This window comes from Janthinobacterium kochi (genome assembly GCF_051380715.1).
Taxonomy (GTDB): domain Bacteria; phylum Pseudomonadota; class Gammaproteobacteria; order Burkholderiales; family Burkholderiaceae_D; genus Janthinobacterium.
In genome coordinates this window covers 1-56,396 of record NZ_JBNYXO010000003.1, presented here as the reverse complement: position 1 = coordinate 56,396, position 56,396 = coordinate 1, and the positions used below count along the sequence as shown (strand labels likewise).

The following is a 56,396-nucleotide window of genomic DNA, read 5'->3' as shown; positions in this document are numbered from 1 at the left end:
GCGTCATGAAATACGCGTACAGGGCCGCCAGGTCCGTGTCCGACACAAGGTTGAAATGGGTGTACGGAAAGACGGGATACAAATGCGCCCCATCGCGGCCCACGCCTTCGCGCATGGCCCGCTGGAAGGCGGCCAGCGACCAGCGGCCGATGCCCGTTTGCCTGTCGGGCGTGATATTCGTCGCGTAAATCGTGCCGAACGGCGTGGCCAGGCCGTGGCCGCCCGCGTAATCGGCGCCACCGCTGGCCGTATGGCAGGCGGCGCAGTTGCCCATGCCGGCGAGGATGCGGCCCTTCTCCACCACTTGCGGGGAAAATGCCGTGGCGGCAGGCGGCTCGATGGGCGCCAGCGCGGGGCGCCAGTAATACAAGTAGGCGGCCAGCGCCGCGACGGTGAGCAGCGCCAGCAACAGCAGCAAGCCGGTGAAGATTTTCTTGAGCAAAACAGGAACCAATGAAAAGTAAAGGCCAGGGTAAAAGCAAGAATATAAAGCAAGGCGGCCAGCCGCCGGCTAACGGCGGCGGCAACAAGGCCGCAGTGACAATCTTACCGCGATTGTGACTTGTTGTATGTACGCAATGACACGCAGGCGCTGCCTGTAGGCGGGCTGCACCTTATAATCAGCGTTTCAGCACGCCGCCGCTCCTTCATGCATACCGTTACCATCATCCTCATCCTCGTCCTGAGCGTCGTCCTGTGCGGCTTCATCGCCCGCTCGCGCTGGGTCAAGTTGCCGCTACCGCTGATCCAGATCGCCGGCGGCACGGGATTGGCCCTGTTTGGCGTGCAAGTGCCGCTCGATCCCGATATTTTCTTCCTGCTCTTCATTCCGCCGCTGCTGTTTCTCGACGGCTGGCGCATCCCCAAGGGCGCCTTCTTTTCCGATGCGCGCTCGATCCTGATGCTGGCCATCGGCCTGGTGCTGTTTACCGTGCTGGGCATGGGTTTCTTCATCGACTGGCTGATCCCCAGCGTGCCGCTGGCCGTCGCTTTCGCGCTGGGCGCCATCCTCTCGCCGACGGACCCCGTGGCCGTGTCGGCAATCGCGGCCGGCAACCCGATCCCGCCGCGCCTGATGCATATCCTCGAAGGCGAATCCCTGCTCAACGACGCGTCGGGCCTGGTCTGCTTCACGTTTGCCGTGGGCGCCATGATGACGGGCGGCTTTTCCATCGGCGCCGCCTCGCTGAGTTTCCTGCAGGAAGCGGGCGGCGGCATCGTCATCGGCCTGGCCATCTCGTGGGGCGTGGGCCTGGCAAATAAATGGCTGGTGAGCAAGGTCGGCGAAGAACCGGGCTTGCAAATCCTCATCAGCATCCTGATTCCGTTTGCCGCCTACCTGGGCGCAGAGCAAATCCACGGCTCGGGCATCCTGGCCGCCGCCACGGCGGGCGTGTCCATGCATTACGCCGACCTGATCGGCCGTCCGCTGGCCGCCACGCGCACCCAGCGCAAGGCTGTGTGGGATACCGTGCAACTGGTCTTGAATGGCGTGATCTTCGTCATGCTGGGCGCGCAACTGCCCACCACCGTGGCCGGCTTGCCGGCCGCCTCCGCCGAAATCGGCGCCGGCAGCGCCTGGAAGCTGCCCCTGTTCGTCATCGCCATCACGGTAGGGCTGACCTTCATGCGCTTCATCTGGGTCTTCATTTCCATGAAACTGACCCTGTTCAAGCACCACAAGAAAATGCCGGGCGAATCGAAGGATGCCGCGCTGCTGGCACGCCCCAGCCTGCGCCTGCTGCTGGTGGCGTCGTTTGCGGGCGTGCGCGGCGCGCTGACACTGGCCGGTATCCTGACCCTGCCCTTATTCTTGCCTGACGGAAATCGTTTCCCCGCGCGCGATCTCGTCATCTTCCTGTCCATGGGGGTGATTTTGCTGTCACTGATACTGGCCAGCGTCACCCTGCCCCTGCTGACCAAGGGCCTGGTGTTCGCGCCGCCCGCGCGCCGCTCGACGGAAGAGCGCAATGCCCGCGCCGCTGCCGCCGAAGCGGCCATCGCGCGGCTGGAAAAAGTCTGCGAGGGCATCGACAAGAATGACAAGCAGCAAGTCGTCACCGAGGCGGCCAACCGCCTGATCGAAGCCTACCGGCGCCGCCTCGCGTATGGCGAAAGCAGCAACGACGAGGCAATGCGGCTGCAGGAACTGGCCAAGGCCGAGCGCGCGCTGCGCCTGGAAGCGCTGAATGCGGAACGCGATGAACTGTACCGCCGCCGCATCTCGGGCGAACTCGACGACACCATCCATTTGCGTCTGCTGCGCGAAATCGACTTGCTGGAAGCGACACTGGAAGAATAGCAACACTCTGGCCCGCTGCGGCTGTATCAATAAGCAATCCTCGTGGCAAAGAATGCAAGTTTTCACATTCGTGTTTATAATGCAAGGTTGTATGGCGTAGCGCCGTGATTTACTTTCAGCATGGACTTCCGTACAGTCTGTGCTGATGAGTAGCAATTTGAGTAGCCACCCGACCTGAATAAAGACACCCGACGCCGTGCCCTCCTCCCTTCGCCACCGGCAGCGCTGCGCGCTGCCTGCCCTGCTCGCCATGCTGCTGACCTCGCTGCTGGCCTCGCTGTTCGCCTGCGGCGCGCTGGCGCCGTCTGCGGCGTGGGCGCAGACGGGAGCGACGGCCGACGCCAGGCGTCCCGCCGAGGTGGCCCAGGTCTTGTTTGGCATCATCAGTTATGTGCGCTGGCCCGTGGCGCGCCCGGAAGTGCGCGTCTGCATGCTCGGCGCGCCCCGCTATGGCGCGGCGATCGTCGACACGCCCGCCTCCAGCCTGGGCCAGCGCATCCGCGTGAAAATCCCGGCGGCGGCAGCCGCGGCCGGCGAATGCGACGTCATTTACCTGGGCAGCCTGCCCGAGGGCGAGCGCGAGCATCTGCTGGCGCAGATCATCGGCAAGCCGATTTTATCGGTCGCCGAACCCGGCACGTCCTGCACCATGGGCACCATGTTCTGCCTGCGCCTCTCCGAGGCGCAGATCGGTTTTGATGTCAACCTCGACGCCATCGCCCGCAGCGGCCTGCGCGTGCATCCGAACGCCTTGCAAATTGCACGTCGCAAGGTACCGTCGCCATGAGCGCCAGCATGCCTCCCCGCTTGACGCGCAAGCCCCGTCCCACGCTCGACAGCGTGCTGCGGCGCGCCCACCTGAGCGTGTCACTGATCGCCGTGCTGGCGGCCGGCCTGACCCTGACAGCCGTGGCGCTGCTGGCCCTGCGCGTCTATTCGGACCAGAACCTGCGCCTGGTGGCCCGCTCGATGAGCTACACGGTGGAAGGGGCCGTCGTCTTTGGCGACTCCATGGTCGCCAGGGAAGCGCTGGCCCTGATCGGCGTCAATGAAGATATCGACCAGGCACAGGTGAGCGACAAGGCCGGCAAGGTCCTGGCCCGCTGGGAACGGGGCGAACATAGCACCCGTTACTACATCGAACGCGCGCTGACGGGCTGGATGCTGCCCGATTCGCTGACGTTCCCCATCATGCGCAATGACCAGGCCATCGGCAGCATCAAGCTGGTGCCGCACAGCCGCAGCCTGCTGCCCTTCCTGCTCAGCGGCCTCTCCTGCCTGCTGGCTTGCCTGGTGCTGAGCCTGGTCGTCGCCGTGCGCCTGTCGCGCCGCATGGAAACAGAAATCACCTCGCCCCTGCGCCACCTGGCGGAAACGGCCCACCGCGTGCGGCGCGACCGCTCGTTCGAATTGCGCGTGCCGCCGGCCAACATCGCCGAACTGAACCAGATCAATGACGACTTCAACGCCCTGCTCGACGAACTGGAAGCGTGGCAAAGCCATCTGCAAAAGGAACACGCCTCGCTGTCGCACCGCGCCAACCACGACAGCCTGACGGGCCTGTCGAACCGCGCCTTCATGGAAGCGGAGCTGGAACGTTCCATCCTCGAAGCGCGGGTCAGCAATGGCAAGGTGGCCATGCTGTTTCTCGACAGCGACCGCTTCAAGTACATCAACGATACCTTCGGCCATGCCTCGGGCGACCGCGTGCTGGTGACGATCGCCGCGCGCATCAAGCAGCAATTGCGCGAAGGCGACCTGGTGGCCCGCCTGGGCGGCGACGAATTTGCCATCCTGCTCAAGCCGCTGCGCAACAGCAGCGATGCCATGCACATCGCCGACAACATCATCGCCGCCATGGCGCAAGCCATTGAACTGCCTACCGGCAACAGCATCGTCAGCTCGCTGACCATCGGCGTGGCCGTCTTCCCCGATCACGCCATCGACGCCGCCTCGCTGGTCGGCGCGGCGGACGAAGCCATGTACCGCGCCAAGCAGGTGCAGCGCGGCACGCGCCAGGTGGCACGCCTGCCGCAACCCCACCCTCACCCCTGACCCCAAGGAGCAACACCATGCAATTCATCTACAAGCAATTACGCCTCGGCTTCCTCGGTCTGTTCATGCTGGGCCTGCTGGCCGCCTGCCAGAGCACGCCAGAGACCAAGCCCATCTTCAACGCCGAGCAAGTCGCCACCTTGAAGGAACAGGGCTTCAACCAGACCGACGAAGGCTGGGAACTGAGCTTTACCGACAAGCTGCTGTTCGAATTCGACGCTGCCAAACTGACGCCGCCGAGCCGCACCGCGATCCAGAAAATCAGCGCCGCCCTGCTGAAAGTGGGCATCACCCACATGCGCGTGGAAGGCCATACGGATAACGAAGGCACGGAAGCGTACAACAACAAGCTGTCGCTGGCGCGCGCCAATGTGGTGGCCGACGCCATGAGCGCATCGGGCATTCCACGTGACAACATCGCCGTCAAGGGCCTGGGCATGAGCAAACCGGTGGCCTCGAACGCCAGCAAAACGGGCAAGGCAGAAAACCGCCGCGTCACTGTCATCGTCTCGGCGCCTTGAGAGCGGGCGGGCCCGTCGTGCGCTGGGTCGTGATGGGCGTATCCGGCTGCGGCAAGAGCGCCGTCGGCAGCCTGCTGGCCGACACCTTGCACGTGCCCTACGTGGAAGGCGACGACGTGCATACCCCGGAAAACGTGGCCAAGATGGCCGCCGGTATCGCGCTCGACGATGCCGACCGGGCCGGCTGGCTGGCCGCCCTGCGCCAGCAGATCGCCACGGCCTGCGCCCAGGGCCGCGGCCTGGTGGTGTCCTGTTCGGCCCTGAAACGTGCTTACCGCGACCTGCTGCGCGAAGGCGACCCGGCCCTGCGCTTCGCCCACCTGGACGGTCCGTGCGACGTGCTGGAGCGCCGCATGCAGCGCCCCGGCCATTTCATGCCGCCCAGCCTGCTCGACAGCCAGCTGCGCACCCTGCAAGCACTGCAAGCGGACGAGGCCGGCATCGTGCTCGATATCCGCCAGCCGCTGGCCGTGCTGGTCGAACAGATCCTGCAAGCACCCTGACAGGCGCGCGGCTGGACAGCCCGCGGCCCCCTGTGTAGACTGGCGCGCACTTTCATGAAGGATTTTTATGACCACACCAACGACAAAACCAGCACCGGGCCCGGAATTCTGGGAACGCGCCGACCAGGTCATCGCCCTGGCCAATGAACAATGCATGCACAGCGGCGGCAATGAAGTAGCCACCTCGCTGCTGTACGCGGCCGCCCGCTTCAACGCCTTCCTCGTCGCCAGCAAGAGCAACGACGTGGCCAAGATGCAGGCAGAGAAGGAAGGCGCCGTGGCGTTCTTCACGGAACAGTACAAGCGCATGCTGACCGACAACTTTAACGACTACATCACCAACTTCGACAAGTACACGCAACCGTCGTCGGCCCCCGAGGGTTGATCACGGCTGCCAGCCTGGATAACCACCGCGCCCGCGCCACGCACGCTGGCAGCGTGCTGAAAGGTTCAGTACGCCATGCGCCTTTGCCATCGCTGTGGCTGACAGCCATGCTGGCCGGCGCCGTGACCGGCGCCGTGCTCTTCTTCAGCTGGACCGGCCTGCTGCTGTTTGTCAGCGGCACGGCCATCGTCCTGCTGTTCGGCCACTCGCTGGGCAGCCACCGCAAGCTGATCCACGACAGCTATCAATGCCCGCAATGGCTGGAATATGTACTCGTCTACCTGGGCGTGCTGGTGGGACTCAGCGGTCCGCTGGGCCTGCTGCGCCAGCACGAACTGCGCGACTATGCCCAGCGCCTGCCCGACTGCCACCCCTACCTGCGCCACGGCGCCGGCTTCTGGCGCGATGCCTGGTGGCAATTACACTGCCGCCTGGAGCTCGAGCACCCGCCGCACATCGCCATCGAGCCGCGCATCGCGCACGACCGCTTTTATCGTTTCCTGGAAGCCACCTGGATGTTGCAGCAACTGCCGTGGGCCCTGCTGTTCTTCGCCTGGGGTGGCTGGGGCCTGGTTTGCTGGGGTGTCTGCGCGCGCGTCAGCGCCGGCGTACTCGGCCATTGGCTGATCGGCTACTTCGCCCACAACCATGGGCAAATGCATTTTCATGTCGAAGGCGCCGCCGTGCAAGGGAAAAATATCCGCCTGACGTCGCTGCTGACCATGGGCGAATGCTGGCACAACAACCATCACGCCTATCCCGGCTCGGCCAGGCTGGGCCTGCTACCGGGCGAGTGGGACCCGGGCTGGTGGGTCTTGCTGCTGTGGCAGCGCATGGGCCTGGTGTCCGGCCTGCGCCTGCCGCAAGACCTGGCGCCGCGGCCGGAACTGCGCCGCCTTGATCGCGCTGGCGATCAGGCCTCGTCCCCACCGGCCAGATAATTGTTTTTTACGCGCACGTAATGCTCGGCCGAATAGCGCAGGTAGGCGATCTCCGCTTCGGTCAGTGCGCGCACCTTGGCGGCGGGCCGGCCCACATACAGATGTCCGCTTTCCAGTACCTTGCCGGGCGATACCAGGCTGCCCGCACCCAGCATCACGTGTTTTTCCACCACCACGTCATCCATGACGATGCTGCCCATGCCGATCAGGCATTCGTCGCCGATGGTGCAGCCATGCAAGATCACGGAATGCCCGATGGTCACGTACTTGCCGATGGTCAAGGGTGAACCGTCGGGCTTGGCCGCATTCTTGTGCGACACATGCCCCATGGAAAAGTCCTGGATATTACTGCCCTCGCCGATGACGATGCGGTTGACGTCGCCGCGCAGCACGCTGTTGCACCAGATCGAGCAGTCGTCGCCGATCTGCACATCGCCAATCACTTGCGCCGTGTCATGCAGGTAGACGCGTTCGCCCACGACGGGACGGGTATTCAGGTAGGAACTGACTGGCATCGCTTTCTCACTCTTCATTAATAGTAAAAGTAAACATTCACACCCAGCCGGCGGCCAGCGCGAAAATCGCCAGGCCATGCGCCAGGGAGCTCAACTCGGCCATCGCTCACATCGGGGAAAGTACGGTGCCAACGGGCACGGGCGCAGCAATTGTATGCGGCGGCTGGCAAAATGGCTATGCCGCCGTCAAGCCGCCTTGCGCCAGCCATGCATCAGCGCATGCGCCGCCAGTCCCGCCGCCAGCCCCCACAGGGCGCCGCCCACGCCCAGCAAGGTCACGTTCGCGGCCGTCGCCAGGAAGGTGATCAACGCCGTTTCGCGCATGCGCACGTCCGCCATCGCCTGCGCCAGGCTGTTGCCGATGGCGCCCAGCAGGGCCAGGCCCGCCAGCGCCGTGATGAAGCTGCGCGGCAAGACCATGAACAGGCTGGCCAGGGTGACGCCGAAGATACCCACCAGGATGTACAGCACGCCGCACGCCAGCCCAGCGACATAGCGCTTCGACGGGTCCGCATGCGCATCCTTGCCCGTGCAGATGGCGGCCGTGATGGCGGCCACGTTGAAGGCGTGCGCACCAAATGGCGCCATGAGCAGCGAACCGAGTCCCGTCACCGTCAAGATCGGATTGGCGCTGACCGGGTAACCGTCATTGCGCAGCACCAGCATGCCCGGCATGTACTGCCCCGTCAGGGTAATCAGGAACAGCGGCAGCGCCACGCCCAGCAGCGACGCCACGGAAAAGCGCGGCATTTCGAACACGGGCGCGGCCAGGGCCAGTTCGATGCCGTGCGCATCGATGCGTCCCTGCGCCAGCAGCAGGCCCAGGCCGACCAGCATGATGCCGACCACGGCAAAGCGTGCCGTGAAACGGCGCAGCACGGCGTACGACAGCAGCAATACCACCACCAGCAGCGGATCGGCGCTGGCGCCGCCAAACGCGTTCACGCCAAACTGCAGCAAGATACCGGCCAGCAAACCGGCGGCGATGCCGCCAGGAATCAGCCGCACCAGGCGCTCGAAGGCGCCGGACATGCCCAGCAAAATGAAGGCGATGGCGGACACCATGTAGGCGCCGATCACCTCCGCGTACGGCGTGTGCGGCATGACGGTGGCCAGGAAGGCCACGCCGGGCGTGGACCAGGCCGTGATGATGGGCGCGCGGTAGCGGTAGCTGAGCCAGATGCCGGTCACGCCCACGCCGATGCTCAGCGACCAGACCCAGGACGCCGTCTGCGCCGCGCTGAGCTGGGCCAACTGGGCCGCCTGGAACACCAGCACGAAGGTGCCGCCATAGTTGACCAGGACGGAGATGCAGGCGGCCATCGTGGGGGCAGCAAGATCGCGCCAGTTCAGCCGGTCGGCCATAGCGGCGGTGGTTGTGGTTGTTGTCATGAATATGCCCCTGGCATTGAAAGGGAGCATCTTAATGGCCATATGGACCGCCCGAGCAGGCCAATTCATCGCGGATCAACAGACCACTTTAGCAAGTTTATCCCAGCGCGCGGGCCAGGCGGACGATGCCGCTCTCGATCTCGTGCGGGCTCAAGGCCGCAAAGCCCAGCAGCCAGCCACCGCGCGCCGGCGGCCTCGCATACAGCCGGCTCAGGCCCGGCAGCACAATGCCCGCCTGTGCCGCCAGCCGTATCGTTTCCAGTTCGTCCCTGCCCTCGTGCAGCAAACACGGCATCTGCAAGCCGCCCGGCGGCAGCTGCGCCGTGACCACGTGCGGCAAGTGCCGCTGCACGGCCTGCGCCATCGCATCGCGGCGCACGGCGTAGACCTTGCGCATGGCGCGTACATGGGCCGCAAAATGGCCATCGGCGATGAAACGGGCCAGTGTCAGCTGATCCAGCTGCGGCGTATGCCCGTCGAGGATGCTGCGCGCATACGTCATCGGTTTCACCAACGCGGGCGGCAGCACCATGTAGCCGAGGCGCAGGCCCGGATACAGCGACTTGGCAAAGGTGCCCAGATAAATCGTGCGCTGTTGCGTATCGAGTCCCTGCACGCAGGCCGTCGGCAAGCCGGCGTAATGAAACTGGCTGTCGTAATCGTCTTCGATGATCCAGCCCTGGCGCTCGGCGGCCCAGGCGGTCAGCGCGAAGCGGCGCTCGAGCGCCAGTGTGGCGCCCGTCGGGTATTGATGCGACGGCGTGACGTAAATCGTGTTGGCCCCGCTGCGGTCGGCCCGCAGGTGCTCGATGGACAGTCCATGCGCATCGACCGGTACGGGCAGCACCTGCAATTGCGCCATCTCGAACGCCTTGCGCGCGCCAAAATAGCCGGGATCTTCCATCAATATCGGGCCATGCGCGTCGGCCAGCACCTGCGCGCACAGGTACAGGGCCTGGCGCGTGCTGCTCAAGACCAGCACCTGATCCGCCGTGGCCCGCGCGCCCCGCTCCAGGTTGACATAGTCGGCGATGGCTTGGCGCAGGGGTGCGGCGCCTTGCGGGTCGCCATGCAGCAACACATGGTGTTCGCTGGCCGCCTGGCGCCGCAAGCGCTCCCACACGTCGAGCGGAAAGGCCCGCGTTTCCGGCAAGCCCGTGGCGAATGCCTTCACGCTCTGCTGGTCAACCACGCCGCCACTGGCCAGGATGTGCGCGCCGCGCGCGCTGAGGGCCGCCGGCTGCGCGGACAAGGGCGGCAGCGCAGTCGCAGGCTTGCCCAGCAAGCTGGCGCCTATCGTCGGCGACACAAAACTGCCCGATCCCGCCTGCCGCTGGATATACCCGTCCAGGCGCAGCTGCGCATACGCCATTTCCACCGTATCGCGCGACACGCCCAGCGATTGCGCCAGCGCGCGCGTGGCCGGCAGGCGCAAGCCAGGCGCCAGTACGCCATCGAGTATCAACTGGCGCAGCGCGCGCTGCACGCGCACGCGCAAGTCGAGCGCCGCCAGTTCAGGAGCGGCGATGCGGATTTTCAGGGTGTCGAGTTCGAACTGCGGCGTCATGGCGCTGTCGGCGCGGCGCGAACGGCATCCACGGCAGCGACGCTGCTGGCCAGCGAAAAGCCATGCTGCTGCAGCACCGCCACCAGTTGCTCGCCGGCGCAACCGAGGCGCAGGTTTTCCGCCACCCAGTCCTTCCACGCGGGGCCGATCTGCGGCATCGGCTCGGGCGCCAACGTGAGACCGATTATGCATGCGGCCAGCAAACCATTGATGCGCTGCGTGTCGATCAGGTGCTGCACCACCGCGTGGCCCGACTGGGGAAACGGGTGCAGGGTGCAGCGGCCGAAGGCGGCCAGGCGCTGCGCGTGCATGGCGTCGAGGTTCACCGATTCGCTGGCGCTGGCGCCGAGGTTCGCCACGTCGGGCCGTGTGCCGAACACCAGGTGCAGCTGCGTATGCTCGGTCGCCCTGGCGCGGCACAGGGCCGCCAGGTCGTAATAGCCCGAGGCTGGCGGGTCTTGCGCCAGCGACTCCATCACGGGCAGCCAGCGCAACTCATGGTACAAACGCGCCTGCTGCACGTCGAGGAAGGACAATGGGCCAAAGGCGACGATCTGCTGCGCGTCGAGCAGCAAGCCAAACATGACGGCCGCGTACGCGCCCATGGACTGGCCGAGGGTGGTGACCTGGCTTGGCGCAATGCGGTTCACCAGCTCGCGCAGGGCCTGCGCCGTTTCATCCACGTGATTACCCAGGCCCGCAATCTGGCGGTGGTACCAGGCATTGCCCGAATCGCGCACAAGGATCTTGTTCAGCGGCTGCCCGCTGGCCTGCTCGAGCTTTCTCAGGCGCCCGTAAAAATCGAAGGCGGGGCGCGTGGTCCACGAGACGAAGCCGAAGGCGATGACCAGCGGCGCGCCTGGCACGATGCGGTCGACCAGCACGTCGTCGGCACTGGTGGCGACCAGTCGATTATCCAGCGCTTGCGCTTGCAGCATCGGCCCGGCTCCCGATCAAGGTTGAACAGCAGAAAGCATGAGTGTAATACCAAGGCTGGCAAAATGAAAACAATCGTCGCTACAGTACGCCAGTACGCAGGGGAAAACTGCTAGTCTGGCGACTATTCACCCATGAACAGGAGCCTTCCATGCTGCATCGCCTGAAGTACCTTCCTCTTGCCGCGACCATCGCCATGGCCGGCGGCTGCGCTGCCACGTCCGACAGCGCCAAGCCAAACGCCAGCCTGACGAATACCTACTGGAAACTGACGCAGCTCGATGGCGCGCAGGTGGCGATGGCGCCACAGCAGGAGCGCGAAGTGCGCATCACCCTCAGCGACGATGGCAAGGTCACCGGTTTCACGGGCTGCAACCGCGTGATGGGCGGCTACACGCTGGCCGGCACGGCCCTGCGTTTCACGCAACTGGCTGGCACGCGCATGGCCTGCCCGCCACCACTGATGCAGCTGGAAAGCGCCGTGCTGGCCAACTTGAACAGCGTGACGGGCTACCAGCTTGAGGGCGAACAGCTGATCCTGCTCAAGGATGGCGCGGCCGTGGCCAAGTTTGAATCGGTCTACCTGTGAAATAAAAATCGACTGCCGTTACAATGGCTTCCAGCCCATCATCCGGAAGGAAGCCATGTCCGCCCTGCCCTCGCCGTCTTCATCCCCTACACCATCGGCCGCCGGTCGCTATCGGGCTTTTCTGTTCGACATGGACGGCACCGTCATCAATTCCATCGCCGCCGCCGAACGCATCTGGGGCACCTGGGCGCAGCGCCAGGGCCTCGATGTGGCAGCCTTTTTGCCCACCATCCATGGCGCGCGTTCGGTCGACACCATCGCCAAACTGCGCTTGCCCGGCGTCGACGCGCAGCGCGAGTCGCAGGGCATCACGGATGCGGAAATCATCGATGTGGAAGGGATTATTGAAGTCCAGGGCGCGCTGCGCTTTCTGCAGTCGCTGCCGCCGGCGCAATGGGCCATCGTCACGTCGGCACCGCGCGCGCTGGCCACGGCACGCCTGAAGGCGGCCGGCATGCCCATTCCCGCCATCATGGTGACGGCGGAAGACGTCAAGGCGGGTAAACCAAAACCCGATTGCTACCTGCTGGCGGCTGAAAAACTGGGCGTGGCACCCTTTGATTGCCTGGTGTTCGAAGATGCGTCCGTCGGCATCGAGGCGGGCGAGGCGGCGGGCGCGAAGGTCATCGTCGTCACCGCCACACATGCACACCCGCTGGCCACGCGCCACCCCGCCATCGCCAACTACGAGTGCATCGTGGCAACCGTCGATGCGGATGGTTTCATCGTGCTGGCCGAGACGGCTGCAATACCCGCGACAAGATAGCCTGCTGCGGTGCGGCCGCTATCGTACGCGTTACGAGGAAGGCAGCTTGCGCCACAGGGGCTTCGGCCATGGTCCGCGCCGGCCCGCCGCCCGCGCCCCCTTAGGCGTTTGCGTCCAGCTCCGTTCCATGTCAGCATACGCCACCCTGGCAACATGGATAAGGATCGCAATGCCCCTCACTCTTACACGCGCGCTGGTACTGGCGCTGCTGGCAAGCCATGGCTCCCTGGCATTGGCGCAGGCGCCAGTCACGCCGCCGACGCCGGGCTGCGACGTCTGCGCCACCTGGAATGCCGACCAGGCGCCGTTCCGTATCTTCGGCAATACCTATTATGTGGGCGTGAAAGGCCTCAGTTCCGTGCTGGTGACGTCGCCGCAGGGCCACGCGCTGATCGACGGCGGCCTGCCGGAATCGGCGCCCAAGATCATCGCCAATATCGCCACCCTGGGCTTTCGCATCGAAGACGTGAAACTGATCCTCAATTCGCATGGCCATATCGACCATGCGGGCGGCCTGGCCGAACTGCAGCGGCGCAGCAATGCGCTGGTGGCCGCCAGCCCGTCGGCGGCGCTGGACCTGGCGTCGGGCGAAGTGGGACCGGACGATCCGCAATACCATGCGCTGCCCAAGTACCCACCCGTGAAGGACATGCGCCTGGCGCGCGACGGCGGCCAATTCAATGTCGGACCCATTGCGCTGACGGCGCATGCCACGCCGGGCCACACGCCCGGTGGCCTGAGCTGGACGTGGGAGTCGTGCGACGGCCCCCGCTGCCTGAACATGGTCTACGCGGACAGCCTCAACGCCGTCTCGCGTCCCGGCTTCAAGTTCAGCGCCAGCAGCGAGTATCCGCACGCCCTGGCAGATTTGCGCCACAGCTTCGAGACCCTGGAAAAGCTGCCCTGCGACGTGCTCGTTGCGGCCCATCCGGAAGCCTCGCACTTGTGGGAGCGGCTGGAAGCGAGCGCCACGGCCGGCAGCGATGCCTTTGTCGACCCGCAGGCCTGCCGCGCCTACGTGGCGGCGGCGCGCACCTTGCTCGACGCGCGCCTGGAACAGGAAAAACAACCGTGAATTTGCCAGTGACCTTGTCAACCGTGCACGCTGGCGCAGCGCCGATCTGCTACGCTGGCGCCATTCATTTGAAGAAGGAAATGCCATGTTCACACTCGCCAGACTGATTCCCCTCGCCGCCATCGTCGCCATCACCGCCGGCTGCGCGCAAACGCCCGTGCGCAGCGACGCTGCCGCTGCCGCGCCAGGCGCCACCTCGCCTGCCAAGCCGGCACCGAAGCTGGTGGGCACGCAATGGAAGCTGAAGGAATTGAAGGGCAAGCAAGTGCTGCGCAAGGCGCCTGAACAGCGCGAAGTGACCTTGATGCTGGCTGAAGGCCGCGCCAGCGGCCACAGCGGCTGCAACCAGACGATGGGCGGCTACACCAGCGATGGCGTCAGCACCCTGGCCTTCTCGCAGCTGGCCGGCACCATGATGATGTGCCAGCCGCAGGACATGGACCTGGAGCGCCTGCTCTTGAGCACCCTGGGCGAAGTCAATGGCTACCGCTACGCCGACCAGGAATTGCTGCTGCTGAAGGATGGCGTGCCCGTGGCGCGCTATGAAGCGCTGACGGTGAAGTAAAACTGTGGGGTCAGTCGCTTCGCGATCGGAATCCGCCCTTTAGGGCGCATTCCCCCGCCGGGTCTGACCCCAGCCTTGACTATGGGCTTCCCCCGTCCGCAGTACCTAGTCGTTGCGCATCTGCGCCTGCGATACATTACTGTTCGCAGGCACGCTCTGCGTCAGCCACACATTCCCCCCGATGGTCGATCCTGCGCCGATGGTGATGCGCCCCAGCACGGTCGCGCCCGCGTAAATGACCACGTCATCCTCGACGATGGGGTGGCGCGGCGTGCCCTTGATCAGCGCGCCGGACGCATCGGCCGGAAAACGCTTGGCACCCAGGGTGACGGCCTGGTACAGGCGCACGCGCTGGCCGATGATGGCCGTCTCGCCGATCACCACGCCCGTGCCATGGTCGATGAAGAAGGACGCGCCAATGTGCGCGCCAGGGTGGATGTCGATGCCCGTCAGGGTATGCGCGATATCGGCGATCAGGCGCGCCAGGAACGGCGCGCCCAGTGCATGCAGGCGGTGCGCCAGGCGGTGGTACAAAATGGCGATGGTGCCCGGATAGCACAGCATGATCTCGGCCACCGAGGTGGCGGCCGGGTCGCCCGCGTAGGCAGCCTGCACGTCCGACACAAGCAAGGCGCGGATGTCGGGCAAGCTGGCGGCAAAGGCGCGCGTGATGTCGCGCGCCTGCTGCGCCAGCGCCGCATCGTCGCTGGCGGCAGCCTGCTCCTCGCCGGCAGGCACCGAAAATAGCAAACCGCGCCGCACCTGCTCACTGAGGCGGTTCAGGGTGGTGTTGAGGGTATCGCCGACAAAATAGTCGATGCTTTCATCGGTGAGATTCGGCCGTCCGTAATGCGTGGGAAACAGGGCTGCCGACAGGCCGTTGACGATGGTGGTGAGCGCTTCGCGCGACGGCAGTTCTCGCACCCTGCCGTTATGGCGGATCTTGTGCTTGTCTTCGCGCGAGCTGCGCAAGGCCTGGATCACTGGCCCCAGGTTCCATTGGGCCGTGTCGTCGGCGGGCGCCGCGGGGTCAGTGCTGTGCATGGCGTATCACTTCCAAAAAAACGGCAAACAGGCCGGGTCGCCCCAGTTTAACGGTGGCGACAAGCGATGCAAACGAAGAATTTCAAGCTTTCATATGCGAAAAACGCATATGGCTGGCAAACAGCGCCGGTGCCAAACCCGATTGTTGCCACTAGCGTAAAATGACGGACTAACAAAAACACTCTTCAACATGACTAAATTATTAACCTGGATTTTGGCGGGCCTGGCGATGGTCGGACCGCTTGCAATTGACACCTATCTGCCGTCGTTCCCCGCCATCGTGCACGATTTCAATGCCAGCCCCCTGCTGGTGCAGCAAACCCTGAGCTTTTTCCTGTTCACGTTCGCCTTCATGATGCTGTTTTACGGCACCCTGTCCGATTCGTTCGGCCGCCGTCCCGTGATTCTCGTTTCGCTGGTGCTGTATGTGATCGCCTCCGTGGGCGCAGCGCTGGCGCCGTCGCTGGGCTGGCTGCTGGCCTGGCGCGTGCTGCAGGGCCTGTCGGCGGGCGCCGGTTCCGTGATCGGCCGGGCCATCGTGCAAGACCGCTATTCGGGCGCCGCCGCGCAGAAAATCCTCTCGCACATCATGATGGTGTTCGCGCTGGCGCCGGCCATCGCGCCCGTGCTGGGCGGCTGGCTGCAGGTGGGCCTGGGCTGGCGGGCGATTTTCTGGTTCCTCACGGCCTTCGGCGTGCTGATGTTCGTCGTCGTCTGGCGCGCGCTGCCGGAAAGCTTGCCGAAGGAGCAGCGCCACGCCTTCCACCTGGGCGACATCGCCGTCAATTACTGGAAAGTGCTGTGCCACCGCCAGTTCCTGCTGCTGTCGACGGCCATCGGCGCCGCCTTTGGCGGCTTCGCCCTGTACATCGGCTCGGCCGCCTACTTCATCATCAACATCCTGCATTTGCCGGAGACGGCGTTCGCCTGGCTGTTCATTCCCTTAATTAGCGGCATGGTGTTCGGTTCGGCCCTGTCGGCGAAAATCGCCCACCGCACCAGCCAGCGCCAGATGATCTGGGCCGGCTTCATCCTGATGCTGGTGGCAGCGCTGGCCAACATCGGCTATAACTACTTCTTTGCCGCCGAAGTGCCGTGGGCCGTGCTGCCCCTGTTCTTCTACTCGTTCGCCCTGTCGATCGCCATGCCGCCGATGACCCTGATGGCGCTGAACCACTTCCCCAACAACAGTGGCCTGGCCTCGTCGATGCAATCGTTCATCCAGATGCTGCTGTTCGCGCTGGTGTCGGGCCTGGTGGCACCGCTGCTGTTCGACAGCGCGCTGAACCTGGCGTATGGCGTGATGGCGGGACTGCTGGTGAGTTTGATTTGCTGGGTGTTTGCGCAGGGTAAAGCTGAAGCGTAGGTCGGATTAGGCCCGGAGGGCCGTAATCCGACACCATTGTTGGCGGCTCAAGTCGGATTACGCGCAAGCGCCTCGGCGGCCCCGCTAATCCGACCTACGAGCAATATACAGCCACGATTACGGCCACGGCGCGGGCGTCACGTCGACATATTGTGCCCCGCCCTGCTCCGGTTCGGCTTCATTGTTCTGCGACGGCTGGTTCAACGCCCCCGCCGGCGAACGCAAACTCAAGATTTCCTTGCGCGATTCGACGAAGTCGGCCGAGCTCAGGGGATGCTGCTGGTCTGGCCAGTGGCTGACAGCCCATTCCTGCAAGGTTTCAAAGCGCCGCCACAGTTCAGTGACAAAGGCGCGGCGCGCCTCTTCCTGCGCTTCTTCTTGCTGCCCTGGCGTCTTTTCGGCGCCTTCCCCGGTATGTACTTGCATGGCTGCTCCCTGGCTGATCAATCGTCCTGTCAGACTACGCAGGGACCAGCCAGGCGTCTGTTCGCGAACGAACACAGGGTTTATTCTGGCATCTTGCGAAAGCCCACAGCCAGGCGGTTCCAGGTATTGATGGAGCCGATGGCCAGGGTCACGTTGACCATTTCCGCAGGCGTCAATTGCTGCGCCAGCGCCGCATAGTCTTCGTCCGACGCATGATTCTGCGGCAGCAGGGTCAGCGCTTCCGTCCAGGCCAGCACGGCCCGCTCGCGCGGCGTGAAGAACGGCGTTTCGCGCCAGACGGACACGGCATACAGGCGGCGTTCCGTTTCGCCCGCCTTGCGCGCGTCGCTCGTGTGCATGTCCACGCAAAAGGCGCAGCCATTGATTTGCGAGGCGCGCAGGCGGATCAGCTCGAGCAGCGCGTGTTCCACGCCCAGCTTGGCAATCGCCGCTTCCAGCGCATACATGGCCTTGACGGCGTCCGGCGAAGCTTGTGTAAAATCGAGTCGTTGCTGTGTCATGATGCATTCCTTGATGGAGTAAAGATGCATCATTGTAAAAGCGCAAGAAGTCCGCGCGGCAGGCCAATCCCCCCGAAAAGCAGCAGACCACCAGCAGAAACCCCATGGAATTACATATCCTGATCGACGGCACGCGCGACCTGGGCGGCCAGCTGTACCGCCAGCTCAGCGAAGCCATCCGCTCGGGCCGCCTTGCCGACGGCCAGCAATTGCCACCCTCGCGCCTGCTGGCCAGCCAGTTGGGCCTGTCGCGCAAGACGGTCTCCGACGTATATGACAAGCTCGCTTATGAAAAGCTGCTGGTCGGCAAAGTGGGCGTGGGCAGCTTCGTGCAGACACCGCATGCCTCGCCGCAGCGCCGCCACGCCAGCACGCCGCTGGCCAGCGCGCAGCGCATCGCCCGCTGGGAAGCGACGCCCACGCCTTTGCGCCAGGCCAGCCAGGAAACGCCCGCCCGCTACGCCTTCATTGGCGGGCGCGCCACGCCCGCGCACTTCCCGCAGGATGAATGGCGCGCCTGCATGCTGCACGCGCTGCGCCAGGATGGGCAGGCACGCGGCCGCTATGGCCGCACAGAAGGCTTGCCCGCCTTGCGCGCGGCAATTGCCGGCCATGCCGCCTTCAGCCGCGGCATCCATTGCACCGAGGAACAGGTGCTCGTCACCAGCGGCGCCCAGCAAGCTTTGCATCTGCTGGCGCTTACCCTGCTGGAGCCGGGCGACACGGTTGCCGTGGAAGAACCTGGCTACCCCGTGGCGCGCGCCGTGTTCGCCAGCCAGGGCGCGCGCGTGGTGGGCGTGGAAGTGGACGAGGATGGTCTCGTCGTCGCGCAGATTCCCGACGGCACGCGCTTGATCTATGTCACGCCTGCGCATCAATTTCCGCTCGGTATGCCGATGAGCATGGCGCGCCGCCATGCCTTGCTGGAGCGTGCCCGGCAGTTGGGGGCCATCATCATCGAGGACGATTACGACAGCGCCTTCCGCTATGAAGGCCGGCCCGAGGACGCGCTGCAAAGCATGGACCGCTATGGCATCGTGGCACATGTGGGCAGCTTTTCCAAGATCATGCTGCCGGAGTTGCGGCTCGGCTATGTGGTGCTGCCGCAAGCCCTCGTGGCCGCCATGCAGACGGTGAAATACCTGAGCGATTGCCATACGGCCAGCCTGGGCCAGCATGCGCTGGCCAAGTTCATCGGCGACGGCCATTTGTTGCGCCACATACGCCGCTGCCACGACATTTATGCGGGGCGGCGCAAACGGCTGCAGCACTGGTTCAACGGCCCGTTGTCGCCGTGGTTCCGCCTGGTGCCGGCCAGCGCCGGCTTCCACGTGGCGGCGCTGGCGCAGGCGCCGCTCGATATCGCCGAATTGCTGCGCCGGGCGCGCCTGGCCGACGTCAGCCTGTATGCGCTGGCCAGCTTTTACCATGGGCCCGCCCGCCATGAAGGCCTGTTCCTCGGCTATGGCGCCATCGACAAGCTCGATATCGACACGGCGCTGGCCCGTGTGCTGGCGATCCTGCAAGACATGGCGCCCCTGCACCTCAGCGGGGTTGCCAACGATAGTGCCCCGTGATCGGATAGCTGAATAAAATATTTTCCTCGCGCGCGCCCTCGCCGATATTGTGGATGATGAGCGGCACGCCGCTCCACGACTGCTTGTCGCTGACGATGCCGATGTGCGTGAGGTTACGCGGCAGGCGCCAGGTGACGATGTCGCCCGCCCGGTAAGCGTTCGCCTGCTTGCTTGGCGACAGGCTGGTGCCGTGGCGGGCAAAGTACGTGCCCAGGTTCGGCACGCGGCGGTGGTCGATATTGCGGTCCGGCCCTTTCATCTGCCAGCGTCCCTGCTGCTGGTACACCTGCCACGCCTTGCGCATGTCTTCGTGCACCAGCACCTGCAAGTCCTGCCCCAGCTGGCGGTAGGCGCGCACCACCACATCCGTGCACACACCCCGCTCGAGCGGCACGTCGCCGCCCGGATACGCGAGACGTTCGTAGCGCGGGTCGTACTGCAGGGTCACGCCCACCTGGCTGCGGGCGGCGGCGACGAGGGCTTGCGGGGTGGCGGGGCTTGCCGACGCCAGCATGGGCGCCAGGGCAAGCATCAGGATGGAGAGCAGTTTGATTGGCATCAACGTCGATTATCGGATAGAAATGCCAACTTTACCGCAGCGGCAGGAAAAACGTCGGACGCTAGGCGGCCAGCTGCGCCAGGTGGGCAGGAAAGTCCACGGCCGGGCCAGCCGCATTGACGGTGTCGAAGTAATCATGCCAGCCCGTGGCGGCGATGCCGGCCAGCAAGGCGTCCAGTGCTGCCTCGTCCGGGAAGCGCCAGACGGCATAGAATTGCTGGGCAGCCGCATGCAGCTTGCCGCCGTCGATGGCGCCCATGGCCAGCGCTTCGGCACCGCTGCCGGACAAGGCCGCCATGCCGGCGCCCACCGTATCGAAATACGCCTGGCGCGCGGCGCCATCGAGGGCCAGCCAGGCGGGTTTCGGGCTGTACAGTTCTAACAGGTAATGCATGGTTTCTCCTTAAAAAGATGAATTGTCAGACGAGCGAGCGCTGGGCGCGCTTGCAGATGCGTGCCGTGGCGGCATTGGGACTTTCCTGTAGCCATTGCGCGCACAGGCTGCGCACCCAGTCCGGCTGGCTCTTGGCCGCATCGTTGAGCCAGTTGGCCACGGAATCCTGCACGTAGATGGCCGGGTCGGCGCGCAGGGGCTGCAACAGGGGCAAGGCCAGCTGCGGCTGCTCTTTTAACTGGGCGATATGCGCGCACCACACGCCGCGCGGGCGCAGCGCTTCGCAGGCAAAGCGGCGCACTCTTTCCGACGCGTCCGCCGTCCACGGCGCCAGCAAGGCAATGGCGTCAATCAGATGCGCAGCCAGCCGGGGCCGCAGCGCCAGCCAGGCCCATTCGCGCACGCCGAAGTGGCCATCGTCGGCCAGCGGCCGCATGGCGGCCAGCTGTTGCGGCAAGGGCCAGCCAGCTTGGGCGGCGATGGCAAAGCAGGCCCAGCCACGTACCGTGTCGGATGCGTGCGCTTGCAGCAGCGCCAGGTCGGCGTTAGCCTCCAGCAGCAATTGCGCCGCCAGCACCATGCGCAGGGTGATGCCCGCTGCGGCTTGCGCGCGCATCCGGTCCAGGCGGGCGGCGCCGATGTCGGGTACGGCTGCGGCCAGCAGCTGGGTGAAATCGATGGCCAACCCTTCTGTCAGGGTGGCGCTGGCTACGCTCCCCGCGTTCAGCAGGTCCAGGCGCGCGGGAGCAATATCAGCGATGCCACGGCTCATGGCGCGCCCTGCATTTCACCTTTATCCGTCTTGCGCCAGGCTTTTTCCAGCAGCGCACTCAGTAACTGCATCTCGTCCGGCGTGAAATCGGCAAACAGGCTGGCCATCCATTGCGCGTGCTCATCGACCAAGGTGGAGGCCGCAGCTTCTCCCTTGGCGCTCAGACGCACCAGCAGCTTGCGCCGGTCGAACTGATCCGCGTGACGCGCCAGGAAACCGTCGCGCTCCAGGCCGTCGAGCAAGCCCGTGATGGTGCCGCGCGTCACGCCGGCCCGCTCGGCCAGTGCGTGCGGCGAGAGCCCCTCGGGCACGTCGCGCAGCAGGGACAGCAAGACGAACTTGCCTTCCGACAAGCCATGCCGGCCCAGGCGCGTGGCGCAATCGCCATCGATGGCGGACGCCAGGCCCAGCACTTCAAAGCACAGGCGCAGGCGACCGATGGATGCCGGCATGTCCGGACCGAGCGCGCGGCGCTGCACGTCGCCCAGCAAGGCCGTGTATTTTTGTTCGAGTTTTATCATATGGCGCAATATAATATGGCGCCATACCACATGTCAAATGAAAAACCGTCATGGTTTTGCTGTCGGCTCAAAGGCGGGCTTTGTCCCTCGCCCACGCGACGATGGCATTGGCATCGATGGCGCCAGGCTGGCGCGCCACTTCCACGCCGCGCAAAAACAGGGCCAGGGTGGGAATGCTGCGGATATTGAAACGGCTGCCCAGGTCTGGCGATGCTTCCGTATTCACCTTGACGACGCGGAACGCCGGTTCCAGGGTCTTGGCGGCCTGCACATAGAATGGCGCCATGCTGCGGCACGGGCCGCACCACGGCGCCCAGAAATCGACCAGCACGGGAATGTCGCTGCGTTCAATATGCTTGAGGAAACGGGCGCTGGCCAGGTCCACGGGCTGGCCCACGAATAAATCCTTCTGGCACTTGCCGCAGGTGGGCTGCTCGCTGAGGCGGGCGTGCGGCAGGCGGTTGACGGCGTCGCAATGGGGGCACACGATGTGCAGGGAGTCTGGCGTGGTCGAGGTCATGGCATTCCTGGGAAACGTAGCGTAAAGTTATCGGACATTTTACGGTGTATCGTGCGGCGCCGTCGGCACGCTGGCGGCGCTTATCCGCATAGTCCACTATAGTATGCTGGAACGGCGCGCGTATTGCCCAGCCAGCCAAGGAGAAACATGCCTGAAGTCGCAGAAAACATGGAGATGAAGAACGCCGAGCTGGCTACTGCCCTGGCCTTGCAGCGGGCCGCCTATCTGGCCCACCCCGTGCCCACGCTTGCCGAGCGCAAACGCGACCTGCAAACCTTGCAGCGCTTTATCCGCGACCATAAAGAGGCGCTGTGCGAGGCGATCAGTGCCGACTATGGCAACCGTTCCCGACACGAAACCTTGCTGGCGGAGATCTTTCCCGCCATCGACGGCATAGACCATGTCTTGAAACAGTTGAAAAAATGGATGAAGCCGCAGCGCCGCACCGTCGACTGGCGCAATTTCCTGGGCGCCAGCAACCGCGTGCTTCCGCAGCCGCTGGGCGTGGTGGGCGTCATCGTGCCGTGGAATTTCCCCGTGAACCTGAGCCTGGTGCCCTTGACCTACATCTTCGCCGCCGGCAACCGCGCCATGGTCAAGATGAGCGAAAATTCGCGTCACCTGGCCCGGCTGCTGATCGACACCATGCCCGCCTATTTTCCGCCGGAAAAATTGCAGTTTTTCGACGAGACGGGCGGCGTCGGCATGGCGTTTTCGCAACTGCCATTCGACCACCTGCTGTTTACGGGTTCCGGCCAGACCGGCCGCGCCGTCATGGCGGCAGCTGCGCGCAATCTGTGCCCCGTCACCCTGGAGCTGGGCGGCAAGGCGCCGGCCATCGTCTGCGCAGACTTTCCCCTGCGCACGGCCGCCGAACGCATCCTGTTCGTCAAGTACCTGAACGCGGGACAGATCTGCACCAGCGTCGACCACGCCTGGCTGCCCGAAGCCAGCATTGCAGCCTTCGTCGAACATGCGCGCCAGATCGTGCCCGCGCGCTACCCGCAGCTGGACACGCCCGATTACACCTCCATCATCGACGAGGCCGCCTTTGAGCGCCTGCTGCTGGCGCTCGACGAGGCGCGGGAACGGGGCGCGCAAGTGATTTCGCTGTTGCCGGGGCCAGCCTGGGACCGCGCCACGCGCAAGATCGCGCCGCACATCGTGCTCGATGCGCCCGAGGACAGCTTGCTGCTGACGCGGGAAATCTTCGGCCCCATCCTGCCGCTGCGCGGCTATATGAACCTTGACACCGTGATCGACAGCATCAACGCGGGACCGCGCCCGCTGGCCATCTATCCGTTCAGCAAGCAGGCAGACACGGTGCAGAGACTGATCGACCGGGTGATGTCGGGCGGCGTATCCGTCAACGACGCCCTGTTCCACGTCGGCCAGCACGATCTGCCGTTCGGCGGCGTGGGCGAGTCCGGCATGGGTCATTACCACGGTGTGGAAGGTTTTCATACCTTCAGCAAGCTGCGGCCCGTGTTTTACCAGGCCCGCTTCAGCCCTTTGACACTGCTGTGGCCACCGTATGGCAAGCTGGCCAGCCGCGTGCTGGCCTTCCTGACGCGCTAATTGCTTAGAGGAACAGCGAGGCAGCGATGGCCCACATGACGAGGGCGATGATGCCGTCAAGCACGCGCCAGGCCATGGGCTTGGCAAACACGGGCGCCAGGTAGCGGGCGCCAAAGCCCAGCAGGAAGAACCACAGGGCCGAAGCCATGATGGCGCCGCCGGCAAAGTAGAAGCGTCCCACGCCTTCATGTTGGCCGCCGATCGAGCCGAGCAGGATGACCGTGTCGAGGAAGGCGTGCGGGTTCAGCAGGCTGAACGCCAGCGCCGCGCCGATCACGGCCCAGTAGCCTTCAGGCGACTTGGCCGCCGACACCGTCATGGCCGTTGGACGCCAGGCCGACTTGGCCGCGCGCAAGCCATACGCGATCAGGAACGTGGCGCCACCGGCCTTGGCCCACAGCAGGAAATTAGGATTATCGGCAATGAAGGTGCCCATGCCGGCCACGCCGGCCGTGATCAGGATGGCGTCGCACAGCAAACACACGAGTATGCAGGTGAGCACGTAATGACGCTTCAAGCCCTGCTTGAGCAAGAATGCGTTTTGCGTGCCGATGGCCACGATCAGGCTCGCTCCGAGCCCCATGCCTTTCAAGAAAATTGCGCTGTCCATATTGCATCCTTTATTGCTTTCCATCACGCGCACGGCCGCCCACGCTCTGCCGGCAACGGCAAAGTCATCAGAGGTAGGTGGAGGGTGGTGCGGAACCAGGAGGACCGCGCGGGAGAGTGGAGTTGTTACCCTATTTCAACAGTGTAAAGAAAAAGTAAATATAAGTATAATGAATGATTCTAACCATATATAAGAGAATCTTATGCGCGTCGTCGATTACCGTGGATTGGCCGCCCTCGACGCCGTGATCGGCCTGGGAAGCTTTGAAAAGGCCGCGCAGGCGCTGGCGATCAGCCAGCCGGCTGTGTCGCAGCGCATCCGCACGCTGGAAAACCTGGAAGGCACCTTGTTGATCATCCGCAGCCACCCGCCCCTGCCCACGGAAGCGGGCCAGCGCCTGATCGCCCATTACCGGCAAGTCAAGCTGCTGGAAGCGGCGCTCGACGCCCAGCCGGGACCCACCACGCAATTACCGGAACTGGCCATTGCCGTCAACGCCGACAGCGCCGCCACCTGGATCCCGGAAGCACTGGGGCCGCTGCTGTCGCCACCGTCGTGCCTGCTCGATATCCGCCTCGACGACCAGGACCACACCCTGAGCCAGCTACGCGAAGGACGCGTGTTTGCCTGCGTCACCAGCGCCAACGACCTGGTGGCCGGCACCACGGCCACGCCGCTGGGCGGCATGCGCTATCTGTGCGTGGCGTCGCCCGCGTTCGCGCAGCAATGGTTTTCCCATGGTTTTACGGTGGAAGCCGTCAGTCAGGCGCCCGCCATCACGTTTGGCAGCAAAGATGCCCTGCACGAGCGCTATCTGCAGCACCGCCTCGGCTACACGGGCCGCTATCCGCACCATGTGCTCGGCTCGGCGCGCGACTTCGTGCGCTTCATCGAAGCGGGCTATGCCTATGGCATGGTGCCCCTGCTGCAGGCGGAAACGGCGCTGGCCGCCGGCAGGCTGGTCGACGTGGCGGCCGGGCAGGCGCTCGACGTGCCGCTGACCTGGCATGCCTGGGATATCCAGACGCCCCTCACGCGTACCCTGTCGGACGCCGTCATCGCCACGGCGCGCAAATGGCTGCTGCAGGACTAATATGAAATATGAAACAGTTAACTATGCCAGATTGCAACTTCCCCGTGTACGCCCTGCCATGCCTGGCCTACACTGCAAGCATCACCCTTAACCATCAGGAGCCAGCATGACGATCCTGCGCACCACATTACTCAGCTTGCTGGCGGCCATCCCGCTCGCTGCCAGCGTGGCGGCCTGCTCGCCCTTGATGGCCATCAACGCCTTGTCGTCCGGCAGCGCCTCGCAAGTGACGCGGGGCCTGGCCTACGGCCCCCTGCCACGCCAAAAACTCGATGTATATGCCCCAAAAATCCGTACGGGGCCCGTGCCCGTGGTGGTGTTCTTTTATGGCGGCAACTGGACGACGGGCGAGCGCGCCGACTATGCCTTCGTTGGCCAGGCGCTCGCTGCGCGCGGCTACCTGGCCGTGATCGCCGACTACCGACTGTATCCGGACGTGCACTACCCGGAGATTTTGCAGGATACGGCCCGCGCCGTGGCCTGGGCCGCGATGGAGTCCGGTCGCCATGGCGGCGACCCCGCCCGCTTGTTCGTGATGGGCCATAGCGCCGGCGCCTACAATGCGGCGATGCTGGCGCTCGATGCCAGCCTGCTGGCGCGCCATGGCATGCGCCCGCACGACTTGCGCGGCTGGATAGGCTTGGCCGGTCCGTACGATTTCTTGCCGATCGAAAATACCACCACCCGGCCCGTCTTCTTTTACCCGGACACGCCCGCCTCTTCGCAGCCGATCCATCACGTGACTGCCGAAGCCCCGCCCACCCTGCTGATCGCCCCCCTGCCCGGACGGGACAAACTGGTCAATCCGCAACGCAACACGGGCGGCCTGGCCATGGCCTTGCGGGCACACCAACGGCCGGTAACGGAAACGTATTTCGACAAGGTCAGCCATACTACCTTGCTCGCCTCGCTGGCCAGCCCCTTGCACATGCTGGCTCCCACGCTGGACGCCGTGAGCGCCTTTATCGACGCCAACAGCAAGACGCACAACGCGGGCATGCCGCAAGGCACGAGCATGCAGGAAAGCTCGGCCATGCGGCAACATTCTGCAACGGCGCAACGGCCTGCCACGGCGCAGAGCAACACTACGCGAGCCGCAGCGCGCCCCGCCACTTACGACAAAACGCCCGCCCCCTGAAGGACGGGCGCTCTGCCCGGACCACTACGCACGATGCTGCGCCAGCCAAGCGCATCGCCAGGCTCGACCCTCGCAATGCGAATTCAGCTGGCATTGAGCTACCAGCAGCAGTGCGCTTACTCTTTACGGCTGGCGCTGCTGCTTTTGCTTTGTGCGGAGCCCGCTTGCGATGCGCTGCCGCTGGCAGAGCTTTCGCTGCCGGCCGACTGCTGGCTACCCTGCTGGCTGGCGCTTTGCAGGCTTTGGCCGTCACGGCTGTGCGCACCGCGCTGCTGGTCGCGGTTGCTACCATTTTGATGGTTGGCCTGGAATGGTTCGGCGACGCGCTGCATGACTTCCTGCTGCTTGCGCACGTTTTTCTGCGTTTCTTCCGAAGCCGTGCGGGCCACTTCTTCGGCCAGGGCCTTGGCAGTACGGCTCGTTTCATTCACATGCTGCTCGGCCACATTCGCCAGTTCGACCTGCGTATCGGCGGCCAGACGCGACAGCTGTTGCTGGTACTTGCGCAGTTGCTCGGCGGCTGGCTGGCCCGCTACGGCAGCCACCTGAAACACATCTTCAGCGCGCTCGAGCGTCAGCAGGTTCTGGCTGGTGACAGTAGTTTCTTCCAGCAAGCCTTGCGCCAGCTGCATGTTCAGGTCACTGAAGTGCTGCACCGACTGGAACAAGGACTTCGACAGACCATTGAAAAAAGCCAGTTGCGCTTCCAGGTGGTTTTTGACGGCAGGGGTAACACTACGGGAAAATGGATACATGGAGTTCCTCATTAAATAGCGGTTGGGTAGACACAAGGCGACACCACCGGCTGTCGAACGGTGAAGCAGACGACCGGGCTACGCCACGAAACGCGAAAAACATATCCGATTGGTGGAGAGATGCTTTGCAACGCGAGTCCCAAGGCTACGTGAGCACTGCAGGAGAGGGATGATCTGGATCAAAGGTACGCCAGGCAGCGCAAAAAGTTTTGGCTGGACGGCTTGCCCTTGGCAAGCGTCAGTGACGGGAAGGGAAATCTGTGCCCGGCACGCTCAACGAACAGTGCCCGTGCCGGGCGCGACGGGCTTGTAACCATGGCTACGCAGCGAGGCTTCCAGCCAGCGGTTGCCAAACCAGCCACGCGCCAGCAGATAACTGAGCTCCACGGCAGCCATCAGCAGCATCATCGGACCGATGCGCAGTTCGGTTGCCAGATGGCTGCCAAACCACAGGCACGCATCCATCGCCAGCATGAGCAGCAACAGCCACCAGCGGCGCTTGGCCACGGCCCAGAACGAGCCCAGAAACAGGGCCGGCCAGGAAAAGCCCGCTTTCACGTAGGCATAGCGGCCGGCATCGTCGGCAAACAGGGTGGCGCTGTGCTTCATGCTGCTCTCTTCAGGTAATGAACGGTGTCAGGGCTCGGGATGGTGGCAGACGGCTTCGACATTGTGACCGTCCGGGCCCAGCACGAAGGCGCCGTAGTAATTCGGGTGATAGATGGCGCGGATACCTGGTGCGCCGTTATCCTTGCCGCCCGCTTCCAGCGCGGCCTGGTAAAACGCGTCCACCTGGGCGCGGTTGTCCGCCGTGAAAGCGAGATGCATGCCGGCATGCGGCGCGGCGCCCACGCCGAACCAGAAATCAGGCTTGCCATCCTTGCCCAGGCCGACCCAGCCCTGCTCTTCCATCACCACCGACACGCCCAGAGGTGCCAGGGCGGCCGAAAAGAAAGCCTTGCTGGCCTGTGCGTCGCTGACATTCAAACCGATGTGATCAAGAATCATGGTGGCGCTCCTTGGAGGGTATGGAAAACAAAGAAAGGAAACACAGTATGCGCCAACATTGCCTTTTTCGCAAGCAAAGCTACAGATCCGGCGCGTAGCGGGCGACCATCTGCGCCTGTGTTTCCTGCGGCCCGCTGCCGCCCGTCTGGTCTTGGATCATCTGGCCCATCGTCGGCAAGACGCAGCGTTCGACTTGCGCCGCGCTATCCCACAGACGCGAACGCATGAGAGCCTTGGCGCAATGCAGATACGCCTCTGCCACGCGCAGGCGCATGACCAGGCGCGGCGGGTGGCGCTCGCCGGCGAAGTGCGCCAGCAGCGCCGGATCGTCGCTGAGACTGGCCTCGCCATTCACACGCAGGGTTTCATCGACGCCAGGGATCATGAACAGCAGCCCCGCCCTGCCCGTCTCGGCAATATTGCTGAAACTGTCGAGGCGGTTATTACCCTTGGCATCGGGCAGCAGCAAGGTATGGGCATCGAGCACCTGCACGAAACCGGGCGCGCCGCCGCGCGGCGAGGCGTCGAGCTGGCCGCCAGCGCCGCCCGTGGCCAGCACGACGAACGGCGACAGGCCAATGAACGCCATGCAATGCGGGTCGAGACGGTCGAGCTGCTTGCTCAGCGCCCGCCCCTGTGCGGGCGTATAACGCGCGCGCAGTTGCTCTATGGAATCGATGCGCATGGCGCCGGTGCCTAGCGCAGGTTGCCCGTATGGCCCAGCGAATAGCGGCCCGGCTGCGGCCACACGGTGAGGCCGTGCGGTTCCTGACCGACTTTCACCTTGGACACATCGCCGCTGTTCGTATCGATGCGATAGACCACATCGTCGAAACGGCCGGACAGCCACAGGTACTTGCCATCGGCGGATACATTGCCCATGTCTGGGCTGCCGCCACCGGGAATCGGCCACTGCGACACCACTTTTTCGGTGGCAAAATCGATCACGCTGACGCTGCCCTTACCGTTGCGCTTGCCGTGGATGCGGTGCGTGCCGCGGTTGGCCACGTACAGTTTCTTGCCGTCGCGACTCGGGTACAGGCCGTGCGCGCCCACGCCCGTCTGGATGAATCCGATTTCCTTCAGGGTGGCGCCATCGACGATGTGCACGCCGTCGGCGTCCATATCGGCGATATAGAATTTCTTGCCGTCCGGCGAGATGCGTATGTCTTGCGGCATGCCCTTCTTGACGCTGCAGATTTCATTCGCGGGGCCGCCCACGGGACCGGACTCGGCAAAGCGCTTGGCCGGCATCTGCAATTTCAGGTAGCCATCGACCTTGCGCCCCACCAAGTCGATCTTGGCGATGGTGCCGTCGAACTCGCAGGTGAACATGGCGTAGCGGCCGTCATTCGAGAAATCCGCATGGTTGATGCCGCCGCACTGGGGCGTGTCGATCGAATACTGCACCGCCATGGTCTTCGGATCGCGGAAATCGAGGCGGTGGCGCGCTTCGGCCACGACGATGGCCGACTTGCCATCGGGCGTGAAGTACATATTATAGGGATCATCGACAGGCACTTCCTTGCCCGGCTTGCCGCTCAAAGGGTCGACCGGCGTCAGACTGCCCTTGTCCGTGCGTTCGGCATTGTTCGCCACCCACAGGGTGCGCAAGTCCCACGACGGCACGACGTGCTGCGGGCCACTGCCGACCTTGAACTTGTCGACCACTTTCAGGCTGTCCTGGTCGATCACGTACACATCGTTCGAGCGCAAATTGGGGACATAGACGCGGCGCAAGTGATCCTTGACGACAGGACTCATATTGCTGCTGGCGATGCTGCCGTATACGTTTTTCGGGTCCACCAGCGGCGGCATGCCCGGCAGCGGAGAGTAGGCGGCAGCTGGTGCGGGGCTGGCCGCGGCTGGCGTGCTGGCGCCGATGACCTGGCTGGCCACGCCCAGGCCTGCCAGTGCGGCAGCCAGGGCGGACAAGGTGACGATGGTGCGTCGTTGAGATTTTTTCATGTTATTTCGTGTCTTTTCGTTGCAAAAGCCGGAAGTTCAGGACTTCAGGCGAAGAATTTACTTGTTCCGTTGTAGCAACTGCTTGATGGCGGCCACCGAGGTGTCCACCTGCAGCTTGATACCAATCTGGCCCAATTCCTTTGTTGCCCGCGTGGCGTCGCCGCGCACGCCGTCTGCCACACCGGGCTTGAGCCCGTGGGCCATGGCTTCGCTGCGCACCAGCGACGGGTCCGTTGCCAGCATCAGCGCAGCGTCGGCCAAACCCGCGTGCAGGCCGATCTCGGCGCTGCTGTGGCCGCGCTTTTGCAGCTCGGCAATATAGGCCGATTGCGTGATGTCATAGTAGTCGAGCAAGGCATACGCGCGCGCATCCTTGGCAGCGGACGCTTTTCCCCAGGCGCGATTGAGCTTACTCGCCACATTCTGCTCGTTCTTCTGGTAACCACCGTGATCACCAAGGAAAATGATGTCGCGAAAACCATGCTGGCGCAGGCTGGCGGCCGCCCCTTCCAGCACGGCTTCGAAGGCGGCCGGCGGTATCGAAATCGTGCCGGCAAAGCGCATGTGGCCGGCCGGTGGCGAAATCGCGCCTTCCGGCACGTAGGAAACGACGGGCGCGACGATGGTGTTGCCCAGCTTTTGTGCGATCTGGCGTGCCAGCAGAGCGGCGCGCACATTGTGCTTGCCCAGCGCGATGTACGGCCCGCTCTGCTCGATGCCGCCAATCGGCACCAGCACGGTCGTGGCGCCATGGTCGATACGGCTGCGCAACTCCGTGCTGGTCAGCTCTTCCAGCATGACGCTGCTGCTGGCAGGCGCGGCCCCCATGACGGGCGCTGCGGCCAGCTGACACGAAAACGTCAGGACGAACAGGGAAACGAGGGGCTTGCGTGAAAGGCGAAGCGTGGATGGCGCACAGAGCGCCGTTCGCTGGGGGAACTGCAGAGTCATAAGCCAACATCTTTCCGAGGTCAAAGGCGCCGTGCCCGGCCTTGCCAGGCAAGCTGGCTGCCACGCAGGAATTGTATTCCATCATGACGGGAAGGGCACGTTAATTTGACGCGGTACTTTGCAAGGAATTGACGAGGAAAAACTATCTATCAGGCTGTGGTCGCCTTAGCCCCGCCTACCTCGCCATCAAGGAGAGTCACGTTGCGTTGCTCGGCATAGGCCTTGAGCGAGCGCATCGTCTTGGGTAGCCCTTGCCGGACTTGTTTGGCAACACCCGGCCCGAACAGAAAGGCAAGCGCTCCGGTAAACCACACGCGGTGAACGACTTGCGATCCGCCGTCTACGGCCACAACCGTGTGCTCGAAGTGGATGCGGAACAGGGGGATGTAACCCTCGACGGTGAACGAGCGGCCTGCAGAGCGCTCGGTAACAACCATCGGAATACCCATCCCTTTATTGGGAACTATCCTGCCCTGTGTCCCAGCCGCGAATGGTCCATTGAGCCGGGCTTGCTTTGTATCCGGATCCCACAGGTGCCATCGGTCAACCTCACTCCAAATTTGATCGATGACCGTGGGCGGGATTGCAATGTGGATGCTTTCTTCAATATGCATCAATTGGCGACTCTCCATATCATTTTGACGAAAGTAACTGCGTCTGCTATCCGGCATCGCGCAGTGCCTGGGTATTGGTCAGCGGCATGGCATTCATCATGTGGAATATCCATGACAATTGCGACAGTCAAAGGATCGTTTTCCGACAGGTACAAAGACAGCCGCTTTTCCTTTGCATCGATAAAAAATATAGCTGCTGCGATTGCAGGATACACTGTTTTTTTATCATATAAATAGGGTTAGATTCTGGTTATACTTGTCGCAGACAAAGCCGGACCAAGATGACAGCCTTATTTGACGCCAAGATTAAGGGATGCGCCAGTGAGCAGGAGCCACAAGCTGCCGCTCGTCATGGCCGTGAGCATATTGGATTTTGAGAGATTATGAACGCAACACATTGGCGGGTTCAGGAGCTAAAGCATCACTCAGCAGATATCGTTTGGCTCAATGCCGAGGATGCTCGCCGTGCATATGATGTAGTGGGCCTTCATGACTCGAAGACGCATCTCGGCTTGAACGTTAACACCGTTGGCTCAATCGAGCGGCTCGAATTCGGAGATGATGCGGCCATCGCAACCAGGTGGCTACATGCGCGTGTGCCGGAAATTCAGCAGGTCGTCGTTGTGTTTGGAGAAGACGACTGTTTTTTATGCAGCAATGTCTTCCTGATCGAGAATTGGTCGGATATTTTTGTTCCTTCACGTGACGATGCGATGGTCTATTCGAACGACACGCCGCTTATCGTGTTTTATTGTCATGAAAATGCATTCGAGGTGGGGCAGCGACTTGTCGTTGATTAAAGGCCGCGTTCGGCCAGGCCGTGTAAAGACGTCCATCGCTGTAAACGAAACCTGAGCGGTAAACGTTAAGCAAGTAACTCATCACTTGGGGTGAGAAATGAAGCGCTTTATCGAAGGTGCAGACCGCAGCCAGTCCACGATGCTCCCCGAGCTACTGGACGACTATGTCGACGAAGACAACCAGGTTCGGGCGGTCGATGTATTTGTCGATCATCTTGACCTTGCCAGCCTTGGATTTGAGCGTGTGCAGCCTGCGGCAACGGACCGGCCTTCCTACCATCCGAGCGTCCTGCTCAAGCTGTACATCTACGGCGACCTCAATCGAATTCAGTCGGCCCGGTGCCCGGCGGGTCAATCACTCATTTGGCGCTTTGCGACCGTCGAAAAAGGATGACGAATCATCGATAATGGAGCTCAAATTGTAAGGTGTGCCCGCTTAAAGAAAAGTGCACACCGAGTCCGCAGCGGCGCGTGACCCGCTGGGAACATCAGGACGTGCTTGAGAACATGCAGGCGCGTCTCGAGCAAACGCCGGATACCATGCGTATTCGACGTTGCACGGTTGAACATCCGTATGGCACCATCAAAGCCTGGATGGGGGCGACGCATTTCCTGAGCAAGGGTTTGGAGCGCGTGAAGACCGGGATGAGCCTTCATGTCCTCGCCTATAACCTCAAGCGATTGATCGCCATCCTCGGCATTGCGGATATGATGAAGGCCATCAAGGCTTTTATCCATTGGCGAGGCTTAAAAGCGGCGCTTGCGGTGATTGCCGTGGCATTTCGAAGGCGAAGTCCCATAAAACGACATGGCGCAGTACAACGCGTTTTAGCCCTTCAAACATAGCTTGGCGGCCCGAGTCCGCCATTGTGGATACAGGATTGCCTTCTTACACAGCCTGGGCCAGAAGCCGCCGTTCAGAAAAATGAAGTCCTGTCTTGCGCATTATCCAGCCCTATGACCACGACAACAAATAACGCTTCAACCCGACGCTCGTGATCCATTCCAACAACAACCCTCATGCCGTTGCGGCTGGCCTTACAAAGATAACTCAATGATTCGACTTCTCTATATCAGCCATGCCGCCCCCATGATATCGGATGAACAAGTGCAGGACATCCTGCTGTCCTCGCGCCGAAATAATTCGGCCAGCAGTATCACTGGCATCCTGATCCACGGTGGCGGACTGTTCATGCAAGTTTTAGAAGGGCCGGAACAGGATGTGCTCCGCAAATATGTGAAGATTCTAGATGATCCCAGACACAGCGACGCACAGATTCTTTATATTTCCCCGGCGAACGATCGGATCTTTGAGAAGTGGTCGATGGGGGGCATCGAGAGCGATCCCTTGCAATTTCAATATATCTCCAAATTGCGCGCCCGCCGTCTACAGGTCATCGAGCCAAATACGTTCACGGAGACGATGCGCGAGTTTGCACGGAGGCTGAGAGACGCGAAGTAGGTGAGCAAAGCTGCCCTGCGCGGTTCGGCCGGGCCAGTTTTTTATGTCTTTTGGCGCAGATATGGAACACTAGCGTTTTCAATTAACGCAACGGTCCGATTTGGGGCGCAAGCGGGCTCACGCGCCCGAAAGTCAGGCTGACACCCTGACTGCTGCCGAACCGGAGGGCGCCTCCCACCTTCCCTTCCGCCCTGCCAGCCCGAACAACTTTACTGACACTCGCCACAGCTGCAGAACATCAACGCTCCCGCATGGGACAGTGACACCACCAAGGAAAAACCCCGGCGTACCGGGGCAGTCACAAGGTTTAAGCGCGGGCGCTGCGGCCCGGCAGCGCCAGGCGGCGGCTGGCGGCAGGTATAGCCGGGGCAGGCAAGCCGCCCGCCACTTTCAACGTTTTCCCCTGGGTATCGCCACGCAGGCGGAACACAGCCACCACATCGACCAGCTCCACGGCGCGCTCTTGCAGCGAGGAAGCTGCTGCTGCCGCTTCTTCCACCAGGGCCGCGTTTTGCTGGGTCACCTGGTCCATCTGGGAAATGGCCTGGTTCACCTGCTCGATGCCGGCGCTTTGCTCGTGGCTGGCGTTGGCGATGTCGCCCATGATGTCCGTCACGCGACGGATGCTGGCGACGATTTCTTCCATCGTCGCGCCCGCCTGGTCGACCAGCGCGCTGCCCGTATTGACCTTGTCGACGGAATCCTCGATCAAGCCCTTGATTTCCTTGGCGGCCGCCGCCGAGCGCTGCGCCAGATTGCGCACTTCGGTGGCCACCACGGCAAAGCCACGGCCCTGCTCGCCCGCGCGGGCCGCTTCGACGGCCGCATTCAGCGCCAAAATGTTGGTTTGGAAGGCAATGCCGTCGATCACGCCGATAATGTCGGCGATCTTCTTCGCCGACTCATTGATGGAACCCATCGTGCCCACCACTTGCGCCACCACGGCGCCGCCCTTGCGGGCCACGTCCGAGGCGGACACGGCCAGCGAGTTCGCCTGGCGCGCATTGTCCGTATTCTGGCGCACGGCCGAGGTCAGCTCTTCCAGGCTGGAGGCCGTTTCTTCCAGCGACGACGCCTGTTGCTCCGTGCGGACGGACAGGTCCGCGTTGCCGGCGGAAATCTGCGCGGCCGCCACGCTGACCGTATCGGCCGACGTGCGCACGGTGGCGATCACGCCGACGATGCGTTCGAGGAATTTATTGAAGGCGGTGGCCGTGCGGCCCACTTCATCCATGCGCTCGACGGGCATGGCGACGGACAGGTCCAACGAGGCGCTGACGCGCTCCAGCGTGTGTTCAATATTGCCCAGGCCGCCGCTGATGGTGCGGTAGATATGCCAGGCCAGCGCGCCTGTCAGCAGCACGGCCACGCCCAGCACGGCCAGCATGGTGTTGAACGCCGCGTCGTAGGCGGCCAGGCTTTCGGCCTTTACGTCGTCGACCAGCTTGTTGTTGTAGGCAATATGGTCATCCATGCTCTTTTTCGCGGCGGCGGCCGTGATGGCCAGCGGTGTGCCTGCCAGCAAGGTGGCACGCACACCATCCATGTCGCCCGCGTAGGCGGCTGCAAAGAATGGCACCAGCGCGCGGCGATACGCTTCCATGGCGGCCTGGTCGGCGTCAAGCATCTTGCTGTCCGTCGCGTCGTACAGGCGCTCGGCGCGGTAGCTGGCGATAACCTTGTCGAAATTCGTATTGGCGTCGGCCACGGCCTTGTCCAGCGCCGTCTTGTCGGCCAAATTCGAGAACACGGACAGGCGGTAGCCGGCCAGGCGCGAATCGGCCAGGAAGCCCTTGGCCGCATTCAAGCCCTGGATGCTGGGGATGATGCGGTTTTGCATGGTGTCAAAACGCTCCTGGGCGCGCTGCAGCTGGAAGGCGCCGCCGGCGCCCAGCAATAGCAGGGCCAGCAAGGCGATGGTGAGGGTCAGAATTAATTGCTTGGTGATATTCATGGTGTTTCACAGTAAAAAGAGTGGCCTGGCAAGGCCAGGCAGGATGAGTAGCTGCCGATCAGGTGGCCGGGGATCTGGTGCCGGCGGGGTTACTTAGGCCGCCAGCGCGGAAGCGTCAGGCGTGCGGCGCAGCAAGTCGCCATGCTGGCGGCAAAACGCCAGGCCCGCCTTGTGGCCCACGTCGAACAGTAGCTGCATGTTCGAGCTGGACCAGTCCAGGGTGTCCGGCCAGTGCTGCTCCGGGATGCCACCCATCAAGTCGAGTTTGAGCAAACGCCGTTTGGGCTGGCCCGTGCGCGCGTCCGTGTTGTGCTCGAGCTCGAACAGGCGCAGCTCGCTCTTGGAAATCTTCACCAGCGGCGTGATGATGGAGCGCACCCAGGCGTCGTACAGGTTGCGCGGCTTGCGCAGCAAGCGCTCGTCGCCCAGGATGTCGAGGATGACCAGGGTGTCGGCGTCATGGTGCTCGCCCTTGCCTTCGATAAACGGGTCGAAATTGAGCGTGTCGAGCGCCGCGCCTTCGATGTAATCGTCGCCAGCGATGGTCGTGGGCGCATACAGGAAGGGAAATGACAGGGCCGCGCGCACGTGGATAGCTTCGATCTCGTGCTTGCCCCAGATTTGCATGCGGTGTTCGCTGAGGTTGTAGGCATTGATGTAGAAATCGGGGCGCATGCGCGCCACGCCGGAAAAATCCACGGCTTTTTCCAGGAAGGGCAAGTGCGCGCACAGGCCCAGGCTTTTCGCCGACAGGTCCGATGGCGACAGCGATGACACCATCAGCTTGCCCCAGTCCGACCAGGCCATGGGCACGCCCGCAAACGTTTGCTTGAACGCCTGGAAAAAAGGATTGTTGGCCGGTGGCTGGAAGGCGTCCCGGAAAGTACTCGCCTGCATGCCCGGCTTCTGGAACACCTTGTAGTTGATCGGGATCATCTTGTAGATGCTGTCGGCCACGCCCGTGTCGGCCCAGCTTTGCAAGGCCTGGCGCGGCGTGGCCTCGTGCGGTGTCGTGTAAAGCAGGCCCATCAGCACGCCGGCGCCCGAGGCGGAAATGACGTCGAACTCGATGCCCTCATCGAGGAAAGCGGCCAGGGCACCGGCGATCAAGGTGGAATTTGGTGCACCGCCACCCAGCAGCAAACCCGTTTTGCGGGCCGGTTTCGCTGTCTTAGCTGGCGGCGGATTCGGCGGCGTCATCATCACTGTCTTCATGCACACTCCCTGAACGGAACGGGATTATCACCCGTTAATTGTTGGTTACTACACGCTTAGTGCGCCTAATCCTGCGCATGCCCTCGCAACCTTTGCGCCTATGCAATGTTGCAGAAACAGATATGAAATTAACATAAATAAATTCCTTATGGCAATTTCCATAACGCATGACCGGTATTCAGGAAGACCATAAGCTGATGCTGCGCGGCATCGCGTGATGCGGCGCAGCAAATATAAATTCGGCAGCGTTAGGAATAATCCCTTATGGGTAGGAATATTCCGCAACCAGCCACCAGTGCGGCGGCCAGGGAGATCAGCGCAGCGCCGCTGGGTCGGGAAGAGGCGAGGAAAAGTCCAGGTGGGTACACAAGTGGTCAACAAAGACGCGAATTTTAGGCGACAGATGACGGCTCGACGGCCACAGCACCCAGAACTTGCTTGAGTACAGCAAGTAATCGGCCAACACGGCCTGCAGTTCGCCACCCGCGATGGCGTCACGCACGATAAAGTCAGGCAGGTAAGCGAGGCCCACGCCCTGCGTGGCAGCGCCGATCAGCGCTTCGATATTGTTGCAGGTCAAGGCCGTCGGCAAGCGCAACTCGCTGCCGCTGTCGCCCTCGGCGCGCTGCAGCGCCCATTCCTGCAACTTGCCCGTGGTGGGAAATTTATAGCGCACGCAGGCGTGCTCCTCCAACGCGCGCGGCGTGGCCGGCACGCCATGCCGGGCGAAATATGCGGGCGCACCGACGATGGCAAAGGCAAACGGCCCCAGCTCGCGCGCCATCAGCCGCGAATCGGTCAGGGTGCCGCTGCGCACGGCCACGTCGACGCCTTCGGCCACCACGTCGACCAGGCGGTCGTTGAAATCGAGGTCGAGTTCGATCTCGGGATACTGCCGTGTAAAGTCCGCCAGCAGGGGCAGGATGATGCGGTAGCCGATCACGGGCAAGCTGACCTTGAGCTTGCCGCGCGGCGCCTCGGCCAGGTGCGACAATTCCGCCTCGGCATCACCGAGGTCGGCCAGGATGCGCTGGCAGCGCTCGTAAAACAGCGCGCCCTCGTTGCTCAGGCTGATGCGCCGCGTGCTGCGGTTGAGCAGGCGCACGCCCAGCTTTTCTTCCAGCCGCGCCACGCTCTTGCCCACGGCCGAGGCCGACACGCCGAGCAAGCGCCCGGCCGCCACGTAGCTGGAAGTTTCCGCCGCGCGCACGAAGGCGGCGATGCCGTTCAAATTATCCATGCCACCTCGCCATCTCCATTAAGGAATATTTGTCCGCTATGAGTGGATTTTCAGCCACTTTTTCATGGATTGCGTCCATATTATCATCAGATTCCCTCTTTCTGGAATCACTCCCATGGATACGAATCACCGTATGAAGCCTGCCTCCCCGGCCCGGCGCACCTTCGTGTTGGCCGCCGTCTGCCTGGCCGCGCTATGCATGCCGCTCAGTTTTACGGGCCCCGCCATCGCCATCCCCGCCATCGCCGCCGACCTGCACGGCACGCCGCTGGCGCTGGCGTGGATCACGAATGCCTTCATGCTCAGCTTTGGCGGCTGCCTGATGGTGGCTGGCGCGCTGGCCGACCGCTACGGCCGCAAGCGCGTGTTCTTGCTGGGCATGGGCGTGTTTTCCGCCGCCGCGCTGGCGCTGGCGGCCGCGCCCGGCATCCTGTGGCTCGATGTGCTGCGCGCCGTCCAGGGCCTCGGTTGCGCCATGGCCCTGTCGAGCGGACTGGCGGCCCTGGCAAAGGAATTCGACGGCCCGGCCCGCGCGCGTGCCTTCAGCCTGATCGGCACAGCCTTCGGCGTGGGCCTGGCCTTCGGTCCCTTCCTGGCCGGCACCCTGATCACCCACACGGGCTGGCGCGCCATCTTTGTCGCCACGGCCGCAGCCGGCCTGACCGCCCTGCTAACCGCCGAGCGCGCCATGCGCGAATCGCGCGACCCGCAGGCGCAAGGCGTCGACTGGCCCGGCGCCCTGACGTTTACCGGCGCATTATCGCTGTTTACGTATGGCTTGCTGCAGGCGCCCGACAGTGGCTGGGGCAGCGCCGCCAGCCTGGGGCTGCTCGGTGGCGCGGCCTTGCTGCTGGCCGTGTTCATCCGCGTGGAGCGGCGCGCCGCGCGGCCCATGCTCGACCTGTCGCTGTTCCGCCTGCCCGCCTTTGCCGGCGTGCAATTGCTGGCGGCCGCACCCGCGTTTTCCTTTGTCGTGCTGCTGGTGCTGTTGCCGGCCCGCTTCATCGGCATCGAAGGCTACAGCGCGCTGGAGGCGGGACGCATGATGATTGCCCTGTCGGCCCCCATGCTGGTGCTGCCTATCCTGGCCGGCATGGCGGCGCAGCGCATTGCCGCCGCGCACATTTGCTCCAGCGGCCTGCTGCTGGCCGTTGGCGGCTTGCTTTGGTTGTCGACCTGCGCGCCGGGCCAGTCGCCCGCCACCTTGCTGGGGCCGCTGTTGCTGATCGGCTGCGGCATCAGCCTGCCCTGGGGCTTGATGGATGGCCTAGCCATCAGCGTCGTACCTGTCGAGCGGGCCGGCATGGCGGCCGGGATCTTCAATACGACGCGCGTGGCGGGCGAAGGCCTGGCGCTGGCCATCGTCAGCGCGCTGCTGGGCACGTTCACTGTCGCGGCGCTGGGCGGCGCCGGCCTTGCCGGCATCGGCGCGGAACAGGCGGCGCACGCCGGCCCCTTCCTGGCGCTGGGCCAGCTGCGCCATACGAGCACCCTGCTGCCGCACGCTCCAGCCGCCGAACTGGCGCAAGCCTACGGCACGGCCTTCCGCCACTTGCTGTATGTACTGGCGGGCATCACGACGACCTCGGCCCTGCTGATCCTGGCCTTTTTGCGTCATCCGGCCCCTGCAGCAACGAACTCGGCCGCCCTGCCCGCCTGCGACGCTCAATCATAATTCCTCTTGCCGTACACGGCGGCACCCACGCGCCGCCGCCCTCTCTGATGTTTCTCCGCAACACCTGAAAAATTTCCAAGAATAAAACTAGTTTACTGATCAAAGCGCTTTGAACTATACTCAAAGCGCTTTGAAACATAACTAAAGCGCTTTGGTTGTGCGAAGTTATGCGCACCGATCCCACACCTATAAAAACACTGGAGACGCAATGAACAAACATTTCTTGAAAACTTTGCCTGCCGCCGTGGCGTTGGCCTTGAGCGCTTCGGCTGCCCAGGCTGCCCTGCCGATCGACTTCGGCGGCTACATCCGCTCGGGCTTCGGCACCAGCAGCGAAGGCGGCAAGGAAGCCTGTTTCGGCCTGGCCGGCGCCTCGTCCAAGTATCGTCTGGGCAATGAGTGCGAAACCTACGGCGAGCTGAAATTCGGCGGCGAAGCCTTCAAGGCAGCCAACGGCACCACCTTCCGCATCAATACCCTGGTGGCATTCTCCGTCAACCAGAACCAGGACTGGGAGCAATCGGACCCGTCGTGGCGCGAAATGAACGTCGTCGCCGACAAGATCGGCACGGGCGCCTTCGCCGAAGCGCGCGCCTGGGTCGGCAAGCGCTACTACGACCGCCAGGACGTGCACATCACCGATTACTACTTCTGGAATAACAGCGGCCCTGGCGCCGGCCTGGAAAACATCGACCTGGGCGCCGCCAAGCTGGCCTACGCCGTCGTGCGCACGGCCGATGACGGCGACAGCAAGCGCATGGGGCTGTCTCACGACCTGCGCTTTTCCGGCATCAAGGTCAACCCGGATGGCGAACTGACGCTGGGCGTGCAATTCAACCAGAAACGCAACGCGCAAGGCGCGGCCCCCATCGCCAGCGGCCACTTGCTGACCATCATGCATACGCAGGGCAACCTTCTGGGCGGCTTCAACAAGGTGGCATTGCAGTACGGCAAAGGCAGCGCCGCCAACACGGGCGGCTTCAGCCTGGGCGCTGGCAAGGATGACAAGGTCGTGCGCCTGACGGAACAGATCATGATCCAGCCGAAAGGCGCCTGGTCGGGCATGGGCACCTTCGTCTACGAAGACAAGGAAACGGCCGGCGTGAGCAGCAAGTGGACGTCGATCGGCGCGCGTCCCGTCTACCACTTCACGGACAACTACAGCCTGGCCGTGGAACTGGGGCACGACATCGTCAAGCCGGAAGGCGGCGAGAGTCGCAACCTGACCAAGCTGACCTTCGCGCCGCAACTGTCGGCTGGCAACAGCTTCTGGTCGCGCCCCGTGCTGCGCGCCTTCTACACCTATGCCAAATGGAATAAGGCAGCCCAGTCGGCCGCCGCCGCGGAATCGGCGCTGTCGTCGACGGGCGTGTTCGGTGGCAAGACCAATGGCAGCTCGGTCGGTTTCCAAGTGGAATCCTGGTGGTAAGCGCGGGACTCTAGAACTTTGGCAAGCGTCCCTGGACACTTGCCTCAGGCAGCAACACCGCCCGCTTTTTCAGGGGCAAGGAATATCCGGACCCACCATTTCGCCGCTGCACGCGATGGCCGGCAGCTTCACTGTAGTGATTCAGCAGTATCCTCTTTTAGCGCGGGCGCCCCTGGGTTTGCCCGCGTATTTTTTTGGGCGCTGCCGACGCTGGTCATGCCCCTGATCATTCCGGCATTTATCAGATAAACTACCCTGCATCGCTCCCGATCCACCCCAGACGCAGCATCCATGAACCTCAAAAATCTCGCCAAAACGCTAGGAATATCCGAAACCACCGTCAGCCGCGCCTTGAATGGCTATCCGGAAGTGAGTGAACGCACGCGCGAGCGGGTGCTGGCCGCCGCGCAGGCCGCCGGCTACCGTCCCAATCCCATGGCGCGCAGCCTGGCCGTGGGACGCACGAATATCGTCGGCATCATCTACCCGCTGATGCCGAACGACCTGGCCGATCCCATGTTCATCGACATCGTCGGCGGCATGTCGGAAGCGCTGGAAGCGCAGCAGATGGACATGATGATCGCGCCCGCCTCGGCCACCAATGAATTCCACACCTATCAACGCATGGTCAAGGGCCGCCGCATCGATGGCCTGATCGTCGGACGCACGAAACCGTACGACGAGCGCATCGCCTACCTGGCGCAGCAAGGCATGCCGTTTGTCGCGCATGGCCGCACGCAGCTGAACCAGCCGCACGCCTGGTTCGACTACGACAACGAGGCGGGCATGCGTTTGGCCGTCGAGCGCCTGGCGCAGCTGGGCCACCAGCGCATCGGCCTGATCAGCGCCACGCCCGACCTGAACTTCGTGCGCCAGCGCGTCGAGAGTTTCCAGCACGCCATGCAGGCGGGCGGCCTGGCCGTCGATCCGGACAACCTGGTCGACAATGCGCACGACCGCCGCGCCGGCTACCAGGCGATGCAGCGCCTGCTGGCCCGCTCGCCCCGCCCCACCGCCGTCATCGTCGACAATCACATGTCGGGCGTGGGCGCCGTGCGCGCCCTGCTCGACGCGGGCATCGCCATCGGCAGCGAAATGTCGCTGATCGTCTGGGGCGTGATGGAAGATTCCCTGGCCGGCCACAACGTTACCACCGTCGTCCAGCCCGACCCGCGTGGCGCCGGCGCAAAGATGATCCACATGCTGCTGGCCCTGATGGATGGCACGCCCGTCACCGACTTGCAGGAACTGTGGCCGTGCGAACTGTTGCCGGGCGAGTCGGCGGGACCCGTGCCGAACTAGCCCATCCCGCATTCCCGGCACCGCCGGCCGCCTGGCCAGCGGTGCCGCCTCGTTGTCCTGAATTACCCTCATAAAAAAATCGTATGTCTGGCGCGTGTATCGCTTTACTTTTCAAAGCGCTTTGAACTATACTCATTTCATACCCAAAGCGCTTTGAATTTTAAAATAAGACGTTCGTCTACCAACCAGCAGCGCTGCCCTGATAGCCAAGGCTACAGGCAACTTTTAAGAAATCATTCATGCCGACCATCCAGAACAATCTCGCCCACCTGCCCGCCGACTGGTGGCGCAGCGCCGTCATCTACCAGGTCTATCCACGCAGCTTCCTCGACAGCAATGGCGACGGCATCGGCGACTTGCCCGGCATTACCTCGAAACTTGATTACATCGCCGCCCTGGGCGCCGACATCGTCTGGATCTCGCCCTTCTTCACGTCGCCGATGAAAGACTTCGGCTACGACGTGGCTGACTTCTGCGACGTTGACCCCATGTTTGGCAGCCTGGTCGATTTCGACCGCCTGGTGGCGCGCGCCCATGAACTGGGCTTGAAAGTGATGATCGACCAGGTGCTGTCGCATTCGTCCGACGTCCACCCGTGGTTCGTGGAAAGCCGCTCCAGCCGCGACAATGCCAAGGCCGACTGGTATGTATGGGCCGACCAGAAACCAGACGGCACGGCGCCGAATAACTGGCTGTCCGTGTTCGGCGGTTCCGCCTGGCAATGGGAGCCGCGACGCGGCCAGTACTACCTGCACGATTTCCTCGCCAGCCAGCCCGACCTGAATTTCCATAACCCGCAAGTGCAGCAGGCGCAGCTGGACAACCTGCGTTTCTGGCTGGAACGCGGTGTCGATGGCTTCCGCTTCGATTCCTGCAACTTCCCGTATCACGACCAGTTGCTGCGCGACAATCCGCCTGCCGCCCAGCGCGATGCGAGCAGCGTGTCGGCCATCAACCCGTATGGCATGCAAGCACACGTGTACGACAAGACACAGCCGGAAAACATTGCCTACCTGCAGCGCGTGCGCGCCATACTCGATGAATATCAGGCCATTTCCATCGGTGAAGTGGGCGACGACAATGCGCTGGCCACCATGGCCGCCTACACGGGCGCAGACAAGCTGCACATGGCTTACAGTTTCAACTTGCTGACGGCGGAGTTTTCGGCCGCGCACATCCGCACGCAGGTGGAAGAATTCGAAGCACAAGTGGCCGACGGCTGGGCTTCCTGGTCCGTGGGCAACCACGACAGCGTGCGCGTCATGACGCGCTGGGGCGGCGAAAACCCGTCGCCATCGCTGGCCAAGGTGGTGCTGGCCGTGCAAGCGGCGCTGAAAGGCACGCCGTGCCTGTACCAGGGCGACGAGCTGGCCCTGACGGAAGCGGACATTCCTTTCGAAGCATTGCAAGACCCATATGGCATCCCGTTCTGGCCCCAGTTCAAGGGCCGCGACGGCTGCCGCACGCCGATGCCGTGGGTGGCCGATGCGCCGCAAGGCGGCTTCAGTTCGGCAAAACCCTGGTTGCCCGTGCCGCCCGAGCATCTGGCACGCGCCGTTGACGTGGAAGAGCGCGATAGCGCCTCGCCCTTGACCTTTGCGCAGAACATCCTCGCCTGGCGCCGCACCTTGCCGCAATTGCTGCGCGGCGATATCGTTTTCTTCGATGCGCCCGAACCCGTGCTGGCCCTGCGCCGCGACTTGCCGGGCCAACCATCCGTACTGGCCGCCTTCAACCTGGGCACGCAAGCGGTCACATTCGCCTGGCCAGACGCGGCGCCAGCGGCCGACCTGGCCGGTCATGGCTTGCCAGGCAATAAAGATGGCCAGCAGCTCAGCCTGCCCCCGCATGGCGGCTGGTTCGGCACACTGGCGTAAATCGCAGGCTTTGGCGGCCATGCCGCCAATTACAATAACGAGCCCCGCGCATCAGCGGGGCCAAATTGAGAGAACGAGGACGACATGGCTGGACTGAAATTAACAGGCCTGAAGAAGGCATATGGTGACGTGCAAACCCTGCACGGCATCGACCTGGAGATCGCCGATGGCGAATTCATGGTCTTCGTGGGTCCGTCCGGTTGCGGCAAATCGACCTTGCTGCGCAGCATCTGCGGCCTGGAAGAAATCAGCGGCGGCGATTTATTCATCGGCAAGACGCGCATGAACGACGTGCCGCCCGCCAAGCGCGGCATCGCCATGGTGTTCCAGAGCTACGCCCTGTACCCGCACATGAGCGTGGCGCAAAACATGGCGTTCGGTCTCAAACTGGCTGGACAGAGCCGCGTACAGATTGCCGACGCCGTACAGCGCGCCGCGCAAATCCTGCGCATCGAACCGTTGCTGGAACGCAAACCGAAAGACTTGTCGGGCGGCCAGCGCCAGCGCGTGGCCATCGGCCGCGCCATCGTGCGCAAGCCCGACGTCTTCCTGTTCGACGAACCGCTGTCCAATCTCGACGCATCCCTGCGCGTGCAGATGCGCATCGAACTGGCGAATCTGCACCGCGAATTGCGCTCGACCATGATTTACGTCACGCATGACCAGGTCGAAGCGATGACCCTGGCAGATCGCATCGTCGTGCTCAACGCAGGCCGCATCGAACAGGTGGGTGCGCCCCTGGAGCTGTACCACCACCCCGCCAACCTGTTCGTGGCCGGCTTCCTCGGTTCGCCCCGCATGAATTTCCTCAAAGGAAAGATCCACAGCTATGCCGACGGCGTGGCCACCATCGCCACGAATGCGGGCGGCATGCTGCAGGCTGTGCTGACGCAGCCGCTGGCCAGCGGCACCCCCGTCACCGTCGGCGCGCGCCCCGAACACGTGCAGGCGTGCGCGCCCGGCGCCACTGCTGCCATCACGGCCACCGTGCAGGCAGTGGAAAAACTGGGCGACATCAGCTATCTGTATGTACACGTGCCGGGCGGCGAGGACCCGCTGGTGGTGCGCGCCGATGCGGATACGGACTGGGCCATTGGCCAGTCCGTGGCGCTGCAGGTGGCGCCCGCCCGCGTCCACGTGTTCGACGAACACGGCCAGACCCGTACCTGAACCCCGGCTTTAAGGGGCCAGGCGCTACAGGCGCCGCCTGGCCCGGTTGCATCGTTTCAGCCTTGATACTCAACATAAACTTAGCATAAAAAAAGATACTGGAGATTGACATGTCCTTCACACACCCGAAACGCAGCTTCATCAAAACCACCCTGATCGCCGCCGCCCTGGCCGGCATCGGCAACCTGGCCGCCGTCAGCATGGCGCACGCGGCCGAAGCAGGCACCCTTTTGATCTGGATCAATGGCGACAAAGGCTACAAGGGCCTGGCCAAGGTCGGCGAGGAATTCACCAAGAAGACGGGCATCAAGGTTGTCGTCGAGCACCCGGAAGATGCACCAAATAAATTCCAGCAGGCAGCGGCCGCCGGCAAGGGCCCGGACATCTGGATCTGGCCGCATGACCGCATCGGCACCTGGATCGATGCGGGCTTGCTGCAACCATTGACGCCAAGCAAGGAAGCACGCGCCGCCATCCTGCCGCTGGCCTGGAATGCCTTCACGGTGGGCGGCAAGACCTGGGGCTACCCGATCTCCATCGAAGCCGTCGCCCTCGTCTACAACAAGGACCTGGTGCCGAATCCGCCAAAAACTTTCGAGGAAATCGCCGCGCTGGACAAAAAATTGTCCGCTCAGGGTAAAAAAGCCATCCTGTGGGATTACACGAATACCTATTTCACCTGGCCATTGCTGGGCGCGGGCGGCGGCTTCCCGTTTGAAGTCAAGGCCGATGGCCGCTACGATGCGGCGAAAACCGGCGTGAACAATGCCGGCTCGCAAGCGGGTGTGAATGCGCTGATGACCCTGATCAACAGCGGCGCCATGCCGAAGGGTGCCGGCTACGCGGAAATGGAAGCGGGCTTCAACCAGGGCAAGATCGCCATGATGATCAACGGCCCATGGTCGTGGGACAATGCGCGCAAGTCGAAGATCAACTTCGGCGTGGCAACGATCCCTACCGTGGCTGGCAAGACGGCCACCCCATTCGTGGGCGTACTGGGTGCGATGATTTCCAAGGCTAGCCCGAACAAGGACCTGGCGACGGAATTCCTGGAAAACCAGATGCTGCAACTCAACGGCCTGAAAACCATCAACGCCGACGTCCCGCTGGGCACGCCAGCTAACAAAGTGCTGTTCGCGGAATTGAAAGCCAATCCGAACATCCAGGCGACGATGGAATCCGCCCAAGCGGGCCGCCCAATGCCGAACAACCCGGAAATGGGCCGCTTCTGGTCGTCCATGCAATCGGCGCTGGAAAACATCACGCAAGGCCGCCAGAGCACCAAGGATGGCCTGGATGCGGCGGCGAAGCGGATTACGACGGCGAATTAGACCCAGTATCCATCACCCCAGGCAAAAATCTGGGGTCAGACCCGGCGGGTCTGACCCCTGTATTCTGCTGCATCCATCTTCACAGGTATCCATCGTGCGCAAGTTTATCGGCCCTACGGTATTGACCATCAGCATGGCGCTGGGTCTGTATCTGCTCTTCATGTTGTACATTTCCGGCCAGACCATGCTGGCCGCCGTTTTCCTCGGCTTGCTGACCCTGACGACGTTTGTCTTCACGTCGCCGCGCGCCTATGCCTACCGTTATCTGTTTCCCGGCATCACGGCTGTCATCGTCTTCGTGCTGCTGCCGATGGTGTACACGGTGTCGATCGGCTTTACCAATTTCAGCTCGCGCAACCTGCTCACCTACGAGCGGGCCACGCAATATTTGCTGGACGAGACGCAGCGCGTGGAAAGCACCGGCTATGCCATGACCGTGCATGCCGACAACAAGGAATACCGCCTGCGCCTGGAAAGCCCGGATACGGGCGAAGTGCTCTTGACGCAGCCGCTGGCCCTCAAGCGCGCCGTACCGCTGAAGGTGGAAGTGGCGCCGCCCGACCCCGTGCAGGCGCCCGTTCTGGCCGCGCCGCTGCCTATCAAGGACATCATCGCCCTGCAAAAGGATTTGAAACAGCTCACCCTGGTCATGCCGAACAAGATCGAGCTGCGCATGGTGGGCTTGCGCGAATTCGGCCCCGTCGCGCATGTCTACAAGCAACTCCCCGACAAGACGTTGAAGAAGATCGCCACGGGCGAGCTCGTGACACCGAATTTCAAGACGGGCTTTTATGAAATGCCGGACGGCACGAAACTGGAGCCGGGCTTCAAGGTCAACGTGGGCTTCGCCAACTTCGTGAAGATTTTCTCCGATGAAGCGTTCCGCGGCCCTTTCCTGCGCATTTTCGTCTGGACCATCGTTTTCGCCCTGATCAGCGTGGCCACGACAACGGGCCTGGGCATGGTGCTGGCCGTGCTCTTGAACTGGGATGCGCTGCGCTTCCGCGGCCTGTACCGCACCCTGCTGTTCCTGCCGTACGCCGTGCCGGGCTTCATTTCCATCCTGGTCTTCAAGGGCTTGTTCAATAACAACTTTGGCGAAATCAACCTCGTGCTCGACGCCCTGTTCGGCATCAAGCCCGCCTGGTTCTCGGACACCACCCTGGCCAAGGCCATGATCCTGATCGTCAACACCTGGCTCGGTTATCCCTACATGATGGTGGTGTGCATGGGCTTGATCAAGGCGATTCCGTCGGACCTGTATGAAGCTTCGGCCCTGGCTGGCGCGGGACCGCTGACGAATTTCTTCAAGATCACCCTGCCCCTGATCATCAAGCCGCTAACGCCACTGATGGTGGCCAGCCTGGGTTTCAATTTCAATAATTTCGTACTGATCAGCTTGCTGACTGGCGGGCGTCCCGATTTCCTCGACACCACCTTACCGGCCGGCACGACGGACTTGCTCGTGTCCTACACCTACCGCATCGCGTTCGAGGATTCGGGCCAGAACTTTGGCCTGGCCGCCGCCATCTCGACCCTGATCTTCTTCCTCGTGGCCGCGATTTCGCTGGTCAACATGCGCCTGACGCGCATGAACAAAGCATAAAGGACAGCATATGGCTATCGTTGTCGACCGTTCCAACCGCTGGCGCATCCTGGCGGCCCATGTCGCCGTGATCGCGCTGATCGCGCTGGTGATGTTTCCCTTCCTGATGATACTCTCGATCTCCCTGCGACCCGGCAACTTCGCCTCGGGCAGTTTGATACCGCCCGAGATCAGCTTCGAGCACTGGCGATTGGCGCTGGGCATGTCTTACCAGGCGCCCAACGGCACGCTGGTCGAGCCGGACTTCCCCGTGCTGCTGTGGCTATGGAACTCCATCAAGGTGGCCAGCATGAGCGCCACCGTCACCGTGCTGCTGTCGACCACCTGCGCGTATGCGTTTGCGCGCATGCAGTTCCGCTTCAAGTCGCAGACCCTGTCCGCGCTGATGCTGCTGCAGATGTTCCCCGCCGTGCTGGCCCTGGTGGCCATCTACGCCATCTTCGATGTGCTGGGCAGCTACGTGCCGTGGCTGGGTATCGACCACCACGGCAGCCTGGTGCTCGCTTACACGGGCGGCATCGCCCTGCATATATGGACCATCAAGGGCTATTATCAAACCATTCCCATCGAGATCGAGGAAGCGGCCAAGGTCGATGGCGCCACGCAATGGCAGGCGTTCGTCTACGTGCTGCTGCCGATGACGGTGCCCATCCTGATGGTGGTGTTCCTGCTGTCGTTCATCGGCGCCATCATTGAATACCCGATCGCTTCCGTGCTGCTGCATGAACAGAACAACCTGACCCTGGCCGTCGGCTCGAAACTGTTCCTGTACGAGCAAAAATACCTGTGGGGCGATTTCGCCGCGGCAGCCATTTTGTCTGGTCTGCCCATCACGGCCGTGTTCCTGCTGGCGCAAAAATGGATGATCTCCGGCCTGACGGCTGGTGGCGTGAAGGGCTGACCATGCGCATCCCCCTGACTACGCTGGCCGCCCTGCTCTTGTGCGCTTCGGCGCAGGCAGGAAGCTTCGCAGAAAACCCCATCGTCTACTTTGCCGTGACAGACCGTTTCGCCAACGGCAATCCCGGCAACGACCACAGTTACGGCCGCGCCGCCGACCCGCAAGGTGGCGATGTCGGCACGTTTCACGGCGGCGACATCGCCGGCATCACGCAGCAACTGAAGGCCGGCTATTTTCAAGATCTGGGTGTCAACGCCCTGTGGATCACGGCGCCGTATGAGCAGATACACGGCTGGGTGGTGGGCGGCAAGCAGCAATTCCAGCACTACGCCTACCACGGCTATTGGGCGCTCGACTACACCACCATGGATGCGAACATGGGCACGCGCGACGAGCTGCGCGAGATGGTCAACACGGCCCACGCGCAAGGCATCCGCGTGCTGTTCGACGTGGTGCTGAACCATCCCGGCTACGCGGACTTGCGCACCCTGGCGCAATACAAGGTGCCGGTGCTGTGGCCGGGCCATGAAAAGGCCGTGCTGCGCGATTATCACGGCTTCATCGACTACAACAACTTCGCATTCGCGCAGTGGTGGGGCCCGGACTGGGTACGCGCCGGCTTGCCCGGCTATCCCGACGGCGGCAAGGACGACTACACGATGCAGCTGGCCTACCTGCCCGACTTCCGCACGGAGAGCGGCAAGGCCGTGGGCTTGCCACCTATCCTGCAGCGCAAGGCCGACACACGCGCCGTGGCCCTGCCCGACACCACCGTGCGCGGCTATCTGGTCCACTGGCTGGCCGACTGGGTGCGCGAATTCGGCGTCGACGGTTTTCGCGCCGACACCGTCAAGCACGTAGAACCCGCTAGCTGGCTGGCCCTGCGCGCGGCGGCCACCGATGCCCTCAAGGATTGGAAGGCGCGCCATCCTCAGCAAAAGATCGACGATGCGCCGTTCTGGATGACGGGCGAAGCGTGGGGCCATGGCCCCGAGCGCAGCAGCTGGCATGACGCCGGCTTCGACTCGATGATCAATTTCGACTTTCAACATCGCGCCGGGGCCGACTGGAAAAGCATCGACGGCGTGTACCGCCAGTACGCGGGCTTGCTGGGCAAGCGCATTGGCAATGCGCCCCGCTACGACATCCTGTCGTATATCTCCTCGCACGACACCAGCCTGTTCCCGCGCGATCAATTGAAACATGGCTTGTCGGCCCTGCTGCTGGCGCCGGGCGGCGTGCAGCTGTTCTATGGCGATGAAAGCGCGCGCCTGCCTGGCGCGGCGCCCGCCGGCGACGAACAGCAGGCCACCCGCTCCGACATGAACTGGACATCCATGGACTCTGCAACCCTGGCGCATGCGCGCAAGCTGGGCCAGTTCCGTTTGCGCCACCCTGCCCTGGCGCGCGGCGAGCACAGATTCATCCATGAACAGCCGTATGCATTCGCCCGCGTGATGCAGGACGACGCCATCATCGCCGTGCCGGAGGCACAGGGGATTATCACGTTGAAGATACACGGCGTTTTCGCTGATGGCACCAAGCTGCGCGACGCCTACACCAATCGAACCTATATCGTAAAAGACAGCGCCGTCGCGGTGAACGCGGCCGGCACCGTCCTGCTGGAGAAAGCTGCACCATGAGTACCTATGACATTCTAGTGGTCGGCGGCGCCGGCATCGACACCATCGTCCGCGTCCCTTCCCTGCAATTGCCCGTCGCCGATTCCATGCACGTGCCGCCCATCCACGATTACGTGGCGCACACGGGCAATGGCGTGGCGCTGGGTTGCCATGCGCTGGGCTTGCGCTGCAAGTTCATCGACTTCATCGGCGACGATGCGCAAGGTGCGGCCATCCTGCAGCGCTATAAAGATGCCAGGCTCGATTTTTCACACATCGTCGAACCCTCGGGCACGCGGCGCAGCGTCAACCTGGTCGACCCGCAAGGGCGCAGACTGTCGCTGTACGACGGGCGTCACCCGGAAGACGTGCGCATGCCGGCCGCCTTTTACCTGCCCTACCTGGGCCCGGCGCGCCACGCGCACTTTTCCATCATGGGCTGGGTGGCGGCGCTGTTTGACGATGCGCAAGCGTGCGGCACCACGGTGTCGACCGATTTGCACGACTGGGATGGCGTCAACCCGCACCACCAGGTCTTTGCCCTGCGCGCCGACCTGGTGTTCCTCAGCACGGCCGCACTGGGCGAACGCACGCAGGCCGTCATGCGCGCGATTGTGGCGGAAGGCCGCGCGCAGCTTGTCGTGGCCATGGCGGGCGCGGACGGCGCGTATGTGCTGGAACGGGGCGGCGACCACGTCCTCCATTTCGCCTGCGCGCAGCTTGACTTGCCCGTGGTGGACACGAATGGCGCCGGCGACTCCTTCGTCGCCGCCTTCCTGCAGGCATGGCTGGATGGCGCGGGGATCGACGCCGCCATGCGCCGCGGCGCCATCGCCGGCGCGTTTGCCTGTGCCCAGCATGGCACGCATGAGCGGTTTATCGGGCTGGCAGAGCTGCATGACTTATATCAAGACGGCACTAGCTTATGACTTAATATTCTATCAAGCGTAACAGCCAGCCAACGGGCGCATGGCACAATGGCTGCGAATTTCAAACGCTTCACCATCGCAGACCATTCGAACCGGAGACCACATGAGAATCGAAACCCTGGCCGTGCACGCCGGCTACACCCCCGACCCGACCACCAAGGCCGCCGCCGTCCCCATCTACCAGACGGTGGCCTACGCCTTCGACAATGCCCAGCATGGCGCCGACCTGTTCGATCTGAAAGTGGCCGGCAATATCTACACGCGCATCATGAACCCCACGCAGGACGTGCTGGAAAAGCGCGTCGCGGCGCTGGAAGGCGGCGTGGCCGCGCTGGCCGTGGCGTCGGGCATGGCGGCCATCACCTACGCGATCCAGACCATCACCGAAGCGGGCGACAATTTCATCTCCGCCAGCCAACTGTATGGCGGCACCTACAACCTGTTTGCCCACACCCTGCCGCAAATCGGCATCGAAGTGCGCTTCGCCGATGCGCGCCAGCCCGAGACCTTCGCAGCGCTGATCGACGCGCGCACCAAGGCCATCTTCTGCGAATCGATCGGCAACCCGCTGGGCAATGTGACGGACGTGGCGAAACTGGCCGAAATCGCGCATGCGCACGGCATCCCGCTGATCGTCGATAACACGGTGCCTAGCCCCTATCTGTTCCGCCCCATCGAGCACGGCGCCGACATCGTCGTCCATTCGCTGACCAAATACCTGGGCGGCCACGGCACCACCGTGGGCGGTGCCATCGTCGACAGCGGTAAATTTCCATGGGCCGAACACAAGGAGCGCTTCAAACGCCTGAACGAACCGGACGTGTCGTATCACGGCGTCGTCTACACGGAAGCGTTCGGCCCCGCCGCCTTCATCGGCCGCGCGCGCGTCGTCCCGCTGCGCAATATGGGTGCAGCCATCTCTCCCTTGAGCGCCTTCCAGCTGATCCAGGGCATCGAGACCCTGGCCTTGCGCATGGACCGCATCTGCGACAACACGCTGGCCCTGGCCAAACACTTGAAACAGCACCCGAAAGTCGCATGGGTCAATTACGCGGGCCTGGAAGACCACCCGGACCACGCGCTGGTGAAAAAATACATGAACGGCCGCGCCTCGGGCATTTTATCCTTCGGCCTGAAACTGGCCGCCGGCGAGGATCCGCGCGCAGCCGGCGCCCGCGTGCTCGACGCCCTGCAACTGTTCACGCGCCTGGTCAATATCGGCGACGCCAAGTCGCTGGCCACCCACCCGGCGTCCACCACGCACCGCCAGCTCAATCCGGCGGAACTGGCCAAGGCGGGGGTGTCCGAAGACATGCTGCGCCTGTCCGTGGGCATCGAGCATATCGACGACTTGCGCGAAGACCTGGAACAGGCCTTGAACGCGGCCTGAATCAAACTGAAATCAGACTGAAAGCCTGTCCCGGCACATGCATGCATACCCTGCCGGGACAGGCGCGGCGTTTTCCAGAACCCAGTACGACACCTTTGCTGCAAGGTACCGCTAGTTGCTGAGCGCTATGCACACGCCGGCATAGCATGCTGCTATCGTGTCCGGTAGTGCCGCATGGGCGGCAGTGTCAGCGCGAGCCAATGCTCGCGTTCGGCCTTGACACTGGCAATATGTCCAGACATGGCATCTCTCCTTCATACAATATCCCGTTAGACCACGTTCGTGGCAAAAATACCCGTTAAGCGAAATGTGCCGCCCTGATTTTTTCGTTCCTGGGATGTACCGAAATGTCTGCTGGCCCGGCAAGTCAAGCAAGGAATCCATCAAAACAGAGAAATATTGCTTAAATACATATTTTTTTCGTTGTTTATTAGCAACATTATACAAACCGCATTCATCCCATAGTTGTATAGTTAACTTCGCCTTATGGAGAAGACTATCTACAGTAAATCCATGAGCTTGTTGCCAAAAACGATGCAACAATAATTTCAGCAGCGGATCGTTAACTGATATCGGTGGCTTGAATTTTGTTGTTTATTAAAAACAATTTATTATTTAATATGTCTCGGGAAATATGATTTTTCAAGAAAAAAAGAGCGTTCATGCGGTCAAAATCGCACTGAGCGTCATGGCCGGAAGCATTCTCATCGCTAGTCAAGTGCAAGCGCAGCAAGCCGACGTCGCCAACGAAAAAATACAGCGCGTCATCGTCACTGGTTCCAATATTTCGCGCGTCGATATGGAAGGCCCGACTCCAATCGAGGTCATCAAGCGCGCCGACATTGCCAAGTCCGGCGCCTCCACCGTGATCGAATTATTAAGCAAACTGCCATCGATTTCCGTCGCCCTCGACGGCAACGATAGCGCCAGCTTCGCCAAGGGTGCCTCGTCGGCCGCGTTGCGCGGTCTCGACTCCAAGTACACGCTGATTCTGTTGAACGGCCGCCGCCTGGCCAACTACGGCTTCGCGAACGGCGCGGAGAATTCCTTCGTCGACTTGAACAGCCTGCCTTTGTCGGCCATCGAGTCGGTGGAAGTCCTGCGCGATGGCGCTTCGGCCATTTATGGCTCCGACGCCGTCGCTGGCGTGATCAACTTCAAGACCCGCACCAACTACCAGGGTGTAGAGGGCACCGCCAACATCGGCGCCAACCAGCAGGGCGACGGCCAGACCGGCAACGTCAGCCTGACCTCCGGTTGGGGCGATTTGGAGAAGGATGGGCGCAACCTGCTGTTGACGCTGGACTTGTACCGCCGCAATCCGCTGGTGTCGGACAAGCATTCGAACCTGGCGGAGCACGATTTCCGCAAGTTCGGCGGCTCCGATAACCGTAAGACCACCGAGTACATGGGCTGGATCCGCAATCAGAGCAGTGGCGACAAGGGTTATGTCATCCCCGGCTGCCAAGGTACGGTAGGTGTCTCCAGCACCGGAGACAATGTCTGCTTCACCAATCCGGCTTCGAACCTGACGCCGAGGCAGGAGCGCGCCGGTATTTCGTCCATTTTCACTCAGCGCCTCAACAGCAGCGACGAATTGTTCCTGGAGGCCGCTTACACCCAGAACTCGTCGACAATTATCGGGAACTCCCCCGCCTTTAGCAGCGCCAACTACAGGACGGCCGGCTCGACCAACCCCGGTCTGGCGACGCTGCCAGACGGCAGCGACGGCAGCGTGAACGGCTTCCTGCCTGGCGATCTGGTGCAGGTTTTCCGCAGCGTCTACGAGGCCGGCAACCGGACCTCCAAGATCACCAGCAAAACCACACGTCTGGTCGGCGGCTGGCGCGGTACGCTGGGCAAATGGGATAGCGAAGGCGCAATCAGCCTGAACCAGAACAAGTTGAGCGACGACGCCGACAAGCAAACGCTGCTGGACAAGTCGACGCTAGCCTTGCAAGCCGGCTTGCTGGGCAAAGCGGGTGGCTACGATCCCTTTGTCTTGAATAATCCGGAAAGCGCCTACTTGCCTTTCCTGACAACAACTTCGCACCGCTCGACCTCCAAGCTTGGCAGCGCCGAATGGAAGATGAGCACGCCTGAATTGTTCACGCTGGGCGGCGAATCAGTTGGCTTCGCCTGGGGCGCACAGGGCAGCCACGAGTCGATCGACGACGTCGCCGATCCACAGATGACAGCGGGCAACATCGTCAACTTTGGCGCAACCAGCAGCAAGGCCAGCCGCACGGTGTATTCCATATACGGCGAGTTGAACGTGCCGATCGCCAAGCAAGTCGAAATGCAATTGGCGCTGCGCGGCGACCATTACAGCGACTTCGGCAATTCCTACAACCCGAAAGTGGCGCTCGCATGGCGTCCGAACCAGCAAGTAATGTTGCGCGGTTCGGCCACGACTTCGTTCAAGGCGCCGACCTTGCCGGAGGTCGCCTCGACCACCACAGCCTACACCACCGTGGCCGACTGGGCCCGTTGCAAGCCCTTGGGTTACACGGGCGTGCAATGCTCCTACAGTCCCAAGGTTTACCTGTCCGGCAATCCCGATCTGAAGGCGGAAAAAGCGAAGAACTTCTCGCTGGGTATCGTCTTGCAACCGATCAAGGACCTGTCGGCATCGCTGGATTGGTATAGCGTGCGTCAAACTGACACGATCCAGTCTCTGGATGCGCAATATGCGCTCGATCATGAAGACACGATTCCCGGCTTTGCCGCGCTGATCGGCCGCGACCCGCGCAATCCCGTGCTGGAAGCGAATAATCCCGGTTTGAACAAAGGCCGTATCAAGGACATGACACTGCCTTACCAAAACGTTGGCAAAACGAATGTCGAAGTGAGGTACCCTGACTTTTTCGGACACTCTAGTTTGGTAAACTTCACCGACTGGAGAACTTATGACACGCTCAACAACATACACACCGGAGCTTCGGGAAGAAGCGGTAAAACTGGTC

At 62.9% G+C, this 56,396-nt stretch carries 54 protein-coding genes and 1 pseudogene (1 of these 55 running past the window's edge); 31 read left to right on the top strand and 24 right to left on the bottom strand.

Going from position 1 to position 56,396, the window contains the following annotated elements:
* Positions 1-442, bottom strand: partial view of a cytochrome c gene (locus ACQ4WL_RS07940; protein ID WP_436509191.1) — the 5' end (the start) only. It extends 857 nt beyond the left edge of the window; 442 of the gene's 1,299 nt are visible here — the first part of the coding sequence; its start codon is at positions 440-442; its stop codon lies beyond the left edge, outside the window.
* A gap of 207 nt (positions 443-649) precedes the next feature.
* On the opposite strand from ACQ4WL_RS07940, the gene ACQ4WL_RS07935 reads away from it, so the two are divergent.
* The 7 genes from ACQ4WL_RS07935 (at position 650) to ACQ4WL_RS07905 (ending at position 6,707) form a co-directional block, all read left to right on the top strand.
* A complete protein-coding gene (locus ACQ4WL_RS07935; RefSeq protein WP_436509190.1) occupies positions 650-2,302 on the top strand; it encodes a Na+/H+ antiporter in 1,653 nt (550 codons plus the stop codon).
* A gap of 196 nt (positions 2,303-2,498) precedes the next feature.
* Positions 2,499-3,089 (top strand): regulatory sequestration protein YfiR, encoded by a 591-nt coding sequence (yfiR, locus tag ACQ4WL_RS07930; RefSeq protein ID WP_436509188.1) that lies wholly within the window; start codon positions 2,499-2,501, stop codon positions 3,087-3,089.
* Entirely contained in the window at positions 3,086-4,357 is a 1,272-nt protein-coding gene (gene dgcN / locus ACQ4WL_RS07925) for a diguanylate cyclase DgcN/YfiN (RefSeq protein WP_436509186.1), read from the top strand. The genes yfiR and dgcN overlap by 4 nt, the downstream gene beginning before the upstream one ends.
* Positions 4,358-4,374: 17 nt before the next feature.
* Positions 4,375-4,878, top strand: coding sequence for an outer membrane lipoprotein YfiB (yfiB, locus tag ACQ4WL_RS07920; RefSeq protein WP_436509184.1), 504 nt, complete (start codon positions 4,375-4,377; stop codon positions 4,876-4,878).
* A gap of 32 nt (positions 4,879-4,910) precedes the next feature.
* The gene (locus tag ACQ4WL_RS07915) at positions 4,911-5,381 is read left to right on the top strand and encodes a gluconokinase (protein WP_436509639.1); all 471 of its coding nucleotides are present in this window, start codon (positions 4,911-4,913) and stop codon (positions 5,379-5,381) included.
* Positions 5,382-5,448: 67 nt separating this feature from the next.
* Positions 5,449-5,766 (top strand): DUF3144 domain-containing protein, encoded by a 318-nt coding sequence (locus tag ACQ4WL_RS07910; RefSeq protein ID WP_436509182.1) that lies wholly within the window; start codon positions 5,449-5,451, stop codon positions 5,764-5,766.
* Positions 5,763-6,707 carry an acyl-CoA desaturase gene (locus tag ACQ4WL_RS07905; RefSeq protein WP_436509181.1) on the top strand — a complete coding sequence of 315 codons (945 nt, stop codon included), beginning with the start codon at positions 5,763-5,765 and terminating at the stop codon, positions 6,705-6,707. Before ACQ4WL_RS07910 ends, ACQ4WL_RS07905 begins: the two co-directional genes overlap by 4 nt.
* Here the strand turns inward: ACQ4WL_RS07905 and ACQ4WL_RS07900 are convergent.
* The 4 genes from ACQ4WL_RS07900 to ACQ4WL_RS07885 all read right to left on the bottom strand — a co-directional run bounded on the left by ACQ4WL_RS07900 (position 6,680) and on the right by ACQ4WL_RS07885 (position 11,119).
* A complete protein-coding gene (locus ACQ4WL_RS07900; RefSeq protein ID WP_436509180.1) occupies positions 6,680-7,222 on the bottom strand; it encodes a gamma carbonic anhydrase family protein in 543 nt (180 codons plus the stop codon). The genes ACQ4WL_RS07905 and ACQ4WL_RS07900 overlap by 28 nt on opposite strands.
* 186 nt (positions 7,223-7,408) lie before the next feature.
* Complete coding sequence (locus ACQ4WL_RS07895) at positions 7,409-8,614, bottom strand: benzoate/H(+) symporter BenE family transporter (protein ID WP_436509178.1); 1,206 nt, start codon at positions 8,612-8,614, stop codon at positions 7,409-7,411.
* A 97-nt stretch (positions 8,615-8,711) separates the two neighbouring features.
* Positions 8,712-10,181, bottom strand: a complete 1,470-nt coding sequence (gene pdxR, locus ACQ4WL_RS07890; protein ID WP_436509176.1) for a MocR-like pyridoxine biosynthesis transcription factor PdxR — start codon at positions 10,179-10,181, stop codon at positions 8,712-8,714.
* Entirely contained in the window at positions 10,178-11,119 is a 942-nt protein-coding gene (locus ACQ4WL_RS07885; RefSeq protein ID WP_436509174.1) for a hypothetical protein, read from the bottom strand. The genes pdxR (ACQ4WL_RS07890) and ACQ4WL_RS07885 overlap by 4 nt, the downstream gene beginning before the upstream one ends.
* 149 nt (positions 11,120-11,268) lie before the next feature.
* Between ACQ4WL_RS07885 and ACQ4WL_RS07880 the strand changes: the two genes are divergently transcribed.
* The 4 genes from ACQ4WL_RS07880 (at position 11,269) to ACQ4WL_RS07865 (ending at position 14,112) form a co-directional block, all read left to right on the top strand.
* Positions 11,269-11,706, top strand: a complete 438-nt coding sequence (locus ACQ4WL_RS07880) for an META domain-containing protein (RefSeq protein WP_436509173.1) — start codon at positions 11,269-11,271, stop codon at positions 11,704-11,706.
* A 55-nt stretch (positions 11,707-11,761) separates the two neighbouring features.
* On the top strand, positions 11,762-12,472 hold the full coding sequence (locus ACQ4WL_RS07875) for an HAD-IA family hydrolase (protein WP_436509172.1): 711 nt from the start codon (positions 11,762-11,764) through the stop codon (positions 12,470-12,472).
* Between the two features lie 169 nt (positions 12,473-12,641).
* Positions 12,642-13,547: a subclass B3 metallo-beta-lactamase gene (gene bla / locus ACQ4WL_RS07870; protein ID WP_436509171.1), complete on the top strand. Its 906-nt coding sequence runs from the start codon at positions 12,642-12,644 to the stop codon at positions 13,545-13,547.
* Positions 13,548-13,632: 85 nt separating this feature from the next.
* The gene (locus ACQ4WL_RS07865; protein WP_436509169.1) at positions 13,633-14,112 is read left to right on the top strand and encodes an META domain-containing protein; all 480 of its coding nucleotides are present in this window, start codon (positions 13,633-13,635) and stop codon (positions 14,110-14,112) included.
* Between the two features lie 105 nt (positions 14,113-14,217).
* On the opposite strand, the gene epsC is transcribed toward ACQ4WL_RS07865, so the two are convergent.
* Positions 14,218-15,156, bottom strand: a complete 939-nt coding sequence (gene epsC, locus ACQ4WL_RS07860) for a serine O-acetyltransferase EpsC (protein ID WP_436509167.1) — start codon at positions 15,154-15,156, stop codon at positions 14,218-14,220.
* A 190-nt stretch (positions 15,157-15,346) separates the two neighbouring features.
* On the opposite strand from epsC, the gene ACQ4WL_RS07855 reads away from it, so the two are divergent.
* Positions 15,347-16,522: a multidrug effflux MFS transporter gene (locus ACQ4WL_RS07855; RefSeq protein WP_436509166.1), complete on the top strand. Its 1,176-nt coding sequence runs from the start codon at positions 15,347-15,349 to the stop codon at positions 16,520-16,522.
* Positions 16,523-16,639: 117 nt separating this feature from the next.
* On the opposite strand, the gene ACQ4WL_RS07850 is transcribed toward ACQ4WL_RS07855, so the two are convergent.
* Complete coding sequence (locus ACQ4WL_RS07850; RefSeq protein WP_436509164.1) at positions 16,640-16,948, bottom strand: hypothetical protein; 309 nt, start codon at positions 16,946-16,948, stop codon at positions 16,640-16,642.
* 80 nt (positions 16,949-17,028) lie between these two features.
* Entirely contained in the window at positions 17,029-17,469 is a 441-nt protein-coding gene (locus ACQ4WL_RS07845) for a carboxymuconolactone decarboxylase family protein (RefSeq protein ID WP_436509163.1), read from the bottom strand.
* Positions 17,470-17,573: 104 nt separating this feature from the next.
* Here ACQ4WL_RS07845 and pdxR (ACQ4WL_RS07840) point away from each other — a divergent pair, with 104 nt between their 5' ends.
* On the top strand, positions 17,574-19,046 hold the full coding sequence (pdxR, locus tag ACQ4WL_RS07840; RefSeq protein WP_436509161.1) for a MocR-like pyridoxine biosynthesis transcription factor PdxR: 1,473 nt from the start codon (positions 17,574-17,576) through the stop codon (positions 19,044-19,046).
* Here the strand turns inward: pdxR (ACQ4WL_RS07840) and ACQ4WL_RS07835 are convergent.
* From ACQ4WL_RS07835 to trxC, 5 genes are all read right to left on the bottom strand, one after another.
* Entirely contained in the window at positions 19,015-19,605 is a 591-nt protein-coding gene (locus ACQ4WL_RS07835) for a DUF1287 domain-containing protein (protein ID WP_436509160.1), read from the bottom strand. The two genes, pdxR (ACQ4WL_RS07840) and ACQ4WL_RS07835, sit on opposite strands and share 32 nt — an antisense overlap.
* A gap of 61 nt (positions 19,606-19,666) precedes the next feature.
* Complete coding sequence (locus ACQ4WL_RS07830; RefSeq protein ID WP_436509159.1) at positions 19,667-19,999, bottom strand: DUF6616 family protein; 333 nt, start codon at positions 19,997-19,999, stop codon at positions 19,667-19,669.
* A 25-nt stretch (positions 20,000-20,024) separates the two neighbouring features.
* Positions 20,025-20,771 (bottom strand): HEAT repeat domain-containing protein, encoded by a 747-nt coding sequence (locus ACQ4WL_RS07825; RefSeq protein ID WP_436509158.1) that lies wholly within the window; start codon positions 20,769-20,771, stop codon positions 20,025-20,027.
* Positions 20,768-21,289: a MarR family winged helix-turn-helix transcriptional regulator gene (locus tag ACQ4WL_RS07820; protein WP_436509638.1), complete on the bottom strand. Its 522-nt coding sequence runs from the start codon at positions 21,287-21,289 to the stop codon at positions 20,768-20,770. The genes ACQ4WL_RS07825 and ACQ4WL_RS07820 overlap by 4 nt, the downstream gene beginning before the upstream one ends.
* 70 nt (positions 21,290-21,359) lie before the next feature.
* Positions 21,360-21,812 (bottom strand): thioredoxin TrxC, encoded by a 453-nt coding sequence (gene trxC, locus ACQ4WL_RS07815; protein ID WP_436509157.1) that lies wholly within the window; start codon positions 21,810-21,812, stop codon positions 21,360-21,362.
* Positions 21,813-21,959: 147 nt separating this feature from the next.
* Between trxC and ACQ4WL_RS07810 the strand changes: the two genes are divergently transcribed.
* Positions 21,960-23,390, top strand: coding sequence for a coniferyl aldehyde dehydrogenase (locus tag ACQ4WL_RS07810; protein WP_436509155.1), 1,431 nt, complete (start codon positions 21,960-21,962; stop codon positions 23,388-23,390).
* 4 nt (positions 23,391-23,394) lie between these two features.
* Here the strand turns inward: ACQ4WL_RS07810 and ACQ4WL_RS07805 are convergent, their stop codons facing one another.
* A complete protein-coding gene (locus ACQ4WL_RS07805) occupies positions 23,395-24,000 on the bottom strand; it encodes a LysE/ArgO family amino acid transporter (RefSeq protein ID WP_436509154.1) in 606 nt (201 codons plus the stop codon).
* Positions 24,001-24,202: 202 nt separating this feature from the next.
* Between ACQ4WL_RS07805 and ACQ4WL_RS07800 the strand changes: the two genes are divergently transcribed.
* Both ACQ4WL_RS07800 and ACQ4WL_RS07795 read left to right on the top strand, forming a co-directional pair.
* Positions 24,203-25,093 (top strand): LysR family transcriptional regulator ArgP, encoded by an 891-nt coding sequence (locus ACQ4WL_RS07800; protein ID WP_436509153.1) that lies wholly within the window; start codon positions 24,203-24,205, stop codon positions 25,091-25,093.
* Between the two features lie 106 nt (positions 25,094-25,199).
* Positions 25,200-26,231, top strand: coding sequence for an alpha/beta hydrolase (locus ACQ4WL_RS07795; RefSeq protein ID WP_436509152.1), 1,032 nt, complete (start codon positions 25,200-25,202; stop codon positions 26,229-26,231).
* Positions 26,232-26,347: 116 nt separating this feature from the next.
* Here the strand turns inward: ACQ4WL_RS07795 and phaP are convergent, their stop codons facing one another.
* The 7 genes from phaP to ACQ4WL_RS07760 form a co-directional block, all read right to left on the bottom strand.
* Positions 26,348-26,986, bottom strand: coding sequence for a TIGR01841 family phasin (gene phaP / locus ACQ4WL_RS07790; protein WP_436509151.1), 639 nt, complete (start codon positions 26,984-26,986; stop codon positions 26,348-26,350).
* 273 nt (positions 26,987-27,259) lie between these two features.
* A complete protein-coding gene (locus ACQ4WL_RS07785) occupies positions 27,260-27,595 on the bottom strand; it encodes a hypothetical protein (protein WP_436509150.1) in 336 nt (111 codons plus the stop codon).
* Positions 27,596-27,622: 27 nt separating this feature from the next.
* Positions 27,623-27,994, bottom strand: coding sequence for a VOC family protein (locus ACQ4WL_RS07780; RefSeq protein ID WP_436509149.1), 372 nt, complete (start codon positions 27,992-27,994; stop codon positions 27,623-27,625).
* Positions 27,995-28,073: 79 nt separating this feature from the next.
* Positions 28,074-28,679, bottom strand: coding sequence for a pyridoxamine 5'-phosphate oxidase family protein (locus ACQ4WL_RS07775; RefSeq protein ID WP_436509148.1), 606 nt, complete (start codon positions 28,677-28,679; stop codon positions 28,074-28,076).
* An 11-nt stretch (positions 28,680-28,690) separates the two neighbouring features.
* On the bottom strand, positions 28,691-29,962 hold the full coding sequence (locus ACQ4WL_RS07770; protein WP_436509146.1) for a YncE family protein: 1,272 nt from the start codon (positions 29,960-29,962) through the stop codon (positions 28,691-28,693).
* A 57-nt stretch (positions 29,963-30,019) separates the two neighbouring features.
* Entirely contained in the window at positions 30,020-30,790 is a 771-nt protein-coding gene (locus ACQ4WL_RS07765) for a creatininase family protein (RefSeq protein WP_436509144.1), read from the bottom strand.
* Positions 30,791-31,062: 272 nt separating this feature from the next.
* Positions 31,063-31,527 (bottom strand): SRPBCC family protein, encoded by a 465-nt coding sequence (locus ACQ4WL_RS07760; protein ID WP_436509142.1) that lies wholly within the window; start codon positions 31,525-31,527, stop codon positions 31,063-31,065.
* 383 nt (positions 31,528-31,910) lie between these two features.
* Between ACQ4WL_RS07760 and ACQ4WL_RS07755 the strand changes: the two genes are divergently transcribed.
* The 3 genes and pseudogenes from ACQ4WL_RS07755 to ACQ4WL_RS07745 all read left to right on the top strand — a co-directional run bounded on the left by ACQ4WL_RS07755 (position 31,911) and on the right by ACQ4WL_RS07745 (position 33,789).
* Positions 31,911-32,327 (top strand): hypothetical protein, encoded by a 417-nt coding sequence (locus tag ACQ4WL_RS07755; protein WP_436509140.1) that lies wholly within the window; start codon positions 31,911-31,913, stop codon positions 32,325-32,327.
* A gap of 97 nt (positions 32,328-32,424) precedes the next feature.
* A pseudogene (locus ACQ4WL_RS07750) lies at positions 32,425-33,056 on the top strand (transposase); the annotation flags it as partial.
* Between the two features lie 325 nt (positions 33,057-33,381).
* Positions 33,382-33,789, top strand: a complete 408-nt coding sequence (locus ACQ4WL_RS07745; protein ID WP_436509138.1) for a BLUF domain-containing protein — start codon at positions 33,382-33,384, stop codon at positions 33,787-33,789.
* A 307-nt stretch (positions 33,790-34,096) separates the two neighbouring features.
* Here the strand turns inward: ACQ4WL_RS07745 and ACQ4WL_RS07740 are convergent, their stop codons facing one another.
* From ACQ4WL_RS07740 to ACQ4WL_RS07730, 3 genes are all read right to left on the bottom strand, one after another.
* Positions 34,097-35,743 (bottom strand): methyl-accepting chemotaxis protein, encoded by a 1,647-nt coding sequence (locus ACQ4WL_RS07740; protein WP_436509137.1) that lies wholly within the window; start codon positions 35,741-35,743, stop codon positions 34,097-34,099.
* Between the two features lie 93 nt (positions 35,744-35,836).
* A complete protein-coding gene (locus tag ACQ4WL_RS07735) occupies positions 35,837-36,958 on the bottom strand; it encodes a patatin-like phospholipase family protein (protein WP_436509135.1) in 1,122 nt (373 codons plus the stop codon).
* A gap of 313 nt (positions 36,959-37,271) precedes the next feature.
* Positions 37,272-38,198, bottom strand: coding sequence for a LysR family transcriptional regulator (locus tag ACQ4WL_RS07730; protein WP_436509133.1), 927 nt, complete (start codon positions 38,196-38,198; stop codon positions 37,272-37,274).
* 133 nt (positions 38,199-38,331) lie between these two features.
* Here ACQ4WL_RS07730 and ACQ4WL_RS07725 point away from each other — a divergent pair, with 133 nt between their 5' ends.
* The 12 genes from ACQ4WL_RS07725 to ACQ4WL_RS07670 form a co-directional block, all read left to right on the top strand.
* Positions 38,332-39,873 (top strand): MFS transporter, encoded by a 1,542-nt coding sequence (locus ACQ4WL_RS07725; protein ID WP_436509132.1) that lies wholly within the window; start codon positions 38,332-38,334, stop codon positions 39,871-39,873.
* A gap of 208 nt (positions 39,874-40,081) precedes the next feature.
* Positions 40,082-41,302: a maltoporin gene (locus ACQ4WL_RS07720; RefSeq protein ID WP_436509130.1), complete on the top strand. Its 1,221-nt coding sequence runs from the start codon at positions 40,082-40,084 to the stop codon at positions 41,300-41,302.
* Between the two features lie 291 nt (positions 41,303-41,593).
* Complete coding sequence (locus tag ACQ4WL_RS07715) at positions 41,594-42,604, top strand: substrate-binding domain-containing protein (protein WP_436509129.1); 1,011 nt, start codon at positions 41,594-41,596, stop codon at positions 42,602-42,604.
* 239 nt (positions 42,605-42,843) lie between these two features.
* The gene (locus tag ACQ4WL_RS07710; protein WP_436509128.1) at positions 42,844-44,481 is read left to right on the top strand and encodes an alpha-amylase family glycosyl hydrolase; all 1,638 of its coding nucleotides are present in this window, start codon (positions 42,844-42,846) and stop codon (positions 44,479-44,481) included.
* A gap of 84 nt (positions 44,482-44,565) precedes the next feature.
* A complete protein-coding gene (locus ACQ4WL_RS07705; protein WP_436509127.1) occupies positions 44,566-45,651 on the top strand; it encodes an ABC transporter ATP-binding protein in 1,086 nt (361 codons plus the stop codon).
* Positions 45,652-45,761: 110 nt separating this feature from the next.
* Entirely contained in the window at positions 45,762-46,982 is a 1,221-nt protein-coding gene (gene malE, locus ACQ4WL_RS07700) for a maltose/maltodextrin ABC transporter substrate-binding protein MalE (protein ID WP_436509125.1), read from the top strand.
* 94 nt (positions 46,983-47,076) lie between these two features.
* Positions 47,077-48,588, top strand: a complete 1,512-nt coding sequence (gene malF, locus ACQ4WL_RS07695) for a maltose ABC transporter permease MalF (protein WP_436509123.1) — start codon at positions 47,077-47,079, stop codon at positions 48,586-48,588.
* A gap of 10 nt (positions 48,589-48,598) precedes the next feature.
* Positions 48,599-49,489 carry a maltose ABC transporter permease MalG gene (gene malG / locus ACQ4WL_RS07690; protein WP_077402472.1) on the top strand — a complete coding sequence of 297 codons (891 nt, stop codon included), beginning with the start codon at positions 48,599-48,601 and terminating at the stop codon, positions 49,487-49,489.
* Positions 49,447-51,132 (top strand): alpha-amylase family glycosyl hydrolase, encoded by a 1,686-nt coding sequence (locus ACQ4WL_RS07685; protein ID WP_436509121.1) that lies wholly within the window; start codon positions 49,447-49,449, stop codon positions 51,130-51,132. Before malG ends, ACQ4WL_RS07685 begins: the two co-directional genes overlap by 43 nt.
* Positions 51,129-52,040, top strand: coding sequence for a carbohydrate kinase family protein (locus tag ACQ4WL_RS07680; RefSeq protein ID WP_436509119.1), 912 nt, complete (start codon positions 51,129-51,131; stop codon positions 52,038-52,040). Before ACQ4WL_RS07685 ends, ACQ4WL_RS07680 begins: the two co-directional genes overlap by 4 nt.
* Before the next feature lie 103 nt (positions 52,041-52,143).
* Positions 52,144-53,430, top strand: coding sequence for an O-acetylhomoserine aminocarboxypropyltransferase/cysteine synthase family protein (locus ACQ4WL_RS07675; RefSeq protein ID WP_436509118.1), 1,287 nt, complete (start codon positions 52,144-52,146; stop codon positions 53,428-53,430).
* A gap of 634 nt (positions 53,431-54,064) precedes the next feature.
* On the top strand, positions 54,065-56,396 hold a 2,332-nt coding region (locus ACQ4WL_RS07670; protein ID WP_436509117.1), incomplete at its 3' end, for a TonB-dependent receptor plug domain-containing protein.

Excerpts from the sequence above, each read along its gene's own strand:
- ACQ4WL_RS07765 (WP_436509144.1), bottom strand. The coding sequence starts at position 30,790 with ATGGGGGCCGCGCCTGCCAGCAGCAGCGTCATGCTGGAAGAGCTGACC.
- ACQ4WL_RS07915 (WP_436509639.1), top strand. The coding sequence starts at position 4,911 with ATGGGCGTATCCGGCTGCGGCAAGAGCGCCGTCGGCAGCCTGCTGGCC.
- ACQ4WL_RS07900 (WP_436509180.1), bottom strand. The coding sequence starts at position 7,222 with ATGCCAGTCAGTTCCTACCTGAATACCCGTCCCGTCGTGGGCGAACGC.
- ACQ4WL_RS07780 (WP_436509149.1), bottom strand. The coding sequence starts at position 27,994 with ATGATTCTTGATCACATCGGTTTGAATGTCAGCGACGCACAGGCCAGC.
- ACQ4WL_RS07755 (WP_436509140.1), top strand. The coding sequence starts at position 31,911 with ATGAACGCAACACATTGGCGGGTTCAGGAGCTAAAGCATCACTCAGCA.
- ACQ4WL_RS07910 (WP_436509182.1), top strand. The coding sequence starts at position 5,449 with ATGACCACACCAACGACAAAACCAGCACCGGGCCCGGAATTCTGGGAA.
- malE (WP_436509125.1), top strand. The coding sequence starts at position 45,762 with ATGTCCTTCACACACCCGAAACGCAGCTTCATCAAAACCACCCTGATC.
- ACQ4WL_RS07710 (WP_436509128.1), top strand. The coding sequence starts at position 42,844 with ATGCCGACCATCCAGAACAATCTCGCCCACCTGCCCGCCGACTGGTGG.
- ACQ4WL_RS07935 (WP_436509190.1), top strand. The coding sequence starts at position 650 with ATGCATACCGTTACCATCATCCTCATCCTCGTCCTGAGCGTCGTCCTG.
- ACQ4WL_RS07785 (WP_436509150.1), bottom strand. The coding sequence starts at position 27,595 with ATGAAGCACAGCGCCACCCTGTTTGCCGACGATGCCGGCCGCTATGCC.
- ACQ4WL_RS07875 (WP_436509172.1), top strand. The coding sequence starts at position 11,762 with ATGTCCGCCCTGCCCTCGCCGTCTTCATCCCCTACACCATCGGCCGCC.
- ACQ4WL_RS07745 (WP_436509138.1), top strand. The coding sequence starts at position 33,382 with ATGATTCGACTTCTCTATATCAGCCATGCCGCCCCCATGATATCGGAT.
- ACQ4WL_RS07735 (WP_436509135.1), bottom strand. The coding sequence starts at position 36,958 with ATGAAGACAGTGATGATGACGCCGCCGAATCCGCCGCCAGCTAAGACA.
- ACQ4WL_RS07760 (WP_436509142.1), bottom strand. The coding sequence starts at position 31,527 with ATGCATATTGAAGAAAGCATCCACATTGCAATCCCGCCCACGGTCATC.
- ACQ4WL_RS07705 (WP_436509127.1), top strand. The coding sequence starts at position 44,566 with ATGGCTGGACTGAAATTAACAGGCCTGAAGAAGGCATATGGTGACGTG.
- dgcN (WP_436509186.1), top strand. The coding sequence starts at position 3,086 with ATGAGCGCCAGCATGCCTCCCCGCTTGACGCGCAAGCCCCGTCCCACG.
- ACQ4WL_RS07885 (WP_436509174.1), bottom strand. The coding sequence starts at position 11,119 with ATGCTGCAAGCGCAAGCGCTGGATAATCGACTGGTCGCCACCAGTGCC.
- ACQ4WL_RS07880 (WP_436509173.1), top strand. The coding sequence starts at position 11,269 with ATGCTGCATCGCCTGAAGTACCTTCCTCTTGCCGCGACCATCGCCATG.
- yfiB (WP_436509184.1), top strand. The coding sequence starts at position 4,375 with ATGCAATTCATCTACAAGCAATTACGCCTCGGCTTCCTCGGTCTGTTC.
- ACQ4WL_RS07715 (WP_436509129.1), top strand. The coding sequence starts at position 41,594 with ATGAACCTCAAAAATCTCGCCAAAACGCTAGGAATATCCGAAACCACC.
- phaP (WP_436509151.1), bottom strand. The coding sequence starts at position 26,986 with ATGTATCCATTTTCCCGTAGTGTTACCCCTGCCGTCAAAAACCACCTG.
- ACQ4WL_RS07835 (WP_436509160.1), bottom strand. The coding sequence starts at position 19,605 with ATGCCAATCAAACTGCTCTCCATCCTGATGCTTGCCCTGGCGCCCATG.
- ACQ4WL_RS07685 (WP_436509121.1), top strand. The coding sequence starts at position 49,447 with ATGGATGATCTCCGGCCTGACGGCTGGTGGCGTGAAGGGCTGACCATG.
- ACQ4WL_RS07845 (WP_436509163.1), bottom strand. The coding sequence starts at position 17,469 with ATGACACAGCAACGACTCGATTTTACACAAGCTTCGCCGGACGCCGTC.
- ACQ4WL_RS07805 (WP_436509154.1), bottom strand. The coding sequence starts at position 24,000 with ATGGACAGCGCAATTTTCTTGAAAGGCATGGGGCTCGGAGCGAGCCTG.
- ACQ4WL_RS07770 (WP_436509146.1), bottom strand. The coding sequence starts at position 29,962 with ATGAAAAAATCTCAACGACGCACCATCGTCACCTTGTCCGCCCTGGCT.
- trxC (WP_436509157.1), bottom strand. The coding sequence starts at position 21,812 with ATGACCTCGACCACGCCAGACTCCCTGCACATCGTGTGCCCCCATTGC.
- ACQ4WL_RS07800 (WP_436509153.1), top strand. The coding sequence starts at position 24,203 with ATGCGCGTCGTCGATTACCGTGGATTGGCCGCCCTCGACGCCGTGATC.
- ACQ4WL_RS07730 (WP_436509133.1), bottom strand. The coding sequence starts at position 38,198 with ATGGATAATTTGAACGGCATCGCCGCCTTCGTGCGCGCGGCGGAAACT.
- ACQ4WL_RS07675 (WP_436509118.1), top strand. The coding sequence starts at position 52,144 with ATGAGAATCGAAACCCTGGCCGTGCACGCCGGCTACACCCCCGACCCG.
- ACQ4WL_RS07865 (WP_436509169.1), top strand. The coding sequence starts at position 13,633 with ATGTTCACACTCGCCAGACTGATTCCCCTCGCCGCCATCGTCGCCATC.
- ACQ4WL_RS07680 (WP_436509119.1), top strand. The coding sequence starts at position 51,129 with ATGAGTACCTATGACATTCTAGTGGTCGGCGGCGCCGGCATCGACACC.
- ACQ4WL_RS07850 (WP_436509164.1), bottom strand. The coding sequence starts at position 16,948 with ATGCAAGTACATACCGGGGAAGGCGCCGAAAAGACGCCAGGGCAGCAA.
- malG (WP_077402472.1), top strand. The coding sequence starts at position 48,599 with ATGGCTATCGTTGTCGACCGTTCCAACCGCTGGCGCATCCTGGCGGCC.
- ACQ4WL_RS07810 (WP_436509155.1), top strand. The coding sequence starts at position 21,960 with ATGCCTGAAGTCGCAGAAAACATGGAGATGAAGAACGCCGAGCTGGCT.
- ACQ4WL_RS07720 (WP_436509130.1), top strand. The coding sequence starts at position 40,082 with ATGAACAAACATTTCTTGAAAACTTTGCCTGCCGCCGTGGCGTTGGCC.
- ACQ4WL_RS07825 (WP_436509158.1), bottom strand. The coding sequence starts at position 20,771 with ATGAGCCGTGGCATCGCTGATATTGCTCCCGCGCGCCTGGACCTGCTG.
- ACQ4WL_RS07775 (WP_436509148.1), bottom strand. The coding sequence starts at position 28,679 with ATGCGCATCGATTCCATAGAGCAACTGCGCGCGCGTTATACGCCCGCA.
- pdxR (WP_436509161.1), top strand. The coding sequence starts at position 17,574 with ATGGAATTACATATCCTGATCGACGGCACGCGCGACCTGGGCGGCCAG.
- ACQ4WL_RS07725 (WP_436509132.1), top strand. The coding sequence starts at position 38,332 with ATGAAGCCTGCCTCCCCGGCCCGGCGCACCTTCGTGTTGGCCGCCGTC.
- pdxR (WP_436509176.1), bottom strand. The coding sequence starts at position 10,181 with ATGACGCCGCAGTTCGAACTCGACACCCTGAAAATCCGCATCGCCGCT.
- bla (WP_436509171.1), top strand. The coding sequence starts at position 12,642 with ATGCCCCTCACTCTTACACGCGCGCTGGTACTGGCGCTGCTGGCAAGC.
- epsC (WP_436509167.1), bottom strand. The coding sequence starts at position 15,156 with ATGCACAGCACTGACCCCGCGGCGCCCGCCGACGACACGGCCCAATGG.
- ACQ4WL_RS07895 (WP_436509178.1), bottom strand. The coding sequence starts at position 8,614 with ATGACAACAACCACAACCACCGCCGCTATGGCCGACCGGCTGAACTGG.
- ACQ4WL_RS07830 (WP_436509159.1), bottom strand. The coding sequence starts at position 19,999 with ATGCATTACCTGTTAGAACTGTACAGCCCGAAACCCGCCTGGCTGGCC.
- ACQ4WL_RS07855 (WP_436509166.1), top strand. The coding sequence starts at position 15,347 with ATGACTAAATTATTAACCTGGATTTTGGCGGGCCTGGCGATGGTCGGA.
- ACQ4WL_RS07740 (WP_436509137.1), bottom strand. The coding sequence starts at position 35,743 with ATGAATATCACCAAGCAATTAATTCTGACCCTCACCATCGCCTTGCTG.
- ACQ4WL_RS07795 (WP_436509152.1), top strand. The coding sequence starts at position 25,200 with ATGACGATCCTGCGCACCACATTACTCAGCTTGCTGGCGGCCATCCCG.